This is a genomic window from Arthrobacter sp. MYb221 (genome assembly GCF_002979835.1).
GTDB lineage: Bacteria > Actinomycetota > Actinomycetes > Actinomycetales > Micrococcaceae > Glutamicibacter.
In genome coordinates this window covers 1-57,671 of the sequence record NZ_PCPW01000016.1, presented here as the reverse complement: position 1 = coordinate 57,671, position 57,671 = coordinate 1, and the positions used below count along the sequence as shown (strand labels likewise).

49 protein-coding genes are annotated in these 57,671 nt (G+C 59.9%); 27 read left to right on the top strand and 22 right to left on the bottom strand.

Going from position 1 to position 57,671, the window contains the following annotated elements:
* Positions 1 to 57 precede the first annotated feature (57 nt).
* The gene (glpX, locus tag CQ015_RS16210; protein WP_096287697.1) at positions 58 to 1,092 is read left to right on the top strand and encodes a class II fructose-bisphosphatase; all 1,035 of its coding nucleotides are present in this window, start codon (positions 58 to 60) and stop codon (positions 1,090 to 1,092) included.
* A gap of 77 nt (positions 1,093 to 1,169) precedes the next feature.
* Here the strand turns inward: glpX and manA are convergent, their stop codons facing one another.
* The 4 genes from manA to CQ015_RS16190 form a co-directional block, all read right to left on the bottom strand.
* Positions 1,170 to 2,378 (bottom strand): mannose-6-phosphate isomerase, class I, encoded by a 1,209-nt coding sequence (gene manA / locus CQ015_RS16205; RefSeq protein ID WP_181148604.1) that lies wholly within the window; start codon positions 2,376 to 2,378, stop codon positions 1,170 to 1,172.
* Positions 2,379 to 2,463: 85 nt separating this feature from the next.
* Positions 2,464 to 3,990, bottom strand: a complete 1,527-nt coding sequence (locus CQ015_RS16200; protein ID WP_258134083.1) for an LCP family protein — start codon at positions 3,988 to 3,990, stop codon at positions 2,464 to 2,466.
* Between the two features lie 113 nt (positions 3,991 to 4,103).
* On the bottom strand, positions 4,104 to 4,637 hold the full coding sequence (purE, locus tag CQ015_RS16195) for a 5-(carboxyamino)imidazole ribonucleotide mutase (RefSeq protein WP_096287691.1): 534 nt from the start codon (positions 4,635 to 4,637) through the stop codon (positions 4,104 to 4,106).
* Between the two features lie 55 nt (positions 4,638 to 4,692).
* Positions 4,693 to 5,853 (bottom strand): 5-(carboxyamino)imidazole ribonucleotide synthase, encoded by a 1,161-nt coding sequence (locus tag CQ015_RS16190; protein ID WP_105570241.1) that lies wholly within the window; start codon positions 5,851 to 5,853, stop codon positions 4,693 to 4,695.
* A gap of 240 nt (positions 5,854 to 6,093) precedes the next feature.
* Between CQ015_RS16190 and CQ015_RS16185 the strand changes: the two genes are divergently transcribed.
* Positions 6,094 to 6,651 carry a GtrA family protein gene (locus CQ015_RS16185; protein WP_105570240.1) on the top strand — a complete coding sequence of 186 codons (558 nt, stop codon included), beginning with the start codon at positions 6,094 to 6,096 and terminating at the stop codon, positions 6,649 to 6,651.
* Here the strand turns inward: CQ015_RS16185 and CQ015_RS16180 are convergent.
* Positions 6,648 to 7,376: a TIGR03089 family protein gene (locus tag CQ015_RS16180; protein ID WP_105650637.1), complete on the bottom strand. Its 729-nt coding sequence runs from the start codon at positions 7,374 to 7,376 to the stop codon at positions 6,648 to 6,650. The two genes, CQ015_RS16185 and CQ015_RS16180, sit on opposite strands and share 4 nt — an antisense overlap.
* A gap of 282 nt (positions 7,377 to 7,658) precedes the next feature.
* Between CQ015_RS16180 and CQ015_RS19530 the strand changes: the two genes are divergently transcribed.
* From CQ015_RS19530 to CQ015_RS16165, 3 genes are read left to right on the top strand one after another with little or no spacing between them, the layout of a single operon-like run.
* Positions 7,659 to 8,180 (top strand): WhiB family transcriptional regulator, encoded by a 522-nt coding sequence (locus tag CQ015_RS19530; RefSeq protein ID WP_105553936.1) that lies wholly within the window; start codon positions 7,659 to 7,661, stop codon positions 8,178 to 8,180.
* Positions 8,084 to 11,653 (top strand): glycosyltransferase, encoded by a 3,570-nt coding sequence (locus CQ015_RS16170; RefSeq protein WP_105650636.1) that lies wholly within the window; start codon positions 8,084 to 8,086, stop codon positions 11,651 to 11,653. The genes CQ015_RS19530 and CQ015_RS16170 overlap by 97 nt, the downstream gene beginning before the upstream one ends.
* Entirely contained in the window at positions 11,653 to 13,980 is a 2,328-nt protein-coding gene (locus CQ015_RS16165) for a DUF5719 family protein (protein ID WP_105650635.1), read from the top strand. The genes CQ015_RS16170 and CQ015_RS16165 overlap by 1 nt, the downstream gene beginning before the upstream one ends.
* Positions 13,981 to 13,985: 5 nt before the next feature.
* Here the strand turns inward: CQ015_RS16165 and CQ015_RS16160 are convergent, their stop codons facing one another.
* Complete coding sequence (locus tag CQ015_RS16160) at positions 13,986 to 14,444, bottom strand: metallopeptidase family protein (protein ID WP_105553893.1); 459 nt, start codon at positions 14,442 to 14,444, stop codon at positions 13,986 to 13,988.
* An 89-nt stretch (positions 14,445 to 14,533) separates the two neighbouring features.
* Here CQ015_RS16160 and CQ015_RS16155 point away from each other — a divergent pair, with 89 nt between their 5' ends.
* Positions 14,534 to 14,902 (top strand): DUF3499 domain-containing protein, encoded by a 369-nt coding sequence (locus tag CQ015_RS16155; RefSeq protein WP_096287677.1) that lies wholly within the window; start codon positions 14,534 to 14,536, stop codon positions 14,900 to 14,902.
* Between the two features lie 264 nt (positions 14,903 to 15,166).
* On the top strand, positions 15,167 to 16,714 hold the full coding sequence (locus CQ015_RS16150) for a TIGR01906 family membrane protein (protein WP_105650634.1): 1,548 nt from the start codon (positions 15,167 to 15,169) through the stop codon (positions 16,712 to 16,714).
* A gap of 88 nt (positions 16,715 to 16,802) precedes the next feature.
* Here CQ015_RS16150 and CQ015_RS16145 read toward each other — a convergent pair whose 3' ends face one another.
* Both CQ015_RS16145 and CQ015_RS16140 read right to left on the bottom strand, forming a co-directional pair.
* Complete coding sequence (locus tag CQ015_RS16145) at positions 16,803 to 18,644, bottom strand: long-chain fatty acid--CoA ligase (protein ID WP_105650633.1); 1,842 nt, start codon at positions 18,642 to 18,644, stop codon at positions 16,803 to 16,805.
* A 71-nt stretch (positions 18,645 to 18,715) separates the two neighbouring features.
* The gene (locus CQ015_RS16140) at positions 18,716 to 20,326 is read right to left on the bottom strand and encodes a dolichyl-phosphate-mannose--protein mannosyltransferase (protein ID WP_105553890.1); all 1,611 of its coding nucleotides are present in this window, start codon (positions 20,324 to 20,326) and stop codon (positions 18,716 to 18,718) included.
* 67 nt (positions 20,327 to 20,393) lie between these two features.
* On the opposite strand from CQ015_RS16140, the gene rsmI reads away from it, so the two are divergent.
* Both rsmI and CQ015_RS16130 read left to right on the top strand, forming a co-directional pair.
* Positions 20,394 to 21,254 carry a 16S rRNA (cytidine(1402)-2'-O)-methyltransferase gene (gene rsmI / locus CQ015_RS16135; RefSeq protein WP_105553889.1) on the top strand — a complete coding sequence of 287 codons (861 nt, stop codon included), beginning with the start codon at positions 20,394 to 20,396 and terminating at the stop codon, positions 21,252 to 21,254.
* 138 nt (positions 21,255 to 21,392) lie between these two features.
* Positions 21,393 to 22,880: an NAD-dependent succinate-semialdehyde dehydrogenase gene (locus tag CQ015_RS16130; protein WP_105553888.1), complete on the top strand. Its 1,488-nt coding sequence runs from the start codon at positions 21,393 to 21,395 to the stop codon at positions 22,878 to 22,880.
* 99 nt (positions 22,881 to 22,979) lie between these two features.
* Here the strand turns inward: CQ015_RS16130 and CQ015_RS16125 are convergent, their stop codons facing one another.
* From CQ015_RS16125 to CQ015_RS16115, 3 genes are read right to left on the bottom strand one after another with little or no spacing between them, the layout of a single operon-like run.
* Positions 22,980 to 25,388 carry a transglutaminase domain-containing protein gene (locus CQ015_RS16125; RefSeq protein ID WP_105650632.1) on the bottom strand — a complete coding sequence of 803 codons (2,409 nt, stop codon included), beginning with the start codon at positions 25,386 to 25,388 and terminating at the stop codon, positions 22,980 to 22,982.
* Positions 25,385 to 26,707, bottom strand: coding sequence for a DUF58 domain-containing protein (locus CQ015_RS16120; protein ID WP_105553886.1), 1,323 nt, complete (start codon positions 26,705 to 26,707; stop codon positions 25,385 to 25,387). The genes CQ015_RS16125 and CQ015_RS16120 overlap by 4 nt, the downstream gene beginning before the upstream one ends.
* Before the next feature lie 12 nt (positions 26,708 to 26,719).
* Positions 26,720 to 27,610 carry a MoxR family ATPase gene (locus tag CQ015_RS16115; protein WP_258133606.1) on the bottom strand — a complete coding sequence of 297 codons (891 nt, stop codon included), beginning with the start codon at positions 27,608 to 27,610 and terminating at the stop codon, positions 26,720 to 26,722.
* Between the two features lie 275 nt (positions 27,611 to 27,885).
* Between CQ015_RS16115 and CQ015_RS16110 the strand changes: the two genes are divergently transcribed.
* The 9 genes from CQ015_RS16110 to CQ015_RS16070 all read left to right on the top strand — a co-directional run bounded on the left by CQ015_RS16110 (position 27,886) and on the right by CQ015_RS16070 (position 40,757).
* Positions 27,886 to 28,833 carry a TatD family hydrolase gene (locus tag CQ015_RS16110; protein ID WP_105553884.1) on the top strand — a complete coding sequence of 316 codons (948 nt, stop codon included), beginning with the start codon at positions 27,886 to 27,888 and terminating at the stop codon, positions 28,831 to 28,833.
* Between the two features lie 271 nt (positions 28,834 to 29,104).
* Positions 29,105 to 30,280: a resuscitation-promoting factor gene (locus tag CQ015_RS16105; protein ID WP_181148602.1), complete on the top strand. Its 1,176-nt coding sequence runs from the start codon at positions 29,105 to 29,107 to the stop codon at positions 30,278 to 30,280.
* Between the two features lie 99 nt (positions 30,281 to 30,379).
* Positions 30,380 to 31,261 (top strand): 16S rRNA (adenine(1518)-N(6)/adenine(1519)-N(6))-dimethyltransferase RsmA, encoded by an 882-nt coding sequence (rsmA, locus tag CQ015_RS16100; RefSeq protein WP_105553882.1) that lies wholly within the window; start codon positions 30,380 to 30,382, stop codon positions 31,259 to 31,261.
* Between the two features lie 2 nt (positions 31,262 to 31,263).
* Positions 31,264 to 32,196: a 4-(cytidine 5'-diphospho)-2-C-methyl-D-erythritol kinase gene (locus tag CQ015_RS16095; protein WP_105553881.1), complete on the top strand. Its 933-nt coding sequence runs from the start codon at positions 31,264 to 31,266 to the stop codon at positions 32,194 to 32,196.
* A 101-nt stretch (positions 32,197 to 32,297) separates the two neighbouring features.
* On the top strand, positions 32,298 to 33,668 hold the full coding sequence (locus CQ015_RS16090) for an FAD-binding oxidoreductase (RefSeq protein ID WP_105570229.1): 1,371 nt from the start codon (positions 32,298 to 32,300) through the stop codon (positions 33,666 to 33,668).
* Between the two features lie 204 nt (positions 33,669 to 33,872).
* Complete coding sequence (locus CQ015_RS16085; RefSeq protein WP_105650631.1) at positions 33,873 to 35,045, top strand: GAF domain-containing protein; 1,173 nt, start codon at positions 33,873 to 33,875, stop codon at positions 35,043 to 35,045.
* A 122-nt stretch (positions 35,046 to 35,167) separates the two neighbouring features.
* On the top strand, positions 35,168 to 36,958 hold the full coding sequence (locus CQ015_RS16080) for an NAD(P)/FAD-dependent oxidoreductase (RefSeq protein ID WP_105650630.1): 1,791 nt from the start codon (positions 35,168 to 35,170) through the stop codon (positions 36,956 to 36,958).
* A gap of 1,209 nt (positions 36,959 to 38,167) precedes the next feature.
* Complete coding sequence (locus tag CQ015_RS16075; protein WP_105650650.1) at positions 38,168 to 38,395, top strand: heavy-metal-associated domain-containing protein; 228 nt, start codon at positions 38,168 to 38,170, stop codon at positions 38,393 to 38,395.
* A gap of 70 nt (positions 38,396 to 38,465) precedes the next feature.
* Complete coding sequence (locus CQ015_RS16070) at positions 38,466 to 40,757, top strand: cation-translocating P-type ATPase (RefSeq protein ID WP_105650629.1); 2,292 nt, start codon at positions 38,466 to 38,468, stop codon at positions 40,755 to 40,757.
* 126 nt (positions 40,758 to 40,883) lie between these two features.
* On the opposite strand, the gene CQ015_RS16065 is transcribed toward CQ015_RS16070, so the two are convergent.
* From CQ015_RS16065 to CQ015_RS16055, 3 genes are read right to left on the bottom strand one after another with little or no spacing between them, the layout of a single operon-like run.
* Positions 40,884 to 41,231: a hypothetical protein gene (locus CQ015_RS16065; protein ID WP_105650628.1), complete on the bottom strand. Its 348-nt coding sequence runs from the start codon at positions 41,229 to 41,231 to the stop codon at positions 40,884 to 40,886.
* Positions 41,228 to 42,100 (bottom strand): cytochrome c biogenesis CcdA family protein, encoded by an 873-nt coding sequence (locus CQ015_RS16060; protein ID WP_181150448.1) that lies wholly within the window; start codon positions 42,098 to 42,100, stop codon positions 41,228 to 41,230. Before CQ015_RS16060 ends, CQ015_RS16065 begins: the two co-directional genes overlap by 4 nt.
* On the bottom strand, positions 42,100 to 42,867 hold the full coding sequence (locus CQ015_RS16055) for a thioredoxin domain-containing protein (protein ID WP_181150447.1): 768 nt from the start codon (positions 42,865 to 42,867) through the stop codon (positions 42,100 to 42,102). Before CQ015_RS16055 ends, CQ015_RS16060 begins: the two co-directional genes overlap by 1 nt.
* A 129-nt stretch (positions 42,868 to 42,996) precedes the next feature.
* Here CQ015_RS16055 and CQ015_RS16050 point away from each other — a divergent pair, with 129 nt between their 5' ends.
* A complete protein-coding gene (locus CQ015_RS16050; protein ID WP_105553872.1) occupies positions 42,997 to 43,593 on the top strand; it encodes a hypothetical protein in 597 nt (198 codons plus the stop codon).
* Positions 43,590 to 44,000, top strand: coding sequence for a BlaI/MecI/CopY family transcriptional regulator (locus CQ015_RS16045; RefSeq protein ID WP_105553871.1), 411 nt, complete (start codon positions 43,590 to 43,592; stop codon positions 43,998 to 44,000). Before CQ015_RS16050 ends, CQ015_RS16045 begins: the two co-directional genes overlap by 4 nt.
* A gap of 72 nt (positions 44,001 to 44,072) precedes the next feature.
* Here CQ015_RS16045 and CQ015_RS16040 read toward each other — a convergent pair whose 3' ends face one another.
* Positions 44,073 to 44,330, bottom strand: a complete 258-nt coding sequence (locus tag CQ015_RS16040) for a metal-sensitive transcriptional regulator (RefSeq protein ID WP_105553870.1) — start codon at positions 44,328 to 44,330, stop codon at positions 44,073 to 44,075.
* A 766-nt stretch (positions 44,331 to 45,096) separates the two neighbouring features.
* Between CQ015_RS16040 and CQ015_RS16035 the strand changes: the two genes are divergently transcribed.
* Positions 45,097 to 45,582: a zeta toxin family protein gene (locus tag CQ015_RS16035; RefSeq protein WP_181148601.1), complete on the top strand. Its 486-nt coding sequence runs from the start codon at positions 45,097 to 45,099 to the stop codon at positions 45,580 to 45,582.
* A gap of 125 nt (positions 45,583 to 45,707) precedes the next feature.
* Positions 45,708 to 46,562 carry a phosphotransferase gene (locus CQ015_RS16030; RefSeq protein ID WP_181148600.1) on the top strand — a complete coding sequence of 285 codons (855 nt, stop codon included), beginning with the start codon at positions 45,708 to 45,710 and terminating at the stop codon, positions 46,560 to 46,562.
* A 654-nt stretch (positions 46,563 to 47,216) separates the two neighbouring features.
* Here the strand turns inward: CQ015_RS16030 and CQ015_RS16025 are convergent.
* Positions 47,217 to 47,741 carry a TetR/AcrR family transcriptional regulator gene (locus CQ015_RS16025; protein WP_181148599.1) on the bottom strand — a complete coding sequence of 175 codons (525 nt, stop codon included), beginning with the start codon at positions 47,739 to 47,741 and terminating at the stop codon, positions 47,217 to 47,219.
* Between the two features lie 69 nt (positions 47,742 to 47,810).
* The gene (locus CQ015_RS16020; RefSeq protein ID WP_105553866.1) at positions 47,811 to 49,034 is read right to left on the bottom strand and encodes a multidrug effflux MFS transporter; all 1,224 of its coding nucleotides are present in this window, start codon (positions 49,032 to 49,034) and stop codon (positions 47,811 to 47,813) included.
* Between the two features lie 415 nt (positions 49,035 to 49,449).
* Between CQ015_RS16020 and CQ015_RS16015 the strand changes: the two genes are divergently transcribed.
* A complete protein-coding gene (locus CQ015_RS16015; RefSeq protein WP_105553865.1) occupies positions 49,450 to 49,830 on the top strand; it encodes a VOC family protein in 381 nt (126 codons plus the stop codon).
* Between the two features lie 676 nt (positions 49,831 to 50,506).
* On the opposite strand, the gene CQ015_RS16010 is transcribed toward CQ015_RS16015, so the two are convergent.
* On the bottom strand, positions 50,507 to 50,803 hold the full coding sequence (locus CQ015_RS16010; RefSeq protein WP_105553864.1) for a DUF4190 domain-containing protein: 297 nt from the start codon (positions 50,801 to 50,803) through the stop codon (positions 50,507 to 50,509).
* A gap of 124 nt (positions 50,804 to 50,927) precedes the next feature.
* Between CQ015_RS16010 and CQ015_RS19060 the strand changes: the two genes are divergently transcribed.
* A complete protein-coding gene (locus CQ015_RS19060) occupies positions 50,928 to 51,092 on the top strand; it encodes a hypothetical protein (protein WP_181148597.1) in 165 nt (54 codons plus the stop codon).
* Positions 51,093 to 51,351: 259 nt separating this feature from the next.
* Here the strand turns inward: CQ015_RS19060 and CQ015_RS16005 are convergent, their stop codons facing one another.
* Complete coding sequence (locus tag CQ015_RS16005; RefSeq protein ID WP_105553863.1) at positions 51,352 to 52,191, bottom strand: MerR family transcriptional regulator; 840 nt, start codon at positions 52,189 to 52,191, stop codon at positions 51,352 to 51,354.
* Between the two features lie 490 nt (positions 52,192 to 52,681).
* Here CQ015_RS16005 and CQ015_RS16000 point away from each other — a divergent pair, with 490 nt between their 5' ends.
* The 3 genes from CQ015_RS16000 to CQ015_RS15990 all read left to right on the top strand — a co-directional run bounded on the left by CQ015_RS16000 (position 52,682) and on the right by CQ015_RS15990 (position 54,378).
* Positions 52,682 to 52,948, top strand: coding sequence for a hypothetical protein (locus tag CQ015_RS16000; protein ID WP_105553862.1), 267 nt, complete (start codon positions 52,682 to 52,684; stop codon positions 52,946 to 52,948).
* Positions 52,942 to 53,811 (top strand): type II CAAX prenyl endopeptidase Rce1 family protein, encoded by an 870-nt coding sequence (locus CQ015_RS15995; protein WP_105650625.1) that lies wholly within the window; start codon positions 52,942 to 52,944, stop codon positions 53,809 to 53,811. Before CQ015_RS16000 ends, CQ015_RS15995 begins: the two co-directional genes overlap by 7 nt.
* Positions 53,812 to 54,060: 249 nt before the next feature.
* Positions 54,061 to 54,378 carry a hypothetical protein gene (locus CQ015_RS15990; RefSeq protein WP_096287603.1) on the top strand — a complete coding sequence of 106 codons (318 nt, stop codon included), beginning with the start codon at positions 54,061 to 54,063 and terminating at the stop codon, positions 54,376 to 54,378.
* Between the two features lie 286 nt (positions 54,379 to 54,664).
* Here CQ015_RS15990 and CQ015_RS15985 read toward each other — a convergent pair whose 3' ends face one another.
* The 3 genes from CQ015_RS15985 to CQ015_RS15975 all read right to left on the bottom strand — a co-directional run bounded on the left by CQ015_RS15985 (position 54,665) and on the right by CQ015_RS15975 (position 57,321).
* On the bottom strand, positions 54,665 to 55,501 hold the full coding sequence (locus CQ015_RS15985; protein WP_105553858.1) for a serine hydrolase: 837 nt from the start codon (positions 55,499 to 55,501) through the stop codon (positions 54,665 to 54,667).
* A gap of 124 nt (positions 55,502 to 55,625) precedes the next feature.
* Positions 55,626 to 56,321, bottom strand: a complete 696-nt coding sequence (locus tag CQ015_RS15980; protein ID WP_219844323.1) for an Abi family protein — start codon at positions 56,319 to 56,321, stop codon at positions 55,626 to 55,628.
* Positions 56,322 to 56,841: 520 nt separating this feature from the next.
* The gene (locus CQ015_RS15975; RefSeq protein WP_176484227.1) at positions 56,842 to 57,321 is read right to left on the bottom strand and encodes an N-acetyltransferase; all 480 of its coding nucleotides are present in this window, start codon (positions 57,319 to 57,321) and stop codon (positions 56,842 to 56,844) included.
* Between the last annotated feature and the right edge of the window lie 350 nt (positions 57,322 to 57,671).

Genomic DNA, 57,671 nt, shown 5'->3' with positions numbered 1-57,671 from the left:
AAATCGATGGGGATATGATGGAGTTGTTTGCATAGGCGCAATGACTACGACTCAGTGATGGGATCTTTCGTGACCGAAAACAACAATTATGCCCACCTTTCTCCCCGACTGTCGGTAACCGACTCGGAGCCGGACCGCAACCTTGCCTTGGAGCTGGTGCGTGCCACGGAAGCGGCAGCCATTGCTTCATCCCCTTGGGTTGGCTTCGGTGACAAGAACGCAGCCGACGGCGCCGCAGTGGACGCCATGCGCGGCCTGCTCTCCTCCGTGAACTTCAACGGCGTGGTAGTCATCGGCGAAGGCGAAAAAGATGAAGCCCCGATGCTTTTCAACGGTGAACAGGTCGGCAACGGCTCGGGAGCCGAATGCGACGTCGCGGTAGACCCGATCGACGGCACTCGCCTGACCGCCCTGGGCCTGAACAACGCCCTGTCCGTGCTGGCCGTGGCCGACCGAGGCTCGATGTTCGACCCTTCGGCAGTGTTCTACATGGAGAAGCTGGTGACCGGCCCGGAAGCCGCGGACCTCGTTGACCTGCGTTTGCCGGTGAAGCAGAATCTGCACCTGATCGCCAAGGCCAAGGGCAAGAAGATCAGCCAGATCACCGTGACCCTGCTCGACCGCCCACGTCATGCCGGGCTGATCGAGGAGATCCGTGCCGCTGGCGCCCGCACCAAGCTGCTGATGGACGGCGACGTCGCCGGCGCCATCGCGGCCACTCGCGAGGGCACCGGCGTGGACGCGCTGATGGGTATCGGCGGCACTCCAGAGGGCATCGTCACCGCATGCGCCATCAAGGCCATGGGCGGCGTGATCCAGGGCCGCTTGTGGCCAACCGATGACGATGAGAAGCAGAAGGCCATCGACGCGGGCCACGAGCTGGGCCGCGTGTTGACCACCAACGACCTGGTTACCAGCGATAACTGCTACTTCGCAGCCACCGGCATCACCGATGGCGACCTGCTGCGCGGCGTCCGCTACAAGAACGGGCGCATCCACACCCAGTCGATCGTGACGCGTGCCAAGTCCGGCACCATCCGTTTCGTCGATGGTGAGCACCAGCAGGACAAGTGGGAAGCCTACACCCGCTAAAAATCATTAAACGAGTCGAGCCGCAGATTTCCCGAAAGGGCGATCTGCGGCTCGACTCGTTTATGGGCTAGTTGGCGCTATTTGCCCTGTGCGCTGGCGGCAAAGAGCGTGGCCGCGCCCGGGGACGCGGATACCGCGGTCACCGGCAATTCATGGGCGGCAATGAACACCGACCCGCCACGGGAGACCTGGAGGGTCTGGGATGAGGTTTCCAGGCTGAACTCGCCTGCCGTGCACAGCACCAGCGCGGCACCGTGCAATTGCAGCTCGGTGCGAATCTGCGGCGCCGCGGTGTCCACCACCTGGAGCTGGAATTCGTCGAAGGCCGGCTGGAAGAGCTGGGAGTGCTCCGAAACCGCAGTGCCCTGCAAGAGCGGTGCCGCGGAGGGCTCGGCGATGGTCACCTCGAGCAGTTCCGGAACATCGATATGCTTGCTGGTCAGCCCGCCGCGCAGCACGTTGTCCGAGTTGGCCATCACCTCGATGCCAAGCCCGCGCAGGTAGGCGTGGACGTTTCCGGCACCGAGGCTAATCGCTTCGCCAGGCTTCAAGAACACCAGATTCAGCAGCAAGGCGACGAGGACCCCGGCGTCCGCAGGATAGATCTCGTTGATCCGCACCAGCTCGGCGAACTGCACATTTTCCTGCAGGACCGGGTCCGCGGTAATGGTCCCGCAGAGCGTGAGCACCAGATCGCTGATACCGGTGCCCGAGGTGAGCACGAGATTCAGCGCCCGTGCCAGCGGGTCGGGGGACTGCAAAGCCGCAATCAGGTTTTCGGTGAGGGCCGTCTCCGTGGTGGATAGCCGGGGCAGGAAGAGGCGCAAATCCGCGATGATCTCCTCGGGCACGCGAAATCCGGAGAGCGCCACGAAATCGGTGAGCGCATAGAGCATCTCGGGCTTGTGATTGTCGTCCTTGTAGTTGCGTTCTGCCGCATCACGGGGGACACCGGCGGCATCTTCCTTGGCGAAACGTTCCCGCGCCTGCTCCAGGGTCGGGTGCACCTGGATCGATAGGGGCTGAGCGGCGGAGAGCACCTTGAACAAGAAGGGCAGACGGCCATAGCGTTCATTGACCTGCTCGCCGAGCATATTCACCGGATCGGCCGCAATTGCCTCGTGCAGTGGCCGGCCGGAGTCGACGAGCACGCTCGGGCATCCGGGGTGGGCGCCGAGCCACAGCTCGGCCTGTGGGCTGAGCCGTGCCGGCTGACCCAGCAACTCGGTAATATCCTGCTTCGAACCCCAGTGATAGTCCCGAATGGAATTTTTCAACTCAAACACGTTTTGCACCCTTCAATTTTCACAAACGATAGTGGTTTCAAAACGGTCGGGGGGTCTTAACCGTGGGCGAAACCTTGAATGCTGATTAAGGCACCGAGCATTCGTCGTTGTTTGCAGCGATCTGCGCCAGGCGGGTCGTTTGGCCGATCATCTCAAGTTCCACCAGATACTGCTCGTCGATCGGGCTGCCGTCGCGCTGCGTGAAGGTTTCTTGTTCACCGTTGGACAGCTTCGGAGCGTCGTTGATGCTGGTGGATTCTTCCTCGGCGCTTTCGGATGGTTCGGCCGAACCTCCGGCCTCGGTGGTGTCCTTGGACTTGGCAGGCTCCTTGGATTCCTTCGATTCCTTGGGCTTCTCCGGAGCGTTCTGCTTTTCAATGATCTTGGTGATGCGATCATCGATCTTGCCGAAGTCAGGATAGGTGGAGAACGAACGCTCGAAGTCCGGCGCGCCCAGGGTCAAGCGGCTGAACGGCGTGCCCGATACCTTGTCAGCCACCGACACGAAGGAGCTGAGCTGGCTGGCGGGAATGTTCGTCTCGACCAGCTGCTCGCCTGCCTGCATGATGCTGCTGAAGTTGCTCAGAATGGTCTGCGGGGTGAACTGCTTGATGATTGCCTGCTGCAGGCACTGCTGCCGCTTGATGCGGTGGTAGTCATCGGTGAAGTCACGCGAACGAGCGAACCAGAGCGCGTCCTTGCCGTTGAAGGTTTGCTCGCCCGGGGCGAACCAATGGGTATTGACCAGCGAGCCTTCCCACTTCTTGCCGTTGTAGGGGACCCAGCCGCCAGAGTCGATGGTGACTCCACCGAGGGCGTCAACGAAGTTTTCGAAGCCGGCCATGTCGACCATGACATAGCCCTGGACCTCGAGCCCGGTGGTCCCGGTCAAGGCATCCATGGCGGCCTGCGCACCGACGTTCTTCACCGAATCCGGGAATCGATCCGCGTGGTTATCTACCGCGTCGCGGTAGATCGCATTGAACAGGCACTCGTCCCCGCAGCTGTACCCGTCGGGGTAGACCTCAGCCATGGGCGAACCCTCGGCGAAGCGGGCATTCTGGAAGTTACGCGGCACCGAGATCATCAGTGACTTGCCGGTTTTGGCATCCACCGAAAGCAGCGCGATGGAGTCGGTACGCACGCCATCTCGGTTCGAGCCGGAATCGGCGCCGAAAACCGCGATGTTGTAGCGGCCATCCACCGGGTCAAAAGCAGGACCCGCATCGAAGACCTTGACGATGGTCTCGCGTCCGGTGTTCAGGATCGAGGCACCATAGACGAAGATGCCGCTGGTCGCGATGACCGCAGCCAACGTGAAAATGGAGACGATTGCGCGCATTCCCGGTGCCAGCATTCGGGGCCGGATGATGAACAGTGTATTCAGGAACATGATCAGCCAGCCGACGGCCAGCACCGAAAGCACGATGATCAAGAACAACTGGAAGTTCGGGTGCGCAACCCAACCCAGGATGATCGAACGGTCAATGAAGTAGATGACTGCGAGCCCAATGAGCGCGGCCCAGCAGAGCATGGTGATCGTGACCGCGATGCGTCCCAGCTTGCGGTTACCCGCAATCAGCTGAGCGCTACCCGGGAAAATAATGGTCAAGACGACCAGTATTAGGGCGCGTTTGCTCCGGGCCGGAGACGAAATCGTCTCCGGGTTCCTGAGCGGACTTGGAGCGCGGTGGCTGGCAGAACCCATGTACTTTGTGACTTTCCTTAGGAAGAGAAGTTCTCGTTTGCTACCTCGGCACGCAACGCGGCGCCCTTGGCATACGCAGAATCGCGCAGCGAATCTGCGAAGGCTAGCAACTTAACCTGTAACGACTTGGCGAGCTCGTCGGTTCCCGATGCCAGCATACGCACAGCTAACAGGCCGGCATTGCGGGCACCGCCAATGGAGACGGTAGCCACTGGCACGCCGGCAGGCATCTGCACGATCGACAAGAGGGAATCCATTCCATCGAGCTTGGCTAATGGTACCGGAACACCCACCACCGGAAGCGGCGTCACCGAGGCGAGCATGCCCGGCAGATGCGCGGCGCCACCGGCGCCGGCGATAATCACGCGCAGGCCACGGGTGTGGGCGCGCTGGCCGTACTCGATCATTTCGGTGGGCATACGGTGCGCCGAAACGACGTCAGCTTCGAAGGGGATACCGAATTCGGTAAGCGCCTCGGCGGCCAGCCGCATAACCGGCCAGTCGGAGTCCGAACCCATGACGAGTCCGACAAGTGGTGCTGTTTCAGTCATTAGAATCTATGTCCTTGAAGATCGTGGCCCAAAATGAGCGAGCCTTGCTGAAAGCCTAGGCGGTCGGGGTGATGCCATCACGGATTAAGCTCGCGACCCGGTCGGCGCGTTCACGTAGTTCTTCTACGCGTTGGCCATCCTCGGCCACCACATTAACGTGTCCGATCTTGCGTCCGGGACGCACCGATTTTCCGTAGGCGTGTACCTTGACATCCGGCGCGGCGGCCAATGCGGCCTGGAATGCGGAGAACAGATCCTGGTTGGCTCCGCCGAGGAAATTCTTCATCACGGTCAACCCAAGTTCGCGGGTTTCACCCAGCGGCAAGTCCAAGACTGCACGAAGGTGCTGCTCGAACTGGCTGGTGACCGAACCGTTCATGGTCCAGTGCCCGGTGTTATGCGGGCGCATGGCAAGTTCGTTGATGACGAAACCGGCACCCTGTCCCGGAGTTTCGAAAAGCTCAGCTGCCATGACGCCGGTGACGCCAAACTCTTCGGCGATGCGCATGGCAGCGTTTGAGGCGGTAGCCGCGGTTTCCGCCGAGATGTCTTGGGCCGGTGCAATCACTTCGTCGCAGACGCCGTCAACCTGGATGGTGTGGACTACCGGCCAGGCTTTCCGCTCGCCGGAAGGAGTGCGCGCGACCATGGCCGAGAGCTCACGGGTGAAATCCACCTTGTCTTCGGCCAGCAGGGCGCCGTTGGCGAACCAGGCTTCGGCTTCACGCGCCTGTTCGGCGTTCTCCAACATGCGTACGCCCTTGCCGTCGTAGCCGCCGCGAGGGGTTTTGAGCACGATCGGCCACCCGGTCTGCTCACCGAAGGCAATCAGCTCGGCTACGTTTTCCACTTTGGCCCACGCCGGGTTTGGAAGTCCGAGCTTCTCAATCGCAGCACGCATCACCAGCTTGTCTTGCGCGTGGATCAGGGCCTCTGGGCGGGGCTGGACATTGATCCCCTCATTAATGAGTGTGGTGAGGAACTCATTGGGAACATGCTCGTGGTCGAAGGTCACCACGTCTTTACCCTGGGCGAAGGCGCGCAGGGTCGCCAAGTCCTTGTAGTCGCCAATGGGCGCATCGGGCACGCAACGTGCCGCCGATACGTCCGGGCCTTCGGCGAGAACATGCAGTTCAAATCCGAGGTTCAGGGCCTCTGGGGCCATCATTCGGGCTAGTTGCCCGCCGCCAATCACACCAATTTTAGGGAAGCTCACCCCTCTAGGTTATCGAAATAGTTCTGGCTTCCCGTCCTCGCGGTGACTGATTACTCACCAAATCCGGGGAATTGTCAGGAAATGCGGATAAAATAGGCAGATGTGCCCTCATGCCATTGCGTATTCGGGGCAACACTAAACCGATAACCGAGGGAACTGCACTTCCCGGGATTCTGACGATCTCTAGGTCTTGCTGATTCGAAATTGGGTCAGCAAGAGCGACGATACGTCTGGAGGAAAATGTTCGAGCGCATCTCACGAAAACTAGCTGGACTCATTTCGCTGCTCTGGCGCGAAGTGGCGAAGTTCGGCGTTGTCGGTGGAATTGCGTTCATCATCGACTCCGGAATCTATGTGTGGTTGTTGCATGGACCGATGAGCGATTCGCAGGTAAAAGCCAAGATCATCGCCGGCATCGTCGCGACCTTGTTCTCGTGGGTGGCCAATCGCTTTTGGACCTTCCGCCACCGCCGCCAGGCAAATGTCGCTCGCGAACTGGTGATGTTCCTGATTATGAACGCCATCGGGCTGGGCATCGCCGCCGCCTGTGTTTGGTTCACCAAGTACGTTTTGAACCTGACCGACCCGACCAGCGTATTTATTGCCGGCTCCGTTGTTGGCTTGGTGCTGGGCACCATCTTCCGTTTCTTCGCATACCGTTTCTGGGTCTTCGGCGCCGAGATGGATCAAGAGGGGAAGTTTGCCCACGACCATGAGCTTTTGGCCCATCACGAGAAGACTGCCGGCACCCAGGCCGTTTCCCCGGACACCGGCACCATCCCCACTGGGAAGAGCTAATCAGCGAGTAGGTAATCGTGGCTGATTTTCTCGCCCTCGCGAAGCCGGTCGCTCACCTCCATGGTTTCATCGACCAATACGATCGTATCGCCGGCATTCCACTGCGCCACCGCGTAAGGCAGCAGGTCAAGAACCGGGATATCTGCGCGCACCAAGATGGTGCCGCGGGCCGGTGCTTCGGCGGCAAATAATTCTGCGTTAGACAGCTCTTGGCCGCCGGCGGTGATGAGGCTGATTCGTGAGCCGGATACCGCCGAGGGGTAGAACTGGTCCCCATAGGTGCGCACATTGGCGTTGTAGTCTTCGGCCACCGGGCCTAGATCGGCGCCGAAGGACAGCGCCATGGCTGCGGGGTTGACCGCCAAGATTTCCGCAGCGCCGGGAATGCGCTCATCCGTTGGGTTGCTGGTGATCCAAAGTTGCGCCTCGGCCGCCTGGCCATGTTCGGCGGAAACCAAGGTGGCTCCGTGATGCAGGGAAGCAAGCGCCAGGACCAGGGATTTCCAGTGCGCGCTGAGATCCAAGACCACTATCGATTCTTCGTCGAGGTCGAAAATCTCGCCCAGAAGGTTTGCGCTCTTAGCGACCCAATTGTCAAAGACCTTGCCCGACAGCTCGATTCTTTCTCCGGAAGTCGAGTACCAGGTGAGCCATGGTGTGGCCGAGGCCCGGCGCGGTGCTAGCAGACCTTCGGCAAAGGCTCCCTTAGCGGAGTTGAACGGCATTTTCCACCTTAAATAATTTACTGAGAATTTACCGACAATTCGCGGAAGTTGCGACTCGCCGGATTCATTGGTGTCTTTCGCGGCGTGTTGTGCCGAGAGTTTCCTGAGAACTCTCCATAGAATATCCTCCCCGCTTGACTATGACCGAGTTACACGGCTGTAATTAGATGGTGAGTTCGGCTCGTCCATCGTTTCACTATTTCGATGGAATAAATAGAGACGTATGGATCGGGAGCACGGATGGCTCGATCTTCTCAAACCAATCGAAAGGTCAACATCAACATGACGAAGCTGGAGCAGGGGTACTCCGATTTTTCGACATCGGCTGTAGCGTCCGCCCAATACGGGGTTGAGGGTGCACCATCGGACTGGTTTGTCGATCCACAGGCTGGTGAATCCGCACGTGTTGCGGTTGCCGCAGATCTGGAGAACGCCGCAGAAGACTTCCTACGGGAGCATGCGCCAGCGGAAACCGAAGGCGGATCGACCGCAGGGTCGTGGGCTCCGGAGCTGGATGAAGACGAACAGGTTCGCGAAAGCATCAAGGCCGTTTGGCTCGGCGTCGGTGGCGAAGTCGACGAAGGCGAGCTCGGTTGGCAGGCCCGCGCTTTGTGCGCGCAGACCGACCCCGAAGCATTTTTCCCAGAAAAGGGCGGTTCGACCCGCGACGCTAAGCGTGTCTGCGGTGCCTGTGTTGTACGTTCAGAATGTTTGGAATACGCGCTGAGCAACGACGAGCGCTTCGGCATCTGGGGAGGGCTCTCCGAGCGCGAACGCCGCCGACTACGGAAACGAGCAATCTAATTCGACCGCCAATTCATGTCACCGCCATCGTTGCCGCGCACGATGGCGCTGACTTTTTACCCCGAACTTTAGCCGCACTGCGAAACCAGTCCCGGCCGATTGAACGGTACCTCGGGGTCGATGCGTCATCCCAAGACGCTTCCCGCCAGGTATTAAAAGCAAATCTTCCTTCCAACGCGACCCTGCTCTCGGCCCCTGCGGGGTCGTTGGGACTTTCGGTTCAAGAAGCGGTTGATTCCCTGCCCGAAGCTCGTGCAGATCGCGACGAGTGGCTGTGGATCATCCACGACGATTCGATGCCGGCTCCCGACGCGCTAGAACAACTGACGCGTACGGTCGAAGCCTCCGAATCCGTGACCATTGCAGGCTGCAAGATCCTGGACATCGACAATCCTCGCCGCTTGGCCGAAGTCGGGCTCAGCGTGGACCGCAAGGCGCAGCGCCTGACGATGATCGATATCGACGAAGTCGACCAGGGACAGTACGACGGGCGAAGCGACTACTTTGCCGTCTCCTCGGCCGGAATGTTTATCCGCCGCGACGTCTTTGAAGAATTAGGTGGTTTCGACCCGGCGCTGCCAGGCCGCGGCGACGACGTGGATCTATGCTGGCGCAACCGCCTGGCTGGGCACCGTGTGGTGGTCGTTCCCTCCGCGAAGGTCTACCATCAGGTCGATGTGGTCGACTCGCTGGCTGGACCGGGCGAAGCACGCCGCGCTGAGGTCTTTCAGCGGCTGAAGTTCGCACCGACCTTGGGACTCCCATTTCTTTGGCTAGGCCTGCTTTTGGGCGGCATCGGGCACTTCCTTTTGGCTCTTCTAGCCAAGGATCCGGGCCATGGGTTCAGCCATTTGGGCTCGACCTTGCGGGGCTTGTTCTCGCCGGTGAAGCTGGCTTCCTCGCGCCGCGGGACCAAGCAAATCCGCAAGGTGCCGCGCGGCCAGGTGCGCAAGCTGATGACTTCGAATAGCGCCGTGCGCGAGTACCGGCGAAACCTGTCAAGCGGTGCGGACGACTCGCAGGTTTACGGAGATGGCTCCGGCGCCGAGGGCATGGTGGAGCCAAGCGGAGAGAACTTCTCGGACTTTGTCCGAATTGCTCGGCCGCCACGGACCACCGCGGTGCTGTCACTGATTCTCGCATTGCTCATCACGACCGCGGCCTCGCTGATCGCCTGGCGTTCGCTGATCGGTGCCAACGCCCTGAGCGGCGGTTCCATGCGTCCGCTGTCGCGCACGCTCAATGAGATCGGTGCCAATGCCACCTCGTGGTGGCAGAACGCGGGCACCGGCTTCAGCGCCGCTCCAGATAACACGGACATCATGTACTGGCTGCTTTCGGTGCTCAGCTTCAACCACGCGAACCAGGCTTCGGTTGTCTTGTTCCTGGCGGCCATGCCGTTGGCGGCGCTCACCGCCTGGTGGGGCGTGGGCGTAGTGAGCCGTTCGCGCGCGGTACGTTTCTTCGCCGCCGTGATCTGGGCCTTGCAGCCTGCCCTGATTTCGGCCCTGGCCAGCGGCCGGGTGGGCTCGGTACTGATTCACGTCCTGCTGCCGTTGTTCTTCCTAGCCATGCTTCGTGCGCTTAACGCGCATGTGCGCCCGGAGGGCAAGCCGGCAACAAGCGAGCAAACCAAAAAGACTTCCGCCTGGACCGCTTCGGCCTGCGCGGCACTGATCCTGTGGGTAATTTCTACCGGTTCAATGCCTTTCTTCTTGGCACTTGTGGTGCTGATCTACGTGTTGGCGCTTTCGGCTCCGCGCCGGGCGCGCACGCTGTGGTGGGTTCCGCTGCCGGCCGTGGTGTGGAACCTGCCCTTGCTTTTCGAGGCACTGGGCAACCCACGACTGTTGTTTACCGAACCTGGTGCACCGCTGGCATTCAACCCTGCCCCGCTGTGGCAGATGCTTTTGGGCTTCCCCGAGGCCTTTGACGCAATGCTCGCCCCGCTTGGTTGGGGAATCCTGCCTGCCGGACCGTGGGCTTTGGTCGCTGCGGCTCTGGTGGGCGCGCCTGTGGCGATCTTGGCGGTATTGGGCGCACTCGGGTCATCCTTTAGCCTGGACCCCACCATGCGGCGGAATTCGCGCAAACTCGTCTGGGCCGCAGCCTTGTCCTTGGTGGCCGGCTGGGGGATCGGTTTCATTTCGGTCTCCCTGGACTCGTCCACGACGGTCAGCGCGTACACCGCGCCATTTGTTTCCTTCGCGGTCTTCGCCATGCTTGCCGCAGCCGCCAACGCGCTGGCGGCCTTGCGCCATGAGGAGCAGCCACGCCCACTGCGCCATCCGGCGAATCGGGCAGTCTTGAGCCTGATGGCAGCGCTGAGCGTGGTTAGCGTATTGGCCGCCGGTTCGGTGGCACTCGGTGCGCAGCTGAATTCGCAGAATCCAGATGGCACCTTGACCGCGCTGAACGCCGCTCAGCGGGTGTCTCCCTCGCAGGAACGGACGATTCCGGCCACCGCGGCGGACGCCGGCCGCTCGGAATCCGCAGAGCGCACCTTGGTGCTCACCCCGCGGGCTTCGGGCGAGATCGACAGCCAGCTGCTCACCGGGTCCGGCGAAACACTCGACGCCATCAGCCGTTCCTCGCAGGTGGCGCAACTGAGCGGATCGCTGCTGAACCCCGCACGAAACGAGGCTTCGGCCACGGGCAACGAGCAGCGCGAAGCCGTGGCAATGCTTTTATCTGAATCCGCTCTCGACTCCCGCGAAGCCTTGCGGGATCTGGGTGTTGGGTTTGTAGTGCTCAACGAGACCGGCGAATCCGTCTCGGCCACCGTGCGTGTGCTGGATGCCGCGACCGGCCTGGCCGCCGTGGGGCAAACCGACAACGGATGGCTGTGGCGCGTCAACTATGAAAGCTCCACGCCGAATGCGGGCGCAGGATTTGCACGCTTGATCGACAAGTCGGACCGGGTTCAGGTACTGCCCACCAACCGCGGGCGTATCCAGAATCTTGAAATACCCGCAGCCGATGCATCGCGCACGCTTGTATTGGCGACCGCGCAGGATCCAAAGCTGCGTGCCAGTATCGATGGCGCGCCGTTGCGCGCGGTAGCGTACCCCCGGGATTCGGATGCCCGCTGGGCGCAGGCCTATGAGGTGCCGGCCGAAGGCGGCAAGCTGACGCTGACCCACTTCGAACCCTTGGCATTGCCCACGCTGATCCTCGGCGGCGTCGTGTTGCTCATCGCGGTATTGCTGGCGATCCCGGTACCCAGTACCCGTCGCCTCGCAAGCTACCGAAATAGCGAATATCGTTTCCGCGCCGCCGAGGAATCGGCCGACGGGGAAGTCGACGTAGCCAGCGAGCCGGCAGAACCAGCCTTCGAAGCGGAACCCGCGACGAGCTCAACACCGTTGAGCCGTCGGGAGGCTCGCGAACGGACGCACGAGATCCGTGACACCTTGGCCCCGAAGCTCGGTGACCGTATTTCGGACACCGACACCGAGCAGGAGAAAAAGTAGTGAGTGATGAGAAGAGCCCCGCTTCGGATGACGCAAAAAACGAGCATGCCGGACACCCCGCGCACGCTGCGGAACCACGTAAGGATCAAGGATCAGCGGTAGCCGATAACGCCTCCCCAGACGGCAGCGACAAGCTCGCCGCGGATGACGCAAAAAATGAGCACGCCGGGCACCCCGCGCATGCTGCGGAACCACCTAAGGATCAAGGATCAGCGGTAGCCGAAAGCGCCTCCCCGGGCGGCAGCGATAAGCCCGTCGCTAAACCGGCCACAGCGGAAACCGGCTCTTCAGTCGAACCGGCCAAGCCCGCACCGCAACCGGTGGCTGCGGCGAAGCCGGAATCCACTCCGGCTGCCGAACCTGCCGTAAGCGCGCGGCAAACAAAGAGCAAGTCTGAATTGCGCGCCGAGGCTAAAGCCGAGAAGGAAGCCAAGGCTGAGGCCAAGGCAGCGGCGAAGGCTACTGCAAAAGCCGACGCGAAAGCAGCTGCCGAGGCAAAAGCCACCGCAAAGGCGGAAGCCAAGGACCGGGCCAAGGCCCAGCCGCAAGCCAAGCCAGAACCGAAGCGTCAGACTGAGCCGGAAGCCAAGGCTGATCCTGAAGCCAAGGAAGAGAAAATGGCTGCAGCCCTGGCGCAGCCGGCAATCCTAAGCGCCGCGGAAACTAGCGAGGCTTCGGTGCCCGCAGATCCGACTGCGAGCCGACGCCGCCGCAAACTAGACGACGCAAATAAGGCAGCACGTAAGGACCAGGAAACTGCTCCGGTGCGTCGTCGTGCGGGCGCCGTGCTGCTCAGCCTAGTGGCCATCATTGCCGCCGGTGGCGTGGTCGCCGCGGCTTCGGTGCTTGCACCACAACCGTCCAATACGGCGCTCCCCGCGGCGGTGACCAGTCTTCCGGCCGGCGACGCCCAGTCGGTCTGTGCCGGAACTCCGCAACTTCTCAAGGGCGTGGACGGTACCGATCCACAGTTCGCCGCCGGTGCAAAACAAATCTCAAGCAACATCCGCACAGCCCTGGTCTCAGACTTGGGCAAGCGAATTCCCGGTGCCACGCTCCGGGACCTGGGCAGCTCAGATCCGGCCCAGCTCAGCGAACGCATTCCGGATGCTGAAGCGGCGCAGTCTCTGGGTGCCGATGACGAGGGGCTGACCGGTCGGGTTGGAAAGGTAAACACCACCAACGGCCGAGACAAGACGCAAGTCTTCTCCCTGCAACCCTTGGGTGAACTACCGTCCTGGGGAAGCGCCATGCGCAGTTTCTTGGCCAAGGATGGCGACCTCGCGGGACTGGCCGCGGCGACCTGCCAGGCGCCAGCCTCCAACTGGCGCTTCACCGGGCTGCTGACGAATACCGGTGCGACCAGCGTGCTTCACCTGTCGAACCCGACCCACACCACCGCCCAGGTCTCCATCGATCTGCGCGGCCCGGAGGGTCTGATCGACACCTCCACGCTGCAGAACATCGTGCTTGCGCCGGGAACCTCGCGGGCCTTGGTGCTTGGCGGGTACGCCCAGAATTTGGATTCGGTGTCCGCCGAAATCACCAGCCTCGGCGGAAAGATCACCGCTTCGGTCCAACAGGCCGCGTTGCGCGGCCTGACGCCTTCCGGGGTAGACCTGGTGGCTGCAAATGCTTCGGCAGCCAATACGCAGGTGATTCCGGGCGTTTGGCTCGGCAACAAGAATGACCGAAACGAACTAAGCAAAGATGACAAGAAACTGGTGCCGCAGCTTCACGTTTCGGCCACAGGTGCGCAGGGTGCAGGTTTCAAGGTGAAGATATTGGGTGCCGAAGGCGAAGTCAAGGCGGATCTTGGCTCGAACCTCGCGGTAGCCTCCGACGCAACCAGCGTCATCGACCTCAACGGTCTCGAGGCGGGCGCGTACTCCGTGGTCGTGGAAGCTGATGCTCCGGTGACCAGCAGCGTGCGCATGGTGCGCGGCGCGGATCCCAAGGATTCCTCGGACAACGCCTGGGCCGCCAGCTCCATGCCGTTGGCGGGAAAGCAGGTTGCACCTATTTCAGCGAACGGCACCGGTGAATTCAGCATTGCCGCGCCATCCGCCGATGCCTCAGTCGAAGCTGTTGTGGTCGACAAAGATGGGAAGCTTTCAAAGCCGACCAAACTTGAGGTGAAGACCGGGCAGAACCTGGTGTTCAAACCGAAGGAAATCACCGAAGACGCCCAAGCCGTGATCTTCTCCGCAGATGCAAACGCCTACATTGGCCAGTTGATCTTCGGGTCGGATCGTTCACTGGCCTGGGCTGCAATGCCTCAAGCCAATGTCGGACGTGACGGTATCGTCGTCAACGTCGGCGGCTAGCAGGACTAATAATCCGGGTTCTCCGGAAAATATTCGGGATCAACTTCGTGGGGCGAAAGCATCCACAAGTTAGCGACCTCGTGCACCACACACTGGTGTACGAGGTCGACTAATTCCGTGTGGCTATGACTAGCTTGTTCCAATGGCAGCCGGTAAATGGAAATCCGGGCACGGCGCTTAGCCGTTGCCGGTCGTGCAGAAGACAGCGGCATGCGGTCTCCGGCGGCTGCGGCCTGCGTCATGACCTTGTCTCCAGGTACCGGGACGATGCGAAAATCGATGATCGCGAGTTTTTGGCCCCAGCGTTCGCCTAGTCGCTGGGCGCTGGCCATCACCGCGTCGTCAAAGCGTTCCGGTCGTGTGCGGAAGGCGGGCAGGTGCATTGGCATCAACGGGCCACGCCGTCCGCGTCCATGACGGTTGCGGCGCGAGCGCTGCTGTGGTGTCTGGGGATTATGCTCCATGGCTCCACAGTAAACGTTTGCGCGAGCGAACGTGGCCGTTCGGACCAGATTACCGGGCTAGGACGGCTAGCAAGAGTAGACTTGAAGCCGTGGAAAGTCTTCGTCTTTGCTCTCGCCCCGCGTGCCGTGAATCGGCCCGCGCAACCCTCACCTACAACTACGCCGATTCGACCGCCGTGCTCGGCCCATTGGCGCAGTACCCCGAGCCGCATTGCTATGACCTGTGCGCCCGGCACGCCAACCGGCTCACGGTGCCCAGTGGGTGGAACCTGCTGCGCGGCGCCCTGCCCGAGGTCATTGAAAACGAAGATGAATTGCATGCGCTGATGAATGCCGTGCGCGAAGAACGCAAACCCAAGCACTCGGTCGAAACACCTGCACCCCGCGAGGTGCGCGGCACCCGTTTCGATTCTCGCCCACGGCTGGCAGTGCTTCCGCCGGAGGCCGAAGAAATCTAAGAATTACCACCGAGTTTATTTAGCTTCGCGTGGGATCTGACCTCCCGCTACACCGTAGGCCGCGCCGCCGCCGTCAGTTTCGCATTTCTACTAATCGGATGGGAATGACTGGCTTTGCCGTTTCCCGCACCACGGTCCTAATTTAGGTGTGGTAATGCGCGGATTGGCGCGATCGGCTGGATAAGCTGAAACCGCGGGGCCTGTTGTGCAGGTTTCGTCTATTTATGATGGTCAGAGATCGCGCGATTTGCAGGAGGACTCCTCATGGCTGAGGCGGCGAAGAACACCCCCGGTGGTAAGGGCCCAGAAGGCCCGGACATGCCCATCGCGGCCACCAATGCTGAATCGAACGAGTCGGTCACCAAGGCCACGCTCAGCCAGCGAGCCGAAGAATTATCGGCACGCCTTGAAGAGCATAAGAAACAAGCCAAAGCGCAGCAGGACGCTCGTGCTGCAAAGGCGGCGGCCGCTGCGAAGGCAGCGTTCCTGAACCCCTCAGGGGCCAAAGCAGCAGCGTCCAAGCCTGCCGAGGCGAAGCCGGCGGCTCCTGGAACTTCAGATGCCAAGCCTGCTGCGAATCCAACCACGGCGCAGCCGGCCACGAAGTCTGCGACGGCCAAACCTGCAGCTACCAAACCTGCAGCTACCAAACCCGTTGCGAATCCTGCGCCGGCCAAACCGGTGGCGACTAAGCCGGCGGCCGCAGCTAAGCCGACTGCAGCCAAGCCGGCCGCAGCCAAGTCAGCAGCAGCAAAGCCAGCAGTGAGCAAGCCAGCTACGAGTGCAGCCAAGCCGAAAGCGGACGAGCCGGTAGAGGACATCATTCGAGCGATTAAACTTCCGCATGAACTCGACGCGGAACAGCAGAAGCCGAAGGCCTCCACGAAAGCCGAGGCACCCGCCAATACCGATGCGCCGCTCAACGAAACCAAACAGACGGTGCCGCCGGTCAGCGCTGCGCCAAATAAAGACAACCCGGAGACTACATCCGCCGCAGTGGCCCAGGCGCGTTCGCGTGTCTTTGGAAGCTACGCCCCGGAATCGGAGCCATCCGAGGCAGCGGTTAAACGCCGTGTGGCCCGCGAACGTGCACTAAATTCCAAGCCGCCGCTGGCCCGCACCGCACAGGTGCTGCTTGCACTTATCTTCCCGGTACTGACGCTGATCGCCGCGATTCGTCTGGTCGCCACCCCAGCGTTCTTGGCACTGGCCTACGCCCGGCCAGGGTTCCCCAGCGACCAGTTCGGCTTCACCGATCCGGAGCGCCTGACCTATGGCAGCTACGGGGTGGACTACCTGAATAACTTCGCTGGCCCGGAATTTTTATCTGGATTGAAACTTCCAACTGGCTCCAGTATGTTCACCGCCCAAGAGGTGCAGCACATGCTTGACGTGAAAAACCTGATTGGTTTGGGCTATGTCATCGGGGCAGTGCTAGCGGTATTGGCCATAATTTTCATCGCCTACCTGGCCAACCGTTACTCCGGCGGAGTGCGCCGAGCGCTCTTCTCCGGGGCAATCTTGACCCTGGTGCTCATTGCCGGAATCGCGGTCATCGCCATTACCGGGTGGAACACGTTCTTCTCCGGTTTCCACCAGTTGTTCTTCGCCGAAGGCACCTGGACTTTCAACCTCAGCGACACCCTGATCCGTCTATACCCCGAGCAGTTCTGGGTCGATTCTGCGCTTGCCATCGGGGTGTTGGTGGTCGTCACCGTGCTTGTTGCGCTCATTGCCTGCTGGCCAACCGGGCGCCGCCGCGAAAGCTCACGGCTACGCCAAGAAGCGCGAGTTTACGGCTTGAATAGCTAAGTAACTACGCGGGGCAAAGCGCCCTGGAACAGATAAACCTCGGGAACCGGGCAGTACGGATCCCGAGGTTTTAATGTTCCAGGGCCAGTCAGCGACGGTATAGCTCTTGGGTTTCGGAGACAAAATCATCTAGAACTTGCTGGCGTTTAAGCTTTAGCGAGCTGGTCAAATGTCCGGAAGCCTCGGTGAACTCGGCGGGAAGAACCACAAATTTGCGAATCGATTCTGCCTGAGAAACAGTGTGGTTTGCGGCGTCAATATAACTTTGCACCTCGGAGCGTACCTTGTCGTGCAGGGCCGCCTCGCCGAGTGACAGCTGGCCCAAATCGCGGGCCTTGGACCACAACGCTAGTTCTTCGGCGTCTAGCGTGACCAGAGCCGCGACAAACGGTTTGTTCTCACCGACCACTACGCATTGATCCACTATCCGGCCGGCCCGGACCATCTCCTCCAATGGACCGGGGGAGACGTTCTTGCCCCCGGCGGTGACGATCAGTTCCTTCTTGCGCCCGGTGACCCATAGATAACCGGCCTCATCAAGGCGCCCGGTATCTCCGGATTTGAAGTATCCGTCTTCGGTGAATGCCCCGGCACTGGCTTCGTTGTTGTGGTGGTACCCGGCGAATACACCGATGCCTTTGACCAGGATTTCGCCGTCATCAGCGATCCTGACGCTGGTGCCCGGAAGCGGGCGGCCCACGGTCCCCACTCGGTTGCTATGAGCCTGATTCACCGTCGCAGGTGCAGTGGTTTCGGTAAGTCCGTATCCTTCGACCAGCTGGATTCCGGCGCCGCGGAAGAAATGCGCCAGATCCTGGTTAAGGGCGCTGGCCCCGGAGATCGCGTAACCGCACTGGCCACCGAAGACCGCGCGGAGTTTGGGATAAAGCAGCCTATCGAAAAATAGGTGGCGGGCTCGTAAGGACAGCGGCATCCGCACTTTTTCACCACGGGATTTCGCATCCCGGATCTTGGAGATCTCAATGGCGGTCAGCTCGGCGCTGTGGAACAGGCCGGCCTTGCCGGACTGCTCGGCCCTATTCAGTGCCGTGGCGCGGATCTTTTCAAAAACGCGGGGGACGGCTAGCAGAAACCCCGGCTTGACGGCGTTCAGGTCATCCATCAACGTTGCCGTCGAATTGCTATGAGCAATGATTGCGCCACCGTGAATGCAGACTTGCTGGACCGCACGGGCTAGGACGTGTGCCAATGGCAGGAACATCAACGTGCGGCGGCGTTCACCCAGCACCTCGGCCATGTGCTCGGCGAGGTTGTAGGCGACCAAGGCGAAGTTCGCATGGGTGATATTGCAACCCTTAGGCCGCCCGGTAGTTCCCGAGGTGTAGACCAGGGTGGCCGTGGTTTCCAAGTTCAGACTCGCGCAGGCGTCGTGGATTTCTCGTTCGGCGATCTGTGCATCGTCGACCAGAATCTGCTGCAGGCCTGCAGCGGGAATCGCTTCCGGATCCGAGGTATGCGATCCCTCAAAAAGGTGGATGGTGACGGATTCTCCGAGCTGGGCCGCGGCCCGGCGAACGTTGGCGCGTAACTCGTGGTCCTCGGCGAAGACGACCCGTGCGCCGGAATCGCGCAAGATCCATTCGATTTGGAAGGGACTTGACGTCTCATAGATAGGTATTGAAATTCCGCCGGCGAACCAGATGGCCTCTTCGGCCAGCGTCCACTCATAACGGGTACGCGAGACGATGGCGACCCGGTCGCCGGGTTGCAATCCGTCGTGGATCAGCCGGGAGGCTAGTCGCTTCACATCACGTAGGAAACCCTGGGCGCTGACGTCTCGCCACCCGGAGGGGCGTTGGACCATGAACAAGGTGTCGTTTGGCGAGGAAGCCACCCGGTCCAGCAGCAGGGTGGTTGCGTTTACCTGGGGGTCGAGGTCGTGCAGGAGCTCGACGTGCAGTTCGTGCATGGAAATCCTTTGAAATCGTTCGAGGTCAGGTGGCGCAACTCACGGTGCAGCGGGACCCTGCGCACGCGAGCTTATCCCCAGCTAGGGATCCACACGTGCATGCGATAGTACGCATCCGAGGTCAGTTCTCCGGACCATACGGACCAGAAAAATGCCGAGACCACAAGGAGCAGCGCTATGAAGAGGGCCACGACAACAACCCTTGACCGGTAGGCCACATCGGAGCGTGGTTCGCGGGGGATGAACCTGCCAATCATATAGGTCAATGCGAGAACCATGAACGGGACCAAGGGCAGCGTGTAGAAGAAGAACATGGTGCGCTCGGGGTACATCAGCCAAGGAAGGAACCCCGCGGCAACGCTTGAAAGCAGCGCTCCGGCACGCCAATCGCGCGCGCCAAGCCACCAGAACACCAGCAAGATCATGCTCAACGTGCAGGCCCACCACATCACCGGGTTAGGCATATCCATGATCACTTCGGTGCAGCGATCTATCGTGCAACCGTTCTGCCCGTTATCGTAGCCTTCGAAGTACATCAGTACCGGGCGCCCGGAGAAGAGCCAGGTCCACGGGGACGAAGCCCAGCCGTGTTCCGAATCCAGCCCGGTATGGAAGTTGTAGCTGGCCTGGTGATAGTGCCACAGGCTGCGCAAGGTCTCGGGCAGCCAGGAGACCCCCTCGCCGGGATTCTCTAGGGCCCATTGCCGATAGCGTCCGCCGGCGGTGCTGAGCCAGCCGGTCCACGTGGCAAGGTAGGTCAGGAACACCACCGGAATCATGGTGAAAAACGAGTAGATGCCGTCGCGTACGAACGCGGCCGACTGCCACCGCTGAATTCCAACGGTGCGCCGTGCGCCGAAGTCCCAGAGCACCGCCATCAGGCAGAACACCGCAACGAAGGTCAACGCGGACCATTTGATGCCAACCGCGCAGCCGAGCATGACCGCTGCGATGAGCCGCCAGGGGCGCCACCAGAGCACGGGGCCGAAGATGAGCAGGAACTCGTTGGGTCTGTTTCCGGCGGGCACCGAGAGTTTTCTGGCGAGCTGAGTTCGTCCGTGGATCCGATCCTTGAGCAGCGCATAGAAGGCGGCCAAGACGAAGAACATCAAGAAGATATCCAGCAACGCGGTGCGCGACATGACGATTGAATGTCCGTCGATGGCGATCAAAAGGCCGGCGATACCCGCCAGCAGATGCGAGCCGAAGAGCAGGCGGGCGCACAGTGTTGTCAGCAGAACCGCGAGCGTACCGAACAGCGCTGTAGCAAAACGCCAGCCAAAACCGTCGAATTCGCCAAAGAGCATCATGCCGAAGGCGATGAGCCATTTGCCCAGTGGCGGGTGCACCACGAAGGAGGCGGTATCCTTCAGCTGCGGATCGCCGGCAACGAATTGGTCGTTTGATTCGTCGACCCATTCCATCTCGTAGCCGAAGTGCAAGAGCGAATAAGCGTCTTTGACGTAGTAGGTCTCGTCGAAGATCAACATATTCGGATGCGCCAGGTGCACAAAGCGCAGCAGACCACCGATAACGGTCATTACCAGCGGAACAATCCACATCAATGCACCAGAGGGCGCCGCAACCGGCAATAACCTTTGTTTGAGGTTCTCAAAGGTGAAGGCAACGCGCGCGGAACGCACGTGCCCGGTATCTGGGGTCTTTGCTGCAGTGGTGCTCATCGTTGTTCATGCTACCGGCGTAACCCTGAGAATGTGTGCTTTTGGTACTTCGCGTAGGCTAAAGGATGTGCAGAACTCAGATAATGAGGGCGTAATCGTCCTGGGCGCCACCCCAATTGGCAACTTGTCCGACGCTTCGCCACGGCTCCGCGAAATTATGGAAAGTGCCGACGTGATCGCCGCCGAGGACACCCGCAACTTCCATCACCTAGCTCATGCCTTGGGAATTAAACCCGCCGGGCGGGTGATGAGCCTGCATGAACACAATGAGGCCCATAAGCTCGGCGAAGTGATCGAACTGGCTCGCGAGGGAGCCACCGTGCTGGTCGTCTCGGATGCCGGAATGCCTGCGGTCTCTGACCCGGGCTACCCATTGGTGGCAGCCGCGATGGAAGCAGGCATCCGGGTCACCGCGGTGCCTGGACCTTCGGCGGTGCTGACCGCCCTGGCGCTATCGGGACTGCCCACCGGACGTTTCACCTTCGAGGGGTTCTTGCCGCGCAAGGCTGGTGAACGGCGCAAGCGCCTGGGCGCGCTACTGCACGAAGAGCGCACCATGGTGTTCTTCGAAGCCCCGCACCGGGTCGCTGACTTCTTGGCCTCGGCGATCGAAGCCTTCGGCGCACAGCGCCAGGCGGCGGTGGCCCGAGAGCTGACCAAGAAATTCGAAGAGGTCCGCCGCGATGAGCTCGGTGCGCTCAAGGCATGGGCAGATGAAGGTCTCCGCGGTGAGATTGTCGTGGTGATCTCCGGTGCTTCGGCCCCGGAAACGGCCTCCATTGAGGATCTGCTTCCCAAAGTCTCCACGCTGGTTGCGGACGGGATGCGCATGAAACAGGCGGTGGCCGAGGTCGCCGAAGCCGCCGGGGCGAAGAAGCGGGACCTGTACGAAGCGGTTCTGGCGGAACGTCACGAAGCGAAAAAATAGCCGAAATCGCTTAGGCTGAATGCACAATGAAACAACGAGTTTGTAGTGCATCAGGCGATTTACAGCCGTTCGAAACCAGCACTAGCGTTGTGATCAACGAAGATTCCTTTCATTTACGACTTTCAGGAGAACCGCGTTATGTCGATTACCGCTGAACGCGAAGCAGAACTGCTCGCCAAAGTACCCACCGGACTGCTTATCAATGGTGAATGGCGAGATGCCTCAGATGGTGGCACCTTCGACGTACTTGACCCAGCCACCGGTGAAAAGCTGGCAACGCTGGCCAGCGCCACCAGCGAAGACGCGATGGCGGCCTTGGATGCAGCCGACGCGGTCCAGGCCGAATGGGCGCTGACCGCTCCACGCGAACGCGCCGAAATCCTGCGCCGCGGCTTTGACTTGGTCACCGCGCGCGCCGACGATTTTGCGTTGCTGATGAGCCTGGAAATGGGCAAGCCACTGGCTGAGGCCCGTGGCGAAGTGACCTATGGTGCAGAGTTCTTGCGTTGGTTCTCCGAAGAGACCGTGCGCCACTACGGCCGCTACGTCACCACCCCGGAGGGCAAGAACAAGGTTCTGGTCCACCACAAGCCGGTGGGTCCGTGCCTGCTGATCACCCCATGGAACTTCCCGCTGGCGATGGCCACACGCAAGGTCGGCCCGGCCATCGCCGCGGGTTGCACCATGGTGCTCAAGCCTGCGAAGCTCACCCCGCTGACGTCCCAGCTATTCGCCGCCACCATGATGGAAGCCGGACTGCCGGCAGGCGTGCTGAACGTGGTTTCGGGATCCTCGGCATCGAAGATCTCCGGCCCGCTGATGCAAGATGACCGTCTGCGCAAGGTCTCCTTCACCGGTTCCACTCCGGTCGGCAAGCAGCTGATGAAGGATGCCGCAGACAAGGTGCTGCGCACCTCGATGGAGTTGGGCGGCAACGCACCATTCCTCGTCTTCGAAGATGCAGACCTGGACGCAGCCGTCGAAGGCGCCATGGCCGCGAAGATGCGCAATATGGGCGAAGCCTGCACCGCAGCGAACCGCTTCCTGGTACATGAAGATGTGGCCGAGGAGTTCATCGCGAAGTTCTCGGAGGCCATGAAGGCGCTGAAGACCGGACGCGGAACCGATCCATCGTCCACCGTTGGCCCGCTGGTCGAAGAGAAGGCTCGCGACGAGGTCCACGCGCTGGTGACCGATGCCGTGGCACAGGGCGCCACTGCAGTCACCGGCGGTGCTCCGGTAGCGGGTCCGGGCTACTTCTACCAGCCCACCGTGTTGGCTAACGTTGCCAACGACGCGAAGATCCTCACCCAGGAGATCTTCGGCCCGGTCGCTCCGGTGACCACTTTCAAGGATGAGGCGCACGCGATTCGCCTCGCCAACGCGAGCGAATACGGACTGGCTTCCTACATCTACTCCCGTGATTTCAACCGGATGTTCCGCGTCTCCGAGCAGATCGAATTCGGTCTGGTTGGTTTTAATGCCGGGGTCATCTCCAACGCTGCCGCACCATTCGGTGGCGTGAAGCAGTCCGGTCTCGGCCGTGAAGGCGGCGCCGAGGGGCTCGGGGAATACACCACCGTGCAGTACATCGGCATTGCCGACCCATACGCACCGGTTAAGTAATTTCGGTGATCAACGGCCGCGAGTAGTTGGCGGACGGTACTAGCCAGTGAAGCCCAACGCCTTTTCAGGTGTTGGGCTTCAGGCAATTAATCTCGCAAATTACTGTGCGTTGGTGAACCCACTTGCCTCGCGCAGTTGCCGCTCGCGCAGGGAAGCCGGGAAGCAGAAGCGGAGTACGCGTTGCGTGCCGTGCAGCTCGCGGCCTAGTTGGGCAGCGAGCTGTTCCAGCGCGGCTGCCAGTTCGGCGCCTTGTTCCCCATCCGGGTGTCGATGAGCGTAGAAGCTTGCCTGGATTCCTTCGCGAAGCCTGGTCAAGGGTGCTGCAAGCTGCTGGTGGTTCTCGGCCAAGCGCAGGGTGTAGTCGCTGACCGATTCTTGCTCACCGGCGGGGTTGCCGACGTCCGCACCCAAAGCACGCAGCTCATCCCATAATGCCTGGGCGCTCCCGGCACCGCCGGCAAGAACTTGTTCGATTCTGCGCCGACGCAATCGAGCGCGCTGCCAGGGGAGAACCGCCAGTAGCAAGGCGAGCACCAAGACTCCAAGCACGATCATCCAGCCATAGTCTTCGGCCTGCACGGTATTTTGTTGCGGCGCGTTGGCGGTTGCGCTTTCCTCGGCCTCCGGGTCATCGAGTTCCGGGGCACCGGAAGGATTCAGTTCCTCGGGCACCTCTTGCGGCGTTTCGTTGGGCGTTGCCCCCGGGGCGTAGTCAGGTGCCTGACCTTGGCCGGGGGTCGGTTCAAAAGGAACCCAGCCGATCCCCGGGAGGAACAATTCGGGCCAGGCATGGGCTTGTTGGCCGGTTACCTCATATTCGGTGAATTCAACTTCCGGAGGCACATTGCGCCCGATCCCGTTGCCTTCGGCAAGGTCAGCAGCATTAAACGTCTCACCGGTTGGCTCGCCGGGGGCATAGCCGACCACGATGCGCGAAGGGATCCCGGACGCTCGTGCCAGCAGGGTCATCGTGGAAGCGAAATGTACGCAGTAACCTTGACGGCGATCCAGGAACGCCTTAATTACCTGCCGGTTAGCTCCGTCATAGCCTTCGCGGAGCGGCGTGCGTTCGGAATATCCGAAAGAAGCCGAACGCAGGAAATCCTGAATGGCGACGGCCTTATCGAAGTCGTTCGCCGGGGGGCCCTGCGCGCCGTAGGCTTCGGCGAGCGTCTGGCGCAGCAATTGGTCGAATTCGCCGTCGAGGTCCTCGGGCATAGAAAGATTTACATTCGCTATTTCATTCGTCAGCTCGCCGCCAAAGTAGCCAAGATTGCGCGCCATCTCCGCGCTCAAATTCATTTGCGTGTGTCCCACGGTGACTTGGCCTGTTTCGGCCATGGCATCCCCGCTGAGCCGAGCCACGGAGGTCTGCTTGGTCCAGTTCCAGGAACCATTGATGCCGGTGATATAAAAACTGCGGTCTGGCAGCGGCAGACTAGGGCTGCTGACCTGCCCATCCCAAGTCAATTGGGTGAGCTCGGGGGTTCCGTTGAAAATGTCGGCATCGGTGTCCATCGCGGTGTCCCCAAAATACGCGGATTGGAGCAAATCTTCGCTCGGTTCCCAGCGGGTGGCGCTCAGATCTTCGATTATCGAGGTACGCAGATATACCGGTTCAGCAGAACTGGTGAGATAGCTAAAAGCGACGCTTCCATTGTTCGCTCTGAGATCTCGGCCCAGATTGAGCAGCGGGTCAACGTTGCTGGCTAAGAGGTCGCCGGAAGGCCGAGTGCCTTCGGGGAGCATGCCATTGCGAAAGCCCGGCATGAACAGGCCGCTGAGAATCATCGCGAGGGCGCACGCGGCAGCGGTGACGGCGAGGATTCCCACCTGTCGTTTCGCAGGTAATCCCGCGCCTGTAGGCTCGGAACGGAAAATATAGGGGAGCAGTGCGAAATAACCAAGTATTGCCAGCGTCATCAGCACGAGATAGCCGATGCCCGCCCCTTCTTGCTTGAACAGCGACGCGATCACCGGGGCGAAGCACAATGGCATGATCACCAGTGGCGCTAGGCGCTTGAATGATGCGAGAACCTCGACCACGAGGCTCAGCACCACCGCGAGTAAAAGCAGAACGAACTCGACATATCGTGAGTAGGCCACCGGGGGCACCTGAGTGGAGAACTGTATGGCGGCCTCGGAGGCTAGCGCACCGAACCAATCGATGAGCCTCATGGAGGGGGGATTGGCGCGCATCGTTTGGTGCCCCAGGACCGCGCCAACCGCCACAAGCAAGGCAACAGGCAATGCAGCCCAGTGCCAGCCACGGATGCCGCGCAATACCCCGGCGCTGCCATGGATGAAGACCACTGGCCAGATCAAGGCTCCGAACCACGCCCCGCCTTGGACGACTCCGCTGAGCGAGGCTAAACCAGCGAGCAGGGCAAGGCTCAGAGCTGCAGCCGCTAGCGATCGCGCGTACAGGTGATGCGTCCTGGGTTTTTTGGGCCCAGCGCCCGACGCGCTGGAGTTCGGAGCTGGCCGCTCGGTCACTGCGGCGCTCATGGCCGTGACCACAATTCGTTGATGTTGGTGTTTGCCGCCAGGAAATGCACTTTCCACCCAGTCTCGGCCAGGTGTTGCTGCACCTCGCGGTAGCGCTCCGGATGGGAGACCAGCAGGAACAGTTCGACATGGCGCACCGAACGCGCCAGAGTTGCCAGCCACGCGGCCTGATTGGTTCGGAGCTCACCGAGGATCATGATGACCGGTTCGTCGCGAAAGCCCAGCAGCAGCTTGCGCAATCCCTCTCCGAGAATTTCAGGTCCCTCGGCGGCGTTAGTTGGTGCGCGCAGCGACATTTCGGCGCTCGCGGCATGAAAGTCTTCAAATCCGGTCTGGGCGGAAGCCCCAGACAGCGAGACGCTGCCGGCCTTGAGCAGCTGTTCTCCCGAAAGTTCTCTAAAGAGCAATTGATAACCGTTGGCGGCGTAGCGTTGGCCGATACTGCAGGCCAGGGAGAGCGCCATTTCAAAACGTCGGCTGCTTGGGATCGGAGGGCCGTCGCCCTGCGGGATCCCCAGACGCAGGTCCGCGCCGTTAATATGCCAGTGCTCATAGGTGCGGTCAAAGACCAACAATGCCTGGGCAGTAGCAACATGGTTTTCTTGACGCACCATGAGCTTGCCCTGCCGTGCGGTGGCTTTCCAGTGAACCTGTCGGATCGAGTCGCCTTGTTGGTAATCACGGGTGGCCACGTCATAGTAGTCGGCGGTGGTGCTTCGGGAGAACCGTGCGTCACCGGTCAGCATCTTGTCTCCGAGCGAAGCGAAGCGTTCCAGCGGGTGAATTTCGGCGCAAACGGGGACGGGCAAGGCATCTCCCGAATCGACCATGCCGTCCACTAGGCCTAAGGGGTCAGAAAGAATTTGCTTTGCCGGGCCCACCAAATGGATTCCGCGGGTGCGGAAGATGAGCTCGTACACGGTCTCTCCGGGACCGGTGAATTCGGGGCCCGGCCCAAACTCGGGTGGAAGCGATTCCTTGACCTTCGCATTCTCCGCACAGGACAGCTGCAATCTGGTGATGTCACCGACCACCGGATTTGCGGTGAGCAGTTTGCGGGTCAGTTTGGATTTATTGCGTAGCCGCAATACCAGCAACCAACTGACCAAGGCCACTGTCAGCAGTCCGATGCCCAAAGCCATCATCTCGTGGCGGCCCAGGATGTAGGCCAGGAAAATCAACAGGGCTCCGCTGCACAAGGTTGCCCAGCCGCGCACGGTGAACAGGTCAAGTTGGAACCGGCGTAGCGTTGCGGGCGTCGAATCCGTGCGTGTCCACGACAGAGCATCGCGCGAGTCGAACCGCTGCATTTTTTCCATGGCGTGCCTTGCCTATCCGATTGGTGTGGCGGAAACAAGCTCCTGGATCAAAGCAGCGGGTTCCACGCCTTCGGATAGTGCCCTGCGGGTCAGGATCAGCCGGTGCGAGAGCAGCATCTCGGCTACTCCACGCACATCTTCGGGCAATACATGATCCCGTCCGTTAATAGCCGCATGGGATTTTGCGGCGCGGACCCATTGCACGAGCGCACGAGGCGAAGCGCCCAACGAGATATGCGGATGGTCGCGGGTGGCCCGACCCAAATCAACGACGTAGCCACTCAACCGATCGGTAACGGTCACCTGCCTCACTTGTTCGATCATTTGCCGCAGTTGTTCGAGCTCAAGCACTGAGCGCAGCGAGTCAAGCGGTTCGGCTACATGGTGGCTGGTGAGCATGGAAATTTCTGCTTCGCGGTGTGGGTAGCCCATCGAAATTCGACCCATGAACCTGTCCCGTTGTGCCTCTGGCAGCGCGAACGTACCTTCCGAATCTATGGGGTTCTGTGTGGCAACGACCATAAATGGCCTCTGCAATGGGTGGGTAATCGAGTCCACGGTGACCTGCTGCTCTTCCATGCACTCAAGCAGGGCGGACTGGGTCTTCGCGTTTGCCCGGTTGATCTCATCCGCGATCACGATATTTGCAAAGATTGGGCCGGGATGGAACGTGAACTCATGATCTTGCGGGGAGAACACCGAGACGCCGGTAACGTCGCTGGGCAACAGATCCGGTGTGAACTGGATTCGGTGCACGGATCCGTTGACGCTGCGGGCCAATGACTTGGCGAGCATGGTTTTGCCGACTCCGGGAACGTCTTCGAGCAGCAGATGCCCTTGCGCGAGGAGCACCACAATGGTGTTGGTAATTGCTTCGGGCTTACCCGCGATTACTGTCTGCACAGCATCGAACATCCGTTGGTAATTCGACCTAAACGTCGAATCTACCAAGGGGAGTGTTGGGTGGGCACTCATGCGCATTCTCCTGGCTGGGCAACTTATCGTGCCGAGGTCATCTTTGACACGCTAAGCAATTCCCGTAGCTTGTGTTCACATCATATGGGGTTCTTTTCTCCACGAATAGCTTCTAAATACCTTGATTCTTTCCCTGTGTACCGGTGGTGGAAGAATTAGACCCAAGAACTGACAATATTTATGACGAAAGGTCCGGTGCGCAGATGAGTGAATCCGATTTCTCACGGATTCCCGAGGGGTACCGTCCGGCAGAAGAATCGAATTCTTCACCTACCGGGGAACGCGCCCGCTCGGCAAAGACAGAAAAGAACGGAAGCAAACGAAATACCCGTTACCCGGAGGCACCCGCCCCGCTGCCGGTACCGGTGATCGACAACCATACGCATCTGGATTTTCGCGATGGTTCGGTGAATGCCAGTGTGCAGCAGGCCCTCAGCGCGGCCGCAGCGGTCGGGGTGGAGGGGCTGATCCAGGTTGGCTGCGACGTGGAATCGTCAAAATTCGCCGTGCAGGCGGCCAAGGACTTTCCAAACATCTTGGCTGCGATCGCTCTCCACCCCAATGATGCCGCGCGCCTAGCGGAGCATGGCGAACTTGAGGCCGCGATTGAGCAGATCGAGGAGTTGGCGGCAAACGAGCGGGTGCGGGCCATCGGTGAGACCGGGCTGGATTACTTCCGAACGGGCGAAGCGGGGCATCATGCGCAGGAAAAGTCCTTCCGCGAGCATTTGCGGATCGCCGTGGAACATGGAAAAGCAGTCCAAATCCACGACCGTGACGCACATCATGATGTGGTTCGGATCTTGAACGATGCGCCGTTGCCCGAGCGCGTGGTTTTCCATTGCTTTTCCGGCGACGCCGAGCTGGCGCGGATCTGCAATGCCAACGGCTGGTACATGTCATTTTCGGGGACCGTGACCTTCAAGAATTCAACAGATCTCCAGCAGGCCTTGCGCCTAGCAGACCCGCAGTTGTTGCTTGTCGAAACGGATGCGCCGTTCCTGACGCCACATCCTTTCCGGGGGCGGCCAAATGCGAGCTACATGATCCCCCATACCGTCCGCTTTATGGCTGAAACCAGGGGTGCTGAATTAGCTCAATTGTGCGAGCAGCTAGCCGCGAATACGGGTGCGGTGTACGGCGCATTGTAGTCCTGCCGGGTGTGGTTTCCGACATATAAAGGTTGCGCCAATTATTACAATTCGGTTACGGTTATTGGAAAGCGTTGAGTTGCGAGCGCGCCCTGAGCCGGTCGCAACCTCGTGCGTTGCCGTATTTCCGTAGGGGACTAGATCCTCCGTGGATCGGGTGACGCGCAAACTGAATTTTATACTGGCGGCCTGGCCGCCACGGTTGAGCAAGACTTACCGGGAGTATCTTCCTGGCGTTCGACCTACAAACGATGGGGATCTCACTACCGTGATGCACTTGCTCAAAAAAAGCTGGGTCAAATATCTGGCTCAGGCCGTGGCTGTTGCCGTGGTCATTGCCGGAGCTGTTTTTTATATTTCCGGCCAGAAGTCCGTGACCGTGGCCATTGATGGCGATGAGCAGATCTTCACCACCCGCGCAGCAACCGTGCAGGATGCCCTTGAGCAAGAAGGCATCAGCGTTTACGAGCGTGACGAGTTGAGCGTGGCCGCAGATTCGGAGCTTTCCGATGAGCAGCGCATCGAGATCAGCCGCAACAAGTCGGTACAGGTCAGCATCGATGGCACCGACCGAGTAGTGCACACCACCGGCATGACCGTGGCGGATGTCATGGACGAACTGAAGCTGGATGAGAAGTCGGAAGTATCCCTCGGCGAAGATATCGAGCTCGTCAGCCTCAGCGACGAAATCGAGATCATCACCCCTAAAAATGTGACTCTGCTTGTCGACGAGAAGAAGCAGAAGATTTCGACCACCGCGCAGACCGTCAAGGAACTGCTTGCCGAGCAGAAGGTCAAGCTCGACAAGGACGACGAGGTCAACGTTCAAGTAGGTAAAGACACCGACAAGGACGCGAAGACCAGCACCAAGATCGAGGACGACACCAAGATCGAGGTCATCGTCGTTTCGGTGAAGACTTGGGATGAAAAGCGAGAGATCGGTTTTGATACCGAGAAGGTCAAGGATTCGAAGCTCGAAAAGGGCAAGACCAAGGTCAAAACCGAGGGCAAAAAGGGCGAGCGTGAACTGACGCTTCGCCAGGAAACCCGCAATGGTAAAAAGGGCGAGGAAGAAGTTCTGAAGTCCAAGGTCACCAAGGAGCCAGTCGCAGAGGTTATTCGAGTCGGAACCAAGAAGCCTGAATCAAGCTCGGATTCCAAGAGCTCGGACTCCAAGACCAAGGCTCCAACCGGTAGCATCTCCTCTACCTGGGCGGCTCTGGCCAAGTGCGAGTCCGGTGGCAACTGGTCGATCAACACCGGTAACGGCTACTACGGTGGACTCCAGTTCTCCGCTTCGTCATGGCGCGGAGCCGGCGGAACGAAGTACGCGCCGCTGCCACACCAGGCCAGCCCTCAGGAACAGATTGCTACCGCTGAGAAGCTGCGTGCCAACGGCGGATGGGGCCACTGGCCACACTGCTCGTCCAAGCTCGGGCTGCGCTAAGCAGCAGAAAACTTTTGACGCGACGCGTCCACCCCATTCGGGTGGGCGCGTCGCGTCGCGTCAGCAGTCCTTGCGCGCTGAACTAGAATTGTAGGTGTGATGTCTAAGGAATCTTTGCCACTGCTTGGGGCTACCGAAATCCGTCGACTGGCCGAGGAGCTTGGGATACGTCCCACGAAGACCCTCGGGCAGAACTTTGTCATTGACGGAAACACCATCCGCAGGATTGTGGCCACCGCAAATGTCGCCCCGGAGGAGACCGTGCTTGAGGTCGGACCGGGCCTCGGCTCGCTGACCCTCGGAATCATGGATGCCGCGGCAAAGGTGGTCGCCGTAGAGATCGACCCGCCGCTTGCGAAGCGGTTGCCGCAGACCATGGCCGAACTCCGTCCGGGCCGCGAAGAGGACCTGACGGTGATCCTCAGCGATGCCATGAAGATCACCGAGCTTCCGGGCAATCCCACCGCCCTTGTCGCAAATCTCCCATATAACGTTGCAGTGCCCGTGGTGCTGCACCTGATGGAGCATTTCGAATCCATCACCCATGGCCTGGTGATGGTACAGGACGAGGTCGCCGACCGGATGTGCGCGACACCGGGAAATAAGATCTACGGTGTCCCCTCGGTCAAGGGCGCCTGGTACGGCACCATGCGCAAGGCAGGGGTCATTGGCATGAACGTCTTTTGGCCGGCCCCCAAGATCCATTCCGGCCTGGTGGCTTTCACTCGCGACAAGGATCGCAGCGACGCACCAGACCGCAAGGAAGTCTTTGCCATCATTGACGCAGCCTTTGCCCAACGCCGCAAGACGCTGCGCGCTGCCCTGTCCGGGTGGGCCGGATCCGGCGCTCGCGCCGAGCAGATCCTGCACGCTGCAGGCATCGACCCGAAGGAGCGCGGGGAGAAGCTGGACGTAGACGGATTCATCTCGATTGCTCGTGCGGCTCACACGGTGCCGGCGCTCGTGCAGACCGAAGACTAACGATGGCCAAGCAACGCGTCATCGCCACCGCGCCGGGAAAAATTAACTGCTATTTCCGGGTGGGACCACCGCGTGAGGACGGCTACCATGAGGTCGCCAGCCTGTATGTCGCGGTATCCCTGCTGGAGCAAATCGAAGCCACACTGCGTGCAGACGGTGAACTGCAGCTGAGCCTAGAACCGGGCTCGCCGGTAGTTGCCGATCCGGAAAATTTCCCGCTGGGCCAAAATAACCTCGTGTGGAAAGCCGCCGAGCTTCTCCGCGAGCATACCGGTTGCACCTTGGGTGCAAACCTCCACATCACCAAGCGCGTACCGATTGCCGGCGGGATGGGCGGCGGTTCCGCGGATGCCGCGGCTGCTCTCGTTGCCTGCAACGAGCTGTGGGGGACCGGACTGGACCGTGAAGAGCTTGGCAGGCTTGGCGCCCGGCTCGGCGCCGATGTGCCTTTTGCGCTCATGGGCGGTGCGGCCATCGGCCTGGGCATCGGCGACAAACTCGCCCCCTTGCTGACCCGTGCCAAGACGCAGTGGGTATTGATCCCTGCCAGTTTTGGCTTATCGACCCCTCGCGTCTATTCGATGCTCGACCGGCTGCGCGCCGGCCAGTGTGTTGAGGTTCCACAAGAGATCGATCCACAGGTTATTAAAGCGCTGATGGAATCGGATACCGAAGCGCTGTCGCAGCTTCTGGTCAATGACCTGACGCAGGCATCCTTGGCCTTGGCTCCGGAACTTGGAACCGTGCGGGACCTCGCCGAAGGCGCCGGCGCGCTGCGGGCCATGGTGTCCGGGTCGGGACCGACCTTGGCCCTGCTGGTGCGCGATGCCGAACACGCCGAGCAGGTGATGACGCAGCTCGGAGACGAGGTGGGAGTCGCCACCATGATGGTCAGTGCTCCGGCACCGGGCGCGCATGTGGAGCTTTCCGAATAGCTTCTTGAACCCTTGCCAGGGTGGGTGCCGTGACTCTAGAGTGATTTCGGAACCATAAAGTGAGCGTGGTTCATTTATTCGTTGTGGAACGAAGGAATCACATGATCAATGGCCATGTCTCTCATTGGTGGGAACGCCTTGGATTACCCACCTCGCGGGAAACTCTGCGCGGATCCCATGCATTTGACGTTGCCATTGTGGGTGCCGGTTTTACCGGTCTGTGGGCCGCCTACTATTTGAAGCAAGCAGCGCCTAGCCTGCGCATCGCTATCCTGGAGCAGCGCCATATCGGGTATGGGGCATCCGGACGCAATGGCGGTTGGCTGACCAACACCATTACCGGTGGACGCGAACAATATCTGAAATCCCACGGCCGGCAAGCGGTCGACGACTTTCAGCTGGCCATGAATCAAACCATCGACGAAGTGGTGCGGGTCTGCGCCGCGGAGAACATCGACGCGGACATCCTGCAGGGCGGCGAATTCGAGGTTGCGTACAATCCGGCCCAAGAGGCACGATTGCGCGCCTTCGTGACCGCCGAGCAGTCTTGGGAGCACAGCGGGGTGCAGCTGCTGGAAAGCTCCGAAGCTGCACAGCAGATCAACGTCGCGGGCACACTTGCCGCCGCCTGGCACCCGCATGCCGCCCGGATCCAACCGGCAAAACTGGTCAGTGGGCTGGCGCAGGCAGTCGAATCTCTCGGAGTAGAAATCTTCGAGAGCACCAGGGTCACCGAGATCAGTTCTCACCGACTGGATTTTGCTGGTGGCACCGTCACCGCGGACTTCATCATTCGTGCGACCGAGGGCTTTACCGCCGGAATTAAAGGCCATAAGCGCTTGTGGCTGCCGATGAATTCTTCGATGATTGCCACCGAGCCGCTGGATGCATCTTTCTGGGATGAGGTGAACTGGAAGAACGGCGAAGTGCTTGGCGATTTTGCCCACGTGTACATGTACGCCCAGCGCACCGCCGATGATCGGATCGCCATTGGAGGCCGCGGAGTCCCCTACAAATTCGGGTCGCGTACCGACCTTGATGGGATGACTCCCGCGGTGACGGTCAACGGACTCCAAGAAATTTTGCAACGGCTATTCCCGCAAGCCAAGCAAGCGGCGATCGCTCATGCCTGGTCCGGGGTGCTCGGGGTTCCGCGAGATTGGGCCGCCACCGTCGGTATGGATCCGCGCACTGGAATCGGCTGGGCCGGGGGATATGTGGGGACCGGCGTGGCTACCACCAACCTTGCCGGTCGAACCCTGCGCGATCTGGTCTTAGGCCAGAATACCGCGCTGACCAATTTGCCCTGGGTCAACCACAAGGTGCGGCAGTGGGAACCCGAACCGCTTCGTTGGATGGCCACCACGGGGCTCTATGCTGCCTATGGGATGGCGGACCGGGCCGAATCCAAGGGTGGGACGAAGACCTCCGCCATAGCGCACCTGGCGGATCTGGTGACGGGGAAGAGATAGGCGAGTTGCCTGGCTGCTGCGGAGTGCCGCGCAAGCATCATAGATGCCGCAACCAAGGCGGTCGCCGAATTCACGGCAGCACACAGGCAAACTCGCACCTGCTCGCGGGCCTTCCCCAGTTCCTTCGACGGTTCGGGGAAAGCCTTAGCGATTTTAAGCGGCGAAAGCTTCCCATCCACTAGCGAAGCATGGCATTCTCGGTAGATGACTGTGGAGCACCGTGGGTCCCAGGCGCTGTTCCAAGCGGCCCTGACAGCGGGGGAAGACCCAACCAATAAGGCACGGGGCCTCAAAGCCCTGTATCAGAGCTGGGCCGAAGACACGCGCATTCCCTCGCTGGTTCGACCCGTGGTGGCTCGTTCCTGGTCGCGCGCCGGAGCGCAGTACAAGGACATTGTTCCCCTGGACCTTGCAACTGTCCGCGAGCGGCGGGAATCCAATGAGGAATTGAACGGACTAGTTGAGCTGTTCAAGGACCGGTTGCTGTCACTGGCCACGCAGGCTGGAAACCAACTGGTGATCTCCGATAGCCAGGGGTACGTGCTTTGGGTTCTGGGACCTTCGATGATCCGCCGGAGAAGCGATGACATCGGCTTTGTTGCCGGGGCCAGATGGCGGGAAGGCGACGTCGGCACGAACGGCATCGGCGCCGCAATGGCCGAGCGGACGCCGGTGCAAATTTTTGGTCCGGAGCATGCTCGCGAAGAACAGCATTCCTGGGTCTGCACCTCGGCGCCGGTCAGCAACCCTGCCACTTCATCCTTGGTCGGCACCATCACCTTGGCCGGATCATTTCGCACAGCTCACCCGCACTCGCTGGCGCTGGTTTCATCCGTCGCCCACGAAGCGGAACTACTGCTGCGAGGCGAGCACGACTTAAAAATGCAACGGCTCGAACTGGCAGCAACGCTGCCGGAGGGCGCATACCTGCTGGTTGATTCCCAGGGTTCTGTGGCGTCCGCTCGTGGATACAGCATCAGCGGTAGAATCTCCTTGCCACCGGCCTTGGAAGAAGGGCGCAACTGGATCATTGGCATCGGTGCGGTGGATGCGCGCAGAACTGCCGGCGGCTGGCTCCTGCAACGAGCCGATGAGCAAGTGACGCTTGAACTCTGCGCCGGGGGCCTCCAGGAAGCGCTGGTGCATACGCCAAGCGGAACGACCCGCATTGGGCTCAGTGCCAAGCACTGGCAAATCTTGGAGCTTCTGGCGAGCTGCCCCGCGGGAGCCACCGCGGCGCAGCTCCAGGAACTGTGGCCTGCGCAAACGCCCAACGTGACTATTCGAGCCGAAATCTCCCGGCTGCGTGGAAGGCTGCGTGGCCTGATTGCCTCCCGGCCCTATCGGCTGATGGTACCGGTGTACCGCCAACCTTGATCCCTGGAGGCATGCAACCTTTTGCAACGCTTCCATTTTGTGACCCGCGTCATAGCCTTGCTTCAGGGCGGCAGAATAAGCCGCATCATTTCCCGGACTCCCGATGAATTGAAGTGATGGCTATGGCGAACAACGATCCACTGGCGCAGGCTCAAGAATGGTGCCGAGCGCTGCAGCAGGCCTTGGAAGCAGGCGATGTGCAAGGGGCCGCGGAGCTCTTCGGCGAGGAATGCTATTGGCGGGACCTCACCGCATTGACCTGGAACCTGCACACCAGCGAGGGGCGCGAAGACATCGCGAAGATGCTGCTCGGCGTCGAGCGCGGGGCATGGCCGCGAAACCTGAAGGTGACCAGCGCACAGGACGCCGATGGAGTCGTCGAGGCCTGGTACACCTTCGAGAACGATGCCATCAACGGGCTCGGGCTCTTCCGGCTGCGCGACGGCCGGTGCTGGACCCTGCTGAGCACGGCCCAGGAACTGCGCGAATATCCCGAGCCCGCCGGGTCCAGGCGGGAACTCGGGGCCGAGCACGGCTCGGCGATGAGCAAGGCGAACTGGCTGGACCGCCGCGAAGCCCAGCGTCAAGCACTCGGAATCACCGAGCAGCCGTACACACTGATTATCGGCGGCGGCCAGGGCGGCATCGGATTGGCCGCACGGCTCAAACGCATGGGCGTCCCGGCCCTGGTCATCGACAAGCATCCAAGGCCGGGGGACCAGTGGCGCTCGCGCTACCACTCGCTGGCCCTGCATGACCCGGTCTGGTACGACCATATGCCATACATTGAATTTCCCGACCACTGGCCGGTGTTCACCCCCAAGGACAAGATGGGCGACTGGCTGGAAAGCTATACCAAGCTCATGGAACTGGACTATTGGTCCCTGACCGAAGCAACCGGTGCACGGCAAGACCCGGACGGCGACGGCTGGATCGTTGAAGTCGAACGAGATGGGGTGCCGCTCACCCTGCGTCCCACCCAATTGGTCCTGGCTACGGGAATGTCCGGAATCCCCAACGTTCCCCGCTATCCGGGCGCCGAGAGCTTCGCGGGCGAGCAGAACCATTCCTCGAAGCATCCAGGTGGTGAACGCTATGCAGGGAAGAACGTCGTGGTGATCGGCGCGAACAATTCGGCCCACGATATTTGCGCGGATTTGGTCCAGAACGGTGCAAAGCCCACCATGGTGCAGCGCTCCAGCACCCACATCGTGCGTTCGGAATCCTTGATGAATACCGTGCTGGGGCCGCTGTATTCCGAACAGGCATTGGCCGCAGGCATCGACCACCACAAGGCTGACCTGATCTTTGCTTCCATCCCGTATAGAGTCCTGCCGGATTTCCAGCGGCCCGCGTTCGACAAGGTCCGCGAACAGGATGCAGAGTTCTACAAGTCCCTGGAGGACGTGGGCTTCGACCTCGACTTCGGCGATGACGACTCGGGGCTGTTCCTCAAGTATCTGCGCCGCGGCTCGGGCTACTACATCAACATCGGCGCGAGCGAGCTGGTGGCCGACGGGTCCATTGCCTTGGCCCAGGGCGAGGTCTCGCACTTGACCGAGCACAGCGTGATCCTGGCCGATGGAACCGAGCTGCCCGCCGACGCGGTGGTCTACGCAACCGGCTATGGGTCGATGAACGGCTGGGCCGCCCACCTGATCTCCCAAGAGGTCGCCGATGCGGTGGGTAAATGCTGGGGCTTGGGCTCCGAAACGACCAAGGATCCAGGTCCTTGGCAAGGCGAACTGCGAAATATGTGGAAGCCGACCAAGGTCAAGAATCTCTGGTTCCACGGCGGGAACTTGCACCAGTCCAGGCACTATTCGAAATATCTGGGCTTGCAGCTCAAGGCCCGCTTCGAGGGGCTGCCCACGCCCGTCTATGCGCTCGCCGAAACCTATCATCAAGCCTGACCATCTAGCTTTTTAAAGTTGGCCTATGAGCTGGGGCCGGAGGATCTTGGAACGCCAAAGATCCTCCGGCCCCAGCTGTGCCTGTACCGAACTGTTGATCTAGCGCCCTGTGTTTAGGAGTTCTGGAAGGGGGAGCCGTCCGCAAGCCTTCCGCAGTGGATGAGCTTTATGCAATAGGATCCCCGCGCTCAACCCACCCCGGAATGAATTTCCGGATATGCCGATTCAGATTTTTCGCGGCGCTGGACCTGCTATGTTTGATCGCCTGTCGATAAGCGATCTCGATCCAATCCTTCGCCAGATTCGGCCATGATCCGCCGATCGGTGTGAAATGTGCGTTGATCCGCAGCGGCGAGACGAGCCACTACTTCACGATGAAAGCAGTATGAGCTGAATGATGATCCATTCGCGAGTGCCGTAATCGCCCCGGACTAGATCAGGCCAAGCCGCTGAGCAAAGCCGAGAAGGCCTGGCGCCAGATCCGCGGCGCGTCTTCGCTGCATTCCATCCGTAACGGCAAGAGCGGTGTTCTGCGCGCAAGGGATTGAATCCAGGAATCCTGCTCGACGCTGGGCGCCCGGTGCCGCGGGCGGAATCCTGTGCACCGCGATGGCCTAGGTGGCTTTTCTTGCCAGATATGTGGTCGGTGGAGCATATGCAGCTTCTGCCGTGCATTGGTTGCGCACCGTTGGCTACTGGACTTGGCGGCGGGCTCGGCATCATCTATAAGTTCAAGATCGCGCTTCCCGCGGGTGTCGCGAGGCCCTGCCGGCGTTGAGTTCAATGGCAAGTTTTCGGAAATCGACGGTGCTCCTGGGGTGGCGCTTCGCGCTCCGATTTCTCAACCTGCAATCCTGGGGCTGGGCAATTGTGATGAACCATTTTCCCGGACGTTGGACAACCAGTGAATCGATGACGCAGTTCCTTGCATCCATTGTCTCTAGATTTTATTGAAAATATACCCTATGGGGGTACTTGACCCGATACCCTCTAGGGGTATATTGTCAAGGTATGGAAAACGCAACGGCCGGCATGGACCCCATGCAAAATCATGGAGCTTCCTGCAAGGCCAACCGTTTGCCCAGATGACTTTTCGAGAACCGAAAGATCCCGCGAGAAGAGGAACTCATGAGCAACGAATCAAGCTGCTGCGGATGCAACTCGAGCGATGAAGAAGCAAATAGCAATACAACAAACACGGAGGACGTCATGAGCAACAACATCACCTTGAAGATTGAAGGCATGACCTGCGGGCACTGCGTATCGTCAGTGACCGAGGAACTCCAAGAGATCCCCGGCGTCAGCAATGTCGAGGTTGACCTCGTCGTCGGTGGAGCCTCTACGGCTACCATCGCCACCAACGAACCAGTCGAGAACTCGATTCTCGAAGCGGCCGTCGCCGAAGCGGGCTACAAGCTCGTTTCCGCGGAAGCCTAAATACCCACCCCGAGACGGGGCGCGAATAGCTATATGAGCCCGTCTCCGGGAGTGAGAAAGAAGTGGAATCATGAGTAACGACACCGCATTCCCCACCAATCAACGCATCGTCGAGTTGGATATACAGGGAATGACCTGTGCTTCTTGCGTGGGTCGAGTCGAACGCAAGCTGGGGAAGTTGGAAGGCGTGGAAGCGCTGGTAAATCTTCCACTGGAGTCCGCTCGCGTGACGGTTCCGGAGGGCGTAACGGACGAAGAGCTGATCTCAACCGTCGAATCCGCCGGTTACAAGGCCAACCTCAAGGTGGATCAATACGCAGAGCAGTCAGCCCGCTCGCAGACCGAAACCGCGCAAACCTCCACTGCGGCAGCATCGCCTGAGCCGCCGCGCAAGAACAAGCCCGCCGCGCAGGCCGGCCAGGACCTGAAGAAACGCCTCATCGTCGGCGCGATCTTCACCGTGCCGCTGTTCATAATTTCCATGATCCCCGGTGCTCAATTCCCGCATTGGGGTTGGGTTGCGCTGGCTCTTGCCACCCCGGTGACGTTCTGGTCAGCCTGGCCGTTCCACCGTGCCGCGGCCATCAACGCGCGTCATCTGTCCTCCACCATGGACACTCTGGTCTCCATTGGTGTACTTGCCGCCTATTTCTACTCGCTGTGGCAGTTGATTGCGGATCCGAATATCACAGCCCACGTCGGCATGGCCATGAGTGAGCATGCGCTGTACTTCGAGACCGCGGGTGTCGTGGCGACCTTCCTGCTGCTCGGCCGCTGGTTGGAAGCCCGCGCCAAGGTTCGAGCCGGCGACGCGCTTAAGACCTTGCTGGATCTAGGCGCCAAGGAAGCCACATTGATCCGCGAAGGCGTCGAAACCAAGGTTTCAGCGGCCGAACTGATTCCCGGCGATGAGTTCATTGTGCGCCCTGGCGAAAAAATTGCCACCGACGGCTTTGTCGTCTCGGGGCACTCGGCGGTGGATACCGCGTTGGTTACCGGGGAATCGGTGCCCGTGGAAGTAGGCCCGGATGACACCGTTACCGGTGCAACAATCAACACCTCCGGCGTACTGGTTATTCGCGCTACCCGCGTTGGCAAGGACACCACGCTGGCTCAGATGGGACGCCTGGTATCCCAGGCGCAGACGGGCAAGGCACCGATCGCTCGACTTGCCGACCGCATCTCCGCGGTCTTTGTGCCGATTGTGCTGGTCATTGCGCTGTCCACCTTCGTTCTCTGGCTATTGCTCACCGGTGATATGGGCTCGGCTGTCGCCGCCGCGGTAGCGGTGCTGGTCATTGCTTGCCCTTGTGCCTTAGGCCTGGCGACTCCTATTGGTTTGCTGGTGGGTACCGGACGAGGGGCCCAATTGGGCATCTTGATTCGTGGACCACAAGTCCTGGAAGACACCCGCAAGGTTGACACCGTGCTGCTGGACAAGACCGGCACCGTGACCGAGGGCAACCTTGCGGTCACCTCCACTGCCCCCGCGTCGGGATTTGACGAAGAAGCGCTGCTGGCACTGGCCGGCGCTGCCGAGTCGGGCTCCGAGCACCCGATTGCTCAAGCAATAGTCGAAGCGGCGCGTACCAAGGCTTCCTTGGCCGCGGCCACCGGGTTCGTCTCCGCCGCCGGTGGCGGCGTGCGAGCAATGGTGGGGGCGCACACCGTGGTGGCCGGCCGCGAAAGCTGGCTGAAGGAAAATGGGATTGAGCTAAGCGATCGGCAGCGCGCGGACCTGGCAACCGCGCAGAGCAACGGCGCGACCTCGATCATGATCGGCGTAGATGGGACCTTCGCCGGATTCGTCAACCTGACCGACACCATCAAGGAGTCCTCGACTGCCGCCATTGCAAGGCTCAAGGAGCTTGGGTTGCGCCCGGTATTGCTCACCGGGGACAACAAGGCGGTAGCGCAGCAAGTTGCCGCCAAGGTTGGAATCGCGCCGGAAGACGTGTTCGCAGATGTCTTCCCCGAAGGCAAGGCCCAGGCCGTGCGCCAGCTGCAGGAGCAAGGCAGGGTTGTGGCAATGGTCGGTGACGGCGTCAACGACGCACCGGCGCTGGCGCAGGCAGACCTTGGCATCGCGATGGGTTCCGGTACGGATGTCGCGATCGAGGCAGCCGATGTCACCATCATGGGCAATGACGTCGAGCAGGTTGCGCAAGCTATCGAACTTTCCCGCAAGACACTGGGAACTATCAAGATGAACCTGTTCTGGGCGTTTCTCTACAACACCGCCGGTATTCCGGTGGCAGCCCTGGGGTTCTTGAATCCCATGATTGCAGGTGCCGCCATGGCCGCCAGCTCGGTGCTGGTCGTCGCGAACTCGCTGCGGCTGCGTGGGTTCGGGCGAACGTAACGAGCAAGCTAGGCTTCTGCCCTAATCCAGTGACATGAATGCCGGTGTTCCTCCACTAGCGGAGGAACGCCGGCATTCTGTGCCCGATGAGGTAAGCAATGGATTCCCAAAATCGGTGTTGCCGCACTAAACACGGATGTACGCGGCACCGTCCATTTGAGCGGTGGCCAGGCGCGCCACCGCGGCGCTGACAATTCGCACGCCGGCTGCCAGCCCTTCGCCGTCAACCGCGGCCGAGCGCAGGCTGTTGGCGCAGGCACTCACGATGAACCCGGCATCCACTAGCGAAACCACCTCTTGGGCCAGCTCGCTCCCGGTGGCCAGGAGCGCTACCTGCGGGCCTTGGACCACAAGCTCGATGGTCCAATCGGGGAGCTCGGCCCGGGCGTTGCGGGCGATGCGCGCAGCCATCTCCAGATTGGGCTGCGGGCCGTCGCCGGTTCCGGCAAGGTGGAGCAGGAGATGGTGGTTCATGGTGTTCCCTTCGTGGAAGTGGACTGTGCCGCCCGAGCGCTAGCCGATGCCGATAGGCGGCGGCGAGCTTCTGCAAGCCACCAGGCGAAGAAACCGGCCGCGGCCAGAGCGATCCAGATCCATGTTGGTATGGCCGCGTCGATGTTCGCGGCAGTTGAAGAAATTGCCTCGAGGATGTCGTGCGGCAGCAGCTCGCCGGCGGTGGCCAAGCCGCCGGTGAGAAGCATCGCCACACCGACGAGCAAGGTGACTGTTCCGGCGATCAGGGTATTGCTGTGCAAGTGCAACCGGCCGAGCCGAAGCTGGCGGCCGCGCATCCATCTCCAGCGCATTCCGCCGTACTTCTTGATGGCCCATGCCAGAGCGATGATGGGCAGTACCGTGCCAGCGCCGTACACGGAAAGCAGCAGGCCGCCGGCCAGCGGGCTGCCCGAGGTGAGGACCAAGGTCAGGATTGCGCCAAGGACCGGTCCGGTGCAAAAACCTGCGACACCGGCAACGGTACCCAAGAGCGCTGCACCCCATAGCGAGCCCGGAGCACGCGGCTGGCGTACTCGTGGCGGCAAGAATCGGGCGGCGTCAAATCCGCCGCCGAATATCTGCAGCAGTCCGAAGGCCACTATCACCCATGCTGCGATGACAATGAGCAGTCCGCGGTCAATGGCAAGGGCTCCGCCGAGCCACCCCATGCCTAGGCCAAGTGGTACCAGCGTGGCTAGCGTGCCGGCAAGAAAGGCCAAGCCGATGGCACCAAGCCGCCGGGTGGAAGTCGCTGCATGGGCAAAGAACGCCGGCAGAAGCATTGCATTGCAAGGGCTGAACAGGCCGAGCAGCCCACCGACAAAGGCAAATAGGATTCCGGCCTCCACTACGGTTGCTCGGCTTCGGCCTTGGCGAGTTCTGCCTCGATTGCCGCCTCGAAGTTGGCCAGTGGCTGGGCGCCGACGAAGGGTGTCCGGTTGATGAGGAATGACGGTGTGCTCAGTACCCCTAGGGACTGGGCTTCTGCAATATTGCGCTGCACCGCGTCCTTGACCTGGCTGCTGCCCATATCGGTGACGAGTTTATCGCCCTCCATCCCCAGATCCTCGGCGATCGCAATCAGGGACTCATCGGTGAAGTCTTTTGCCGCGGAGATGTTCCCGCCTTGGGACATGCGATGGTGGAAATCGATATAGCCGCCTTGCAGTGCGGCTGCCTGGCCCGCCTGGGCGGCCGTCAGCGAGGCCTCGCCGAAGATGTCCAGATCTCGCCACTCGATCCGCAGCTGCCCGTTGTCTACGTATTTCTCGGTGAGTTTCGGCAGGGTGCTATCGGTCCACTTGGCGCAGAACGGGCATTGGAAATCTGAGTAGGCCACCATGACGACGGGGGCGTCGACCGACCCCACGGCAGTTGGATCCTTTGGATCCAGGCGAGAGACGTCGGGAAAGGCCGGCGGTGCCGCGGGCGTAGCGGGTGCTTCTTGGATGCTCTCCGCTATCGCCGAAGGTGCCTGCGCCGATTCTGGAGCTTTGCCCGGTATTTGGGACCAAATCAGCAAGGCGACGACGATGACGATCGGAATGGGGAGGAGCCAAAACCACGGAAGCCGTTTCCCCTTTGGTGTCCTCGAAGCGGTTTCATTCGTGCTCATCATCTATATTTCCTTCCCTGCCGTCCGGGCGCCAATACTTACTACTACGTTGATTAGTAACAGTACGATGGGGCATAGTAATAAACAAATGCCGGCGGAGCGACCGCCTGCGCTCGGTAAGGAGCTAGGTTGCCAGCGAACGAATGGGTGAAGGGGTTTATCAGTCGGATTCCTTTGTCGGGACAGGCCTTGAGCTTATGGGGGACTCGGCAGTGGCTGGCGGCAATCGCCGCCACCGTGGCGGTAGGAGTGCTTTTGGGGCTCGCAACAGTCTTGATTCCCAACGGCATCTTCACCCGCGAGATCCCCGCGACCCTGTGGAATTACCCAGTGTGGATCGCCACCTCGGGACTCTCAGGACTTCTCTTGGCAAGCTACGTCAAAAATTCGACTGAAATGAATTCAAGTGGTTCCGCGCAAAGTCAGGATCCGGCAACTCGGTCCGCCGAGAAACGGCAAGGAAAAGAAGAAAAAGCGACTTCTAGGCTAGGGCTCACCGGCGGCGTTCTGGCTTGGTTCGCCGTGGGTTGCCCGGTCTGCAATAAAATCGCCCTCTTGGTCTTAGGGTATTCCGGAGCAACTACGTACTTTGCTCCGTTGCAGCCTTGGCTGGCAGGCATCGCAGTGGCATCAACGTTCGTTGCTTTGATTTTCCGGCTTTCCGGCCAAGTCCAGTGTGCTGTACCTGCGCGTCCACGCGTATCGATTGGAGGTCTTCCTCGATGACCAGTGACTCTGTGCCGCCGTCTTTGCCCTTCAGCGTGGAGCATGCCCCGCAGCTCGGGTCCCTGGAGCGACGGGTGATGAACATCTTATGGCGCAGCGGCCAACCGCACACCGCGCGTACCGTACTCGAAATAATGGATGCGGAAGAGGAGGTCACACCTGCTTACACCACGGTCGCCACCGTGCTTGGGCACCTCTTCGACAAGGGACTGCTCGCGCGCACGCTGATCGGGAGAGTCTGGACATACGAGGCCACGCTGACCGGTTGCCAGTTTTCTGCAGCGCATATGGTCCGTTCGTTAACGGAGACGAACAATAAGGAGAACTGCCTCGCGCGGTTCGTGGGCTTGCTTGATGGGGCAGACCGCGCACTCCTGGCGGCGCTGCTGGATGATGCTCGGGACTAGGCGACCGGCTTTCGGCCATATGCAAGATGGGGGATCGCTTCGTAGTCTCCAGGGCAGCCGCCGGCTTCTTGCCTAGGCCAGTGAGAGGAATAATTTCTCCATGTCGGCTCGGTCTAGTTCCGGATTTTCGGATTGCAGGCACTGCTCCAGTCCGGTGGCGATGATGGAGAACCCCGCGCGGTCAATCGCCTTGGAGGCGGCGGATAGCTGCGTGACCACTGCGCGGCAATCGCTTCCCTCTTCCAACATGCGAATCACTGCATTGAGCTGACCCTGTGCCCGCTTGAGCCTGTTGATTGCGGGCTTCATGGTTTCGACTTCAAGCTGCATGGAGGGATCCTTCGGGGTCGTAGTTCAGTTCAGTCTATACCCCTAGGGGTTTCCCTGTCGTGGTTGAGTCCATGCTTTTAAATACCCCCTAGGGTATGTGCAATACTGGATATGCTCGCGGAGATACCCTCGAAAGTGCTACTAAGTTTAGGAAGTGTAAGCATGTGCCGTGCCGTCAATTGTCGCCTATGCCATAAAACAACTTGGGCCGGCTGTGGCCAGCATGTCCAGCAGGTCATGGCTCATATTCCACAAAAAGAGCGCTGCAGTTGCGACCCAAATGCGCCGAAGAAATCACGCTCCGCCCGAGGATTCTTCTCACGCCTTTTGGGTCGGTAGGTGAACGGGGCAACCAGTAATCTGGTGTCAGGTCAAGGGCGAAGGGGCCGTGTTCGAGCCCCCGCAGATCCAGCTCGGCTCCGGCCCTGGTGCTGGAATTGCCTGTGGCAAGGCGTTGGGCGCCATCTAGTCGTTCATTGTTGAATGCAATCGAAGCTTCTCTTGGTAGGGAACTAGCGTGGCGCTGACGACGGAATCGGTTTAATCGCGATGCTGGGCGACGGCCAGCCGGATCTTCAGGCCTGTTTTGTCCATTGAAGTTTTGGTCCTCGGGCCGGGATAGCTTTGAGTCGGACTTTACAATTCGATGTGTCCGCAGGGCGAACACGATGCGGGACGCTGCGCCCCCTGGAATTGGATGACACCGCCTGTGCTCAGCATTGCGTAACAGGTTTATCTGCGGACATTCGGAATGAAGGTTTTAGCCATGCTGGTAGTGATTCGTGGAAATTCGGGGTCTGGTAAGAGCACCATTGCGCGTTTGCTCCAGACCAAGCTCGGGGCGCCGACAGCGGTACTTCAGCAGGACCACTTCAGACGGGTCATCTACCACGAGCGTGAAAACGAAAGCCTAGCTCACAAAGATCTACTCGAAATGGCGGCTACGTATTGCATAGGTCGTGGCCACAACGTGATTCTGGAAGGAATCTTCAACGCCTCCCGATATGGCGAAATGTTAGAGCGCGTGGCAGAACATGTTGATGATGCCCGGTTCTATGCTTTCGACCTGACGTTCGAGGAGACGGCTCTACGGCATTTGAGCAGGGCAAAGGCCACTGAATTTAGCATCGCGGATATGCAAAGTTGGTATCACGGATGGCAGCCCTTGTCGTTTGTTGCAGAGCAGCGAATTCTGGCTGACGAACACCCTGACGAGATCGTTGAACGCATTTTGCATGGCCCTGCGCTTTAGACCCTAGGGCTCACCTTATGCCGGATCCATACGCGGAAATGCATTCGGTACACGGAACGTAGGCGAGAATCGCGAGTCACTTCCAGGGAGCGTTTCAGTCCAACGAGTCTTGTAGGCTCATGACTATGCCAATGCCAGTAATCAACTCCGGCCTGACGTCTATCGTTGACTTTGCGATCGCGGATCTTCCACGCAAGGCGCGTGGCGCGCGTCGAAAAGTCGTCGAAGAAGGTTCCGCCCACGTTGTTGTTCTGCTGGAGCAGCAGGCCGCTATCAGAATCGCGCGAGACAAATTTACCGGCGATCAAATGTGTCGGAGGCAAGAGCTTGTCGACATGATTCCGCGCGATATCGGATTGAATCTGCCCTGGTCGATGGGGCCGGTTATCGAGGTTGACGGCATATCAGCTGTCGCGACGGAATTCATCCCGGGACGCCCATGCCCCGCCGGTGAAGGTTCGCCGGGCGAAATCAGGCGGCTGCTGGATTTGGTGTCCTCCATAGATCTGGTGCCGTTGCGTTCTTTGTTGGCTGAGCCCCTGTCATTTTGCGGAGGCTCGGACTGGCATCGGGTTCAAATCGATGAGGTCCTTCCAAGGATTGAACCACAAATTCGAGCGTTGGCTGGAGAAGCGGTTGAAGCCCTTGCCGGAATCAGTGCTGAGGATCGAGTCTTCTCGCATGGGGATTTGGGCGGCCATAATGTCTTGTGGGATCAAGGACGTGTATCCGGCATTCTGGACTGGGATTTGTCTTCCGGGAGCGATCGTTCAACTGACCTCGCCAGTATGGGAGTCTGGCATGGGTGGGAGAAGCTATCGAAGATTTGCTCCGCCGATCAAGTGCAACGGGCATTGATTCGGAGGAATACCTTCCGGCTTCAACAGGTGGGTTTCCTGATAGTCTCCCAACGCCCAGAGCCTGAGATTCTCGCCGCGGCCGACAATGCATCCAGATGGCTCCGAGAGAACCTTGCCTAGGCCGACACCAGCTGGATGCACAGCGTAGTCGGTGCCTGAAGAAGTCATCGACAGTATGCCTCCAAATCAATCACGGTTTTTCCTCGGATGCATTATGAGTTCTGCGGAATAGCTCCAGTTGTCCGGGCGAATTATGATGGAACTAACCTTTTTTCGACTCCGCGCATACGCGCAAAGCAGCGTCGTTGGACGGGCACATTGCCGGAATCAGAACGCAGCCGCCGTGCGTAAGGCACCTGAGCCTGAAGCGCTGAATGTCGAGACTGGTGACGGAATCGATTATTTGTCTTAGTCCAACAACCGGGGCGAAAACAGGCCCGGAGCCACGATGATCCCGAAACGAGTGGAAACATCCACGGAACCATTCGACAAGTCTTAAGGGATGCGCTGCCACCGGGGTGCAACATGGTTTTTCGGTAATCGATTCTGCTCGACGATCTTTTTGATTGAACTCAACGAGAACTCCATTCCGAGGACCAAGAATATGCACCCTAGTAGTGGCTCGGATCCGTTCGTGTTTACGTTTCACAGGCTAGTTGGCTCAGAACAGCACGAAGCCGTCATTCGAACGCATTATTCGGATGACGGCTTCACCGCGGTGCTCGTGCCGAACTGCTTCAGCTGCTTGGCCGGAAGCATTGCGGAACTCTTTGATCACTTCTCGTAGTAATGCTGAAGCATCCGCAACACGGCTCGGTATCTGACCTCGTAATTCTCAGCAGAATTATAGATCAGCTCGACCTGGAGGCTGTCGACCACCGCCAGATACGCTTCCGTCAGATCGCGCGTTTTCTCGTCTTCCTTGGCCGCAGCTGACACGAATAGGGCTCGCAGCTCGTTTTCGAAGTTACGATATTTGCCAATGATCTTTGCTTCAAGTGCATGCGGCGGGGCATACACGGACCGCAGCAGGAATCGGAAGTTCACTGACGCTGCATACCTCGCGGAAAGTGCCTCCAAGTACTCGATTCCCGGCATTTTCCCGTCCGCTTCGCTAGCGAATGCAGCTTTCGCTGCGGCCTCCTGGTCGGCAAATGCCAAATCCAGAGTCTGCTCGTATAAGGAATCCTTATTGGAGAAGTGCGCATACAGTGAGGCCTTGCGCATGCCTGCGCCTTCGGCGATGACGGTGAGTGATGAGCCATCATAGCCATGTTGCGCAAAATGCTGGGCAGCCACTAAGCAGACGCGTTGGGCTGACGGGGACAGGGGTTTTGCCAATGAAACCTCCACAAGTTCAGGCTTCTGCTAGTGACTTCCGAGATCGGTGATCGCCGGGGCGCGCTTAATGCTCACTCCTACGATGATAAAGGCTACCAAGGAGATGCCCAGAAGGAATCCCAGCCATGCCCCCGTGGATATCCCCACGGCAAGCCCTGCCAAGGGCGTAGCCGCCGAGGAAATGATCAGCTGGAAAGCTCCCAGGAGCGCAGCGGTTGAACCAAGCGCAGTATTTTGCGAAGCCATTGCCAAGGCCATCAACGTCGCTTCGGCTATTCCGACTCCGAGGAGTGCAACAAACATGCCGATGACAATGCCTGCGAGACCCAACCCAATACCTGAGAGAATTAGGCCGATCAGCGCGCCGAGTGCGATCAAGATAGTGCCAATGACGCCGAGTTTGCCGGCGCCGAATTTACCTACCGTGCGCCCGGCAATAATTGCACCGAACATCACGGCGAGCCCGGTTCCACCGAAAACAAGGCCAAAGGTATCTGAACTGAGACCAAACTCCCCCTGGTAGATGAAGGGCGCCCCGCCGATGTAGGCGAAGAGGAAAAAGAACACTGCCGAGAGGCCTAAGGCCGGTAGCAGGAATTGCCCATCCCGTGCGATGCGTCCGTAGGTGCGCATCACCTGGCCCAACCGCAACGACGTTCTGGATTCAGCTGGAAGTGTCTCGCGCAAGCTCACCGTTGAGTTCGCAAACGCGATTGCTGCCAGCCCCGCCAAGACCAGAAGCACAGCACGCCACCCGAAATGCTGGTCGACAAAACCACCGACCGTGGGAGCCAATACCGGAGCCAAGCCTTCGATCGTCATGAGCAATGCAAAGAGCTGCGCGGCTCGGACACCTTGCGCTGCGTCTCGAACCATACTCAGGGCCACGACTAGGGTAAGGGCAGCTGCCAGCCCCTGCAATGTGCGCGACATTAAAAGTATGCCCATTGATGGGCTCATGGCAGCCCATACGGAGGACAGCAGGAAAACGATCAGGGCGGCCAGCAGTGGCCGCCGGCGCCCGAAAGCATCAGTAATCGGCCCGAATACCAGCTGGCCTGCACCCATGGCCAGCAAGTAAACGGTTAAAGTGAGCTGGCCTGAAGCCGCTGTGCCGTTTAAATGCTCCACCACATCGGGCAAGGACGACAGGTACATATCCGTGCCTGCCGGACCAAGAACTGTCACGAGTGCCAATGAGATAGCAAACCATGCACCCACCTTGAGGGGGCGGGAAATTGTAGTAGTCATGCAAGCGCCTTCTAAATCAAGAATCTTGCCTACCTATCGGTAGGTAGGTTAAAAAGTATCTGAAAATGTTCCAGATGGCTACCTCGAAACCGAAAATGTGAGGAGTGACGCACGGTATGAATTGGTTGGATCGATCAGGGGGAGTGGCGTAGTAAAAGTGCGGCGCTCGCCGGATGGATGGGAGCTTTTCCATAGTCGGCATCACACCATGCCGGGTGTACTGTGAATCGCAGAGATCAATGGCGGGATTCTCGAAAAGCTATTAGGTGGCTCGTGCTCACTGTTGTCCGGTTGGCGATCGGCACCTGAAGCGATGGGATACTGACAGTTTGCCGGCCCGTGCGAGTTCCAGCCGCGCGGGGTTGCCACGAAGTCGAAAGCCGCACGGTCGGCGAGCAGGAAGCGGGTGGAGTGCATGGCTAGTCGAATTGCGGACATCGTGATCAAGGCACGGAATCCGGAGCGCTTGGCTCGTTTTTGGTGCGCGGCGCTCGGCTACCGGATCACGGGGTCGGACGCGACGGGAGTCGCGATCTCCGGGGCTCCGAATGCCCCGACGATGCTGTTCCTGCGTACGGACGACGTCGTGCCCAGAGCCGAAACGTTGCACTTCGATCTGTGTCCGACAGATAGCGGCCAGGCGGAAGAACTGGAACGGCTCCTGTCGTTGGGGGCCATGTCGACCGATGTGGTCCCGTCGGGCAGTTGGCACGTTCTCACTGACCCGGAGGGCAACAAATTCTGCCTCATGGCCAAACGCATCGCACCGGAGCCAGCGGACTTCCATGATTCATGACGCCGCAACGGGCCGGCGGCGGTGGCTAGGCTGCCTTCGCGAACCGGCAGCCACGGTGATCGACCACCCGGCATGGTTTTGTGAAGTAGGAGAAAGCCTGACTGCTCAAGCGGCTCCCGAGATGCGGCTCATAAAAGTCAACTTCCAGCGATTCTTCGTCCATGCTTGGCGCCAGAAAACAAGTGCAGAGTATACGGAACCCTCACCAGATGCGATTCTACGGTTCAAATAATTCATGCGACCTAGGCAACTGGTTGTTCTAGAGCTCCACCGCACAGCCTTGTATCTTGGTGCCATGCGCGCCATAGGAACTGACCACGCCGAACCACGCGCCTCGGTGAGTTCGCCCTGCTATCGGGTCAATTTTTGCTCGCAACTGCACCCCGGGAATGCATGGAATCTGGATGCCTATGCGCTCGTTGAGTTGCAGGACGTATCCCAGGCGCTCCGGTGAGTGGACGAACAGGCGGAAGGACGCTTGTTCGAGTTGTTCGTCGAGATGGGCTTCGAGCGGGAGGGGACTTTCGGCATTCCGCGAAAAACCGGATAGTCCGCCTGATGGGAAACAACCCCAATGCCGGGAAACCCGTAGAGATGGGAAGCATCAAAAAATAGGAAACGAACCCTCGGGCTGGCTTTACCGCCGGCCAAGAAACCTTGCTCGTCAAATACGGCGTCAGGCCATGTAGGACTGGATCAACAGTGGGATGGCAGTCAGAATTGAATAGAACGAGAGGGCGGCAACGGCGTATCCGATCACGAGCGCAACGATTGCGAGCCAGCGGCCGCGACCGCCCCGTCGGGTGATCTGGTTTAGCGAAACGTGGCCCGCGCCCACCGCAAAGATCGCCAGACCCGAGTTGCCAAGGAACCACATGCTCAAAAGGGTTAAGGCCGCAAGGGCCAGGGCCGTGACGGACAGCTTGTTCAGTGGTTCCGAGCCCGTGTGTGGCGACACGCTTTGCGTTGCCATGGTTCCTCCATCGTTTGCTGTTAGTGCTGAGCCTAGACGTTGATGCACTCGAAAAGCCAGCGAGGTAGCTGAAGCTTCTCTGCCCGTCGGAGAGGGCCGCCGAAGACGGAGGAAGCGGCAGCCAATGGTGGTTGCCATCAACTCTCGAATCGAAACCCTGTCCATGCTCGCGTTGGTTTGCTCCGGCACTATTGAGTACTTATGGTCCGTCGTGGAAGGCGGTGTTCTGTTTCCTGAACGGCAACGTGATTTCCTTTTTTGCAATCCGTTTGAAGGGGCGCTGGCTTAGACCGCACCAATATTGGTGCTCCATATTGATTTGTCCCATAGGACGGTCACTGGTCGGGACCTGGATCCATGGTGCGGCGTAGCCCTGTTTCCGAGAAGCGCTCGGTCCGCTAGCGGCGCCCGCTACGGACACGTTCTCGGGCGAAGCCATCGACGTGCTGGTCCCAGGTGCGATATCTGGACCAACACTGGCGCAAGGAATCTCGACTGGCTCAACGGATATCCGAGCATACTTCCTGGTTTAGGACGAGGGGACTTGTTCAAGAACCGGGTGACTCGCTGGTGGCGAGTTCTTCGGCCAATTCCATGCAGCGCAGGCGGGCCGGGGAGAAATCGTAGGGCATCTTTCCAATAGCTTCGATTGCGCTCATGGTCTCTGGCCCCGTGCCAGGGTCTTGGTCGACTCCGCTCTCATCTTCATCTTCGTTCTCGGGGTGCAATGCGTCCCAGGAGTCGACGATCGCTTCGTCGCTCAGCGCCAGGCTGGAACCCTCGATGACTGCGTGCAGCTGCAATTCGAATGCGTGCCGTTTGGCAGCTACCAGTGCCACACGCGGGTCCTCGGCAGCGATCGTGTCATCGAGTGCCTCCTCGGCGATATCAACACGGTCGGATTCTTCTTGCAGACCCGGGTGGGTCGCTATGGCAATGAAACGGGTGGCTTGGAGGGCCGCGCCGAGCGGGCCGAAGATCCGCTCTGTGACCAGCAGGCTGTCCAGATCCGCCTGGCGCAGGGAGCCCTTGGGCAGGGGCTTGAGGCGGCAGGTGACGAAGTCGGAAAGTAATCCCATTCTGCCATCTGGGGTGCGCATGCGTTGCGCGATAGCGGCGTTTTGCACGCTGTCGGCACCAACAGGAGCCGTGCCGGCAAAGGCGTCACGGATCTCCTCCGAGGCGAACCCGGCGCCGGTCATCTTGTGGATCCACAGCAGCCGGATCATGTCTTCGTAGCCGTATCGGGGGCGGTCATCGCTGCCCCGTTCGGGCTCGGGGAGCAGGCCAATCTCGTGATAGCGACGGATCGCCTGCGGTGTGGTGCCGACGAATGCTGCCGCGTCGCCGATATTGACCTGACGCGGCGGGATAAAGGACAAAGGCAAAACGGGACCTTCCTTAGTGGATCGAATCGTGACGCCAAATGCCTCACCGCTGAAAACTCAACCGCCGGACTGACTCCAAGGGGCAACCACGATCATTGTTTTCCCTGCAAGAACGTGCTCACCTTGTAGGCTACAGCCATTCGCCACGGGGTCGCGGCTGTCAACACGCGAGGCGGTTACAGCGGAGACTGCCTCAAGGTCAACGTATCCACTCGGTTTGGCGGCATTTACTTCCGCACCGCAGTACTCGGATCATTGACCTACATCATCCGGATCTGCCGCCGGCGTCAGCGAAGCAACCTTCCTGTGCCCGCTCGCAGGCCCTTGGGGGAACGCCGGCAGATGGAACCGTCATCGCGGCGCTGCCCGCCGCGGCATCACCTGCGCCCTGGGCATCCGGGTACGATTTTGGGATGAAGACTGTCCGATTTCCGGTGGCGCAACTCAAGTAGGAAGTCGTGTCCGCTGTCGTTCTCATCGGCTTGTCGGCTTGTCGTTCGTGCCGGGTGTGGCGCAGCAGGGGCTCGAGCTGGCTGCGTCGCCCGATCACCGGCTCAATCCGCTCGGCGTTTGTCTGATCGTGATCCAGGGAGGCTCGGTCGCGATACTGCGCCGCTGGCCGCAGTGGTCCTTGGCGCTGGCCTTTGCGGCGTTCGCGGCGTACCAATTGCTCGGGTTCCCCACCACCTTCGCCGCCCTCGGTCTGCTCGTTGCCCTGGTGGGCGCGGGGCATTGCTCCAGCGGCACCGGATGCTGACTTCGCTGCTCGTCCTAGGCGGCTATGCCGCGCTCGCCGCGGCGCTGATTCCGCTCGACGCGGCACTGACAGTCTCCGACGCGCTGGCTTTCGGAGCGCTTCTGGCGGCGCTGTGGTTCTTCGGCTCGTGGCTCCGATCGCAGGCCGCGATGCGTCGCAGCCGCACCGAGGCGGCCGAACGGGAGACGATCACGGCCGAACGGGCGCGGATCGCCCACGAGCTGCACGACGTGGTCACCCATCATGTGACCGCGATGGTGGTGCAGGCCGAGGCCGGTCAGTTTCGTCCGAATCTCGATCGGGGGACGCTGGATCTGCTGGCCTCCATCGCCGGAATGATGTGCGCGATCGCCGTTTCGGAAGAAGTATTCTTCCGCGGAGTCGTGTTCCGCCTGCTGCGCGGCCGCTGGGGCACAGCCGTGGCACTTGGCGCCTCGGCGATCCTCTTCGGGCTCGTTCACCTCGTGAATCCGGATGCTTCGCTGCCGGGCGCCTTCGCCATCATGATTGAAGCCGGAATCATGCTGGGCGCCGCATACCTTGCCACCAGATCGCTATGGCTGGCGATCGGAGTGCACTTCGGCTGGAACTTTGCGACAACGGGCCTTTTTTGGATCGATCACCTCGGGTTCCGAGGCCCGCGATTCGCTGGTCACCGCGGTGACCAGCGAACCGGACTGGCTTTCCGGGGGAAGCTTCGGGCCGGAAGCCAGCATCGTCGCCATCTTGGTGTGCTCGGTGGCTACCGTGGTATTCCTGGCCATTGCGCGTCGTCGCGGCCGGCTTTCGCTTCCACGTCGCTGATCGCCCGGGGCCGAATCATTATGCCGGGCCAGGGCTCGGCATTTGACCGAGTGCAGTGATTCGTGGGGCAGAAAAAGTCCTTCATCCAGAAACCCTGGACCGTGCCGGGACACAGACAACCGATCCAGCGAACTGTCTGGCCGGTCTCCCGCGGCCAAGGGCATCGACTGCCGTCCGGTATCCGGCTGGGCCGCCCCGACACGGAGAACCCCCGGTGCGCCAAAGCGGGAATAATAGGGATTGGACTCGAAGTTGCTCATCCGGCGGCTCTGGGAATCCGTTCGGAACGGCTGTAATTAGGAGTGCGAATGCCAAGAGATTTCAATAAGCTACTCGGGGTTCTTGGCGGTTTGACGCTGCTGGGCCTTAATGTCGCAGTCGTAGCATTTTTCTTTCTCTGGCAGATTGCGGACAGCGCCGCCGTCAATCGAATGGAGGCGGCCGCTGGAGTCGATCCCGCCCAGATGCTACCCAATGCGAATCCGTTATGGATTGCAGCTCATGCTTCACTGCTCATGGTGCTGGCCGCTGATGTACTGGCCGTGGTGTTCGCCGTGATGCTGGTGAAAACACTCCACCGTACTCGCTCAGGCGTCGTTGCGGCTTCGGGCCAATCCGTCTTTTAGCGCTGATTTAGGTAGGGGGATTGCGCGAGTTGCCGCTGACAGCTTGGACCCAAAACTTGTAGACGAGCTCGGCGCTCGAACCGCGGAGGCGCTGTGCGGCAAACAGTGTCGGGACAACTAATCGCAGACCATGCCAATTCATTCATTTCGAATCGAGAACCAGCGAGGCGCACTTTTCCAAACGGAACAGTCGCACCGTTCCGGAAGGTGGGCGCTGGCCTGCCGCCAGATCTAAGGTGTGGCATGACCCTGATTGCGATAACTGATCGTTCCGATTGAGGAACCTTTACTGGGACACCGTGAGATCATCGTTGGTCACAGCGGCCACGCATCGACGAATCAAATCGTGATCTTCACCTTCCTGCGCGCTCGTATCTCCGCACCAGCGGGAACCATCGGAACTGACTGCAGCGAAGTGATTAAACCCTGGACCTTGCCCACCATGCCCAACAATTACTGGAGGTAGACCGCGCGTCATAAGTCCCAGCCCGTATCCAGCTTCCGGCGACATCGGATGATTCTGCGGAGCACCAACCAAATGGGTTTTCGACATTGCTTCAGGCACGGCCGACCCCAGCTCGTTTCGCATGATTAACGCAATTCCACGTGCAGCTTCATCGGGTGTGGCTGCGAAAGTTCCGGTGTACACCCATCCTGGGTGGTAGTTGCGCAGTTTCTCAGTGATCGCGGGATGATTGCATTGTTCCCAATCATCAAGGGAATCAAAAGGAGAGGCTTGAATACCAAGAGGGCTAAAGATCAAGTTGTCGAGCACGTTGTAAAAAGGCTTCTGGTGGAAATCTTCGAGAGCTAAGCGTAGAAGTAGGTACCCGATATTTGAATAGTTAAATCCGCCAGGGTTTTGCACCTCTGCACGCGCAATGATGTCCATTGCGTCCCAAGGTTCTGCGGCGTTCTCTACTGCAGCTCGATAGTCCGGCCAAACAAAATAATCATTGAGCCCGGAACGGTGTGAGAGCAAGTCTTCGAACGACAGAGATTTCAAATGCGCTGGTAGCCAGACCAGGCGATCACCGATGTGTAGTTGCGGATTAAACGTCAAGAGAACAGCGGCGGCGGTGTAGGATTTCGCGATGCTGTAGATAGGGACAGTGTGCTGCATATCTCCATCCTGCCATCAGTCTAGGACAAGAGGGATAAGTGCCCACCTGAATTGATTTCCTGAACGATCGATTTCGATGCGCACAAGAGGAACGTCTACCGGGACACTCCAATACACTAAACCCTTATGGGCGCGTCCCCAGAATCGTGGCGACGTCGCTGTTGGCTTGGAGATGCTCCAGCACATCGGTAGACAGCAATCGCACCAGATAGACGATTCGGCGACGTTCACCCTCCGAGCCACGGAGAATGTTCTCATGGTGGGCCACTCGGTTCCGAAAGCGACGAAGCGAGGCAAGTGAGTCGTTGAGTCGGTTCCGGTCTGTCCCTGGAGGGAACGCCTTGTGGAGATGGGGAACCCAGATCGTTTTTTCATGCGCGTCAGCCAAGAGATAGGTCCAGAAGCCGAACATGATCTCAGCGACTGTCTTCCCTGGCAATGGCGGGGCATGTGGCTTTGTTGCTGCGCTTGTTCGGGCGCGCTCGACGTTGCTCCTGGGAATCTTGTTCACGTCATGCAACCGACCGGTCAGCTTGTTTCGTCGCATCACAATGGGGAATAGGGCAAGTAGCGTAGCTGGGTCGGTCCAATGCGTGTCACCTGGGAGTGTCGCTGCTGCAAGTTGGCGGTCGCACGCGTTCCGCAGGCCGACTTCGAGGTGGCTGAGGTCGTGGAGAAAAGCGGCACTGAGCTTGGCGTTCCAGTCATATAGGTCCAGGGCGCGTGTGCGAGAGCCTCCCGCGACTTCGAGGTAGGTGGAAAAGCGGTCCATGCTCAGCCAGTTCTCGATCCACGTATCGTTGCCCGATGCCTTCGCCATATGTCACCTTTCAAGGTAAGGTTGATTTGCAAGCCCTTGATGACCGCTGTTTCATGTTACTCGGGCCATGAATTGGAAACTCCGGTATTTCGCCTTGGCGGACCCGGAGTTTTTCTTTTCCCGAATCTCCCCCGTTTGGGGAACGTTTTGCGGGACGGCTATACAGAATTCAAAGTTACCTGTTCAGAGTCAGCCGATTCGTTTTTGTGCCGTCGCGGTTCCTCGAACGCGAGAACGCCAGTATCCCAGAAATATTGCTACTGCTCCGACTAAGAATAGAAGTACGTTGATGACGGTAGAGGCAATGCGATCATCGCCGGTCACTGACCAGCTGCTAAGCGTGCCAACAATGGCCAAGAGCAGCAGGACCGTTCCAATAGCCTTCAATCTTCCAGGTTTCATGTTCTCAGCCTAGCGACCTTGGAACTAGGAAAGAACGAGCCTATATAGGCTGGAGGCAACGTCGGCTCAAGAACCACCTGCGGGACATCGGCGGTTGGGTTTAGGCCGTAGCGGCCAACTAACAAATTTCCTTTAGCATCCGTCGCTCAATCTGGCCCGATAATTGGTCATGCTTCACCTGTTCAGTACCGACAAATCCAGATCCCTCGTAAACGGCAAGAGCACGACTGTTGTCATCGATGACCCATAGTTCCAGAGCCGCGCGACCGATACTCTTGGCGTATTCTTCAACGGCGACTAGCAGGCTACTTGCCACGCCACTGCCCCACACCTCGGGGGTGGCTGCAAGGTAGAAGATCTCTAGGCTTTCTTCGTGAGGTGCAAAGAGCGCGAATCCCACGCAGGAGTCTTCGCGGTTGGCAACGAGGAGTTTAGCTCCCTCCAGCTGTAATCGCCGTTGGATTCCAAGGATTTTTTCTTCGCCGGTAAGCGGCTCTGGACGTTGGTCGCGCACGGCTGTGGCGCGGGCCCAAATCAATGCGGCCTCATTGATTCCGTCTGGCTCAAGACTCAGGACCAACTGCAACTCATCATCCAAGCAATTCACCAAAACATTCTTTCACAGCACCCAGTGCCCGGAGAAGGAACGCTTTATGGGACAGCGGGGCTTCACCTCGATTTGGCCATCCCGTGAAAAGCTATAGTGTAAGAAAACCGAAGACCGACCGGGGGTAACGACATGGAAAGTGCCGACGTCATTATGATCGGCGTAATCGTGACAATCGGATTGATTGGCGCGGGCTTCTTCACGAAGAAGAAAAGTCGAGACTAGTCAGTTCACTTGCACTTCCGTGGATGTATCTACCAGGCCTCAGGGCTCTGGACATCGGTAGAAAATTAATGAGTCGCCGCTAAGCCCTTCACCCGATACCGCAACACCCGATCCGT

Bases quoted from the DNA above. Each gene is read 5' to 3' on its own strand.
- CQ015_RS16010 (WP_105553864.1), bottom strand. From the start codon at position 50,803: ATGGCAACGCAAAGCGTGTCGCCACACACGGGCTCGGAACCACTGAAC.
- CQ015_RS16145 (WP_105650633.1), bottom strand. From the start codon at position 18,644: ATGCACGAACTGCACGTCGAGCTCCTGCACGACCTCGACCCCCAGGTA.
- CQ015_RS19530 (WP_105553936.1), top strand. From the start codon at position 7,659: ATGACGAAGCTGGAGCAGGGGTACTCCGATTTTTCGACATCGGCTGTA.
- CQ015_RS16170 (WP_105650636.1), top strand. From the start codon at position 8,084: ATGTTTGGAATACGCGCTGAGCAACGACGAGCGCTTCGGCATCTGGGG.
- CQ015_RS16040 (WP_105553870.1), bottom strand. From the start codon at position 44,330: ATGCAGCTTGAAGTCGAAACCATGAAGCCCGCAATCAACAGGCTCAAG.
- CQ015_RS16090 (WP_105570229.1), top strand. From the start codon at position 32,298: ATGATCAATGGCCATGTCTCTCATTGGTGGGAACGCCTTGGATTACCC.
- CQ015_RS16035 (WP_181148601.1), top strand. From the start codon at position 45,097: ATGCTGGTAGTGATTCGTGGAAATTCGGGGTCTGGTAAGAGCACCATT.
- CQ015_RS16120 (WP_105553886.1), bottom strand. From the start codon at position 26,707: ATGGAAAAAATGCAGCGGTTCGACTCGCGCGATGCTCTGTCGTGGACA.
- CQ015_RS16015 (WP_105553865.1), top strand. From the start codon at position 49,450: ATGGCTAGTCGAATTGCGGACATCGTGATCAAGGCACGGAATCCGGAG.
- CQ015_RS16075 (WP_105650650.1), top strand. From the start codon at position 38,168: ATGAGCAACAACATCACCTTGAAGATTGAAGGCATGACCTGCGGGCAC.
- CQ015_RS16130 (WP_105553888.1), top strand. From the start codon at position 21,393: ATGTCGATTACCGCTGAACGCGAAGCAGAACTGCTCGCCAAAGTACCC.
- CQ015_RS19060 (WP_181148597.1), top strand. From the start codon at position 50,928: ATGGTGGTTGCCATCAACTCTCGAATCGAAACCCTGTCCATGCTCGCG.
- CQ015_RS16065 (WP_105650628.1), bottom strand. From the start codon at position 41,231: ATGAACCACCATCTCCTGCTCCACCTTGCCGGAACCGGCGACGGCCCG.
- CQ015_RS15995 (WP_105650625.1), top strand. From the start codon at position 52,942: ATGCTGACTTCGCTGCTCGTCCTAGGCGGCTATGCCGCGCTCGCCGCG.
- rsmA (WP_105553882.1), top strand. From the start codon at position 30,380: ATGTCTAAGGAATCTTTGCCACTGCTTGGGGCTACCGAAATCCGTCGA.
- CQ015_RS16180 (WP_105650637.1), bottom strand. From the start codon at position 7,376: ATGCCGTTCAACTCCGCTAAGGGAGCCTTTGCCGAAGGTCTGCTAGCA.
- CQ015_RS16030 (WP_181148600.1), top strand. From the start codon at position 45,708: ATGCCAATGCCAGTAATCAACTCCGGCCTGACGTCTATCGTTGACTTT.
- CQ015_RS16185 (WP_105570240.1), top strand. From the start codon at position 6,094: ATGTTCGAGCGCATCTCACGAAAACTAGCTGGACTCATTTCGCTGCTC.
- CQ015_RS16070 (WP_105650629.1), top strand. From the start codon at position 38,466: ATGAGTAACGACACCGCATTCCCCACCAATCAACGCATCGTCGAGTTG.
- CQ015_RS15985 (WP_105553858.1), bottom strand. From the start codon at position 55,501: ATGCAGCACACTGTCCCTATCTACAGCATCGCGAAATCCTACACCGCC.
- CQ015_RS15980 (WP_219844323.1), bottom strand. From the start codon at position 56,321: ATGGCGAAGGCATCGGGCAACGATACGTGGATCGAGAACTGGCTGAGC.
- CQ015_RS16095 (WP_105553881.1), top strand. From the start codon at position 31,264: ATGGCCAAGCAACGCGTCATCGCCACCGCGCCGGGAAAAATTAACTGC.
- CQ015_RS16080 (WP_105650630.1), top strand. From the start codon at position 35,168: ATGGCGAACAACGATCCACTGGCGCAGGCTCAAGAATGGTGCCGAGCG.
- CQ015_RS16110 (WP_105553884.1), top strand. From the start codon at position 27,886: ATGAGTGAATCCGATTTCTCACGGATTCCCGAGGGGTACCGTCCGGCA.
- CQ015_RS16105 (WP_181148602.1), top strand. From the start codon at position 29,105: ATGCACTTGCTCAAAAAAAGCTGGGTCAAATATCTGGCTCAGGCCGTG.
- CQ015_RS16160 (WP_105553893.1), bottom strand. From the start codon at position 14,444: ATGGAGCATAATCCCCAGACACCACAGCAGCGCTCGCGCCGCAACCGT.
- CQ015_RS16045 (WP_105553871.1), top strand. From the start codon at position 43,590: ATGACCAGTGACTCTGTGCCGCCGTCTTTGCCCTTCAGCGTGGAGCAT.
- CQ015_RS16020 (WP_105553866.1), bottom strand. From the start codon at position 49,034: ATGACTACTACAATTTCCCGCCCCCTCAAGGTGGGTGCATGGTTTGCT.
- CQ015_RS16125 (WP_105650632.1), bottom strand. From the start codon at position 25,388: ATGAGCGCCGCAGTGACCGAGCGGCCAGCTCCGAACTCCAGCGCGTCG.
- purE (WP_096287691.1), bottom strand. From the start codon at position 4,637: ATGACTGAAACAGCACCACTTGTCGGACTCGTCATGGGTTCGGACTCC.
- CQ015_RS16140 (WP_105553890.1), bottom strand. From the start codon at position 20,326: ATGAGCACCACTGCAGCAAAGACCCCAGATACCGGGCACGTGCGTTCC.
- CQ015_RS16055 (WP_181150447.1), bottom strand. From the start codon at position 42,867: ATGAGCACGAATGAAACCGCTTCGAGGACACCAAAGGGGAAACGGCTT.
- glpX (WP_096287697.1), top strand. From the start codon at position 58: ATGGGATCTTTCGTGACCGAAAACAACAATTATGCCCACCTTTCTCCC.
- CQ015_RS16085 (WP_105650631.1), top strand. From the start codon at position 33,873: ATGACTGTGGAGCACCGTGGGTCCCAGGCGCTGTTCCAAGCGGCCCTG.
- CQ015_RS15990 (WP_096287603.1), top strand. From the start codon at position 54,061: ATGCCAAGAGATTTCAATAAGCTACTCGGGGTTCTTGGCGGTTTGACG.
- CQ015_RS16150 (WP_105650634.1), top strand. From the start codon at position 15,167: ATGGCTGAGGCGGCGAAGAACACCCCCGGTGGTAAGGGCCCAGAAGGC.